59 protein-coding genes and 4 pseudogenes (2 of these 63 running past the window's edge) are annotated in these 53,775 nt (G+C 64.7%); 31 read left to right on the plus strand and 32 right to left on the minus strand.

Annotated features, from left to right (window positions below; genetic code table 11):
* The 3 genes from CAL26_RS16220 to CAL26_RS16230 all read right to left on the minus strand — a co-directional run.
* On the minus strand, positions 1-344 hold the 5' portion of the coding sequence (locus tag CAL26_RS16220; protein WP_094847886.1) for a pyridoxal phosphate-dependent decarboxylase family protein. The gene continues 1,039 nt to the left of window position 1, outside the view; the window shows 344 of its 1,383 coding nt (coding positions 1-344); the start codon lies at positions 342-344; its stop codon lies beyond the left edge, outside the window.
* A 14-nt stretch (positions 345-358) separates the two neighbouring features.
* The gene (locus CAL26_RS16225) at positions 359-709 is read right to left on the minus strand and encodes a nuclear transport factor 2 family protein (protein WP_094847887.1); all 351 of its coding nucleotides are present in this window, start codon (positions 707-709) and stop codon (positions 359-361) included.
* 99 nt (positions 710-808) lie between these two features.
* Positions 809-1,681, minus strand: coding sequence for an SDR family oxidoreductase (locus CAL26_RS16230; RefSeq protein WP_094847888.1), 873 nt, complete (start codon positions 1,679-1,681; stop codon positions 809-811).
* Positions 1,682-1,823: 142 nt separating this feature from the next.
* On the opposite strand from CAL26_RS16230, the gene CAL26_RS16235 reads away from it, so the two are divergent.
* Complete coding sequence (locus CAL26_RS16235; protein WP_094847889.1) at positions 1,824-2,705, plus strand: LysR family transcriptional regulator; 882 nt, start codon at positions 1,824-1,826, stop codon at positions 2,703-2,705.
* Between the two features lie 23 nt (positions 2,706-2,728).
* On the opposite strand, the gene CAL26_RS16240 is transcribed toward CAL26_RS16235, so the two are convergent.
* Positions 2,729-3,214 carry a PaaI family thioesterase gene (locus CAL26_RS16240; RefSeq protein WP_094847890.1) on the minus strand — a complete coding sequence of 162 codons (486 nt, stop codon included), beginning with the start codon at positions 3,212-3,214 and terminating at the stop codon, positions 2,729-2,731.
* Between the two features lie 77 nt (positions 3,215-3,291).
* Here CAL26_RS16240 and CAL26_RS16245 point away from each other — a divergent pair, with 77 nt between their 5' ends.
* On the plus strand, positions 3,292-4,644 hold the full coding sequence (locus tag CAL26_RS16245) for an aminotransferase-like domain-containing protein (RefSeq protein ID WP_094847891.1): 1,353 nt from the start codon (positions 3,292-3,294) through the stop codon (positions 4,642-4,644).
* A gap of 11 nt (positions 4,645-4,655) precedes the next feature.
* On the opposite strand, the gene CAL26_RS16250 is transcribed toward CAL26_RS16245, so the two are convergent.
* Positions 4,656-5,606 carry a GlxA family transcriptional regulator gene (locus tag CAL26_RS16250; protein WP_094847892.1) on the minus strand — a complete coding sequence of 317 codons (951 nt, stop codon included), beginning with the start codon at positions 5,604-5,606 and terminating at the stop codon, positions 4,656-4,658.
* 215 nt (positions 5,607-5,821) lie between these two features.
* On the opposite strand from CAL26_RS16250, the gene CAL26_RS16255 reads away from it, so the two are divergent.
* The 4 genes from CAL26_RS16255 to CAL26_RS16270 all read left to right on the plus strand — a co-directional run bounded on the left by CAL26_RS16255 (position 5,822) and on the right by CAL26_RS16270 (position 8,802).
* Positions 5,822-6,580 (plus strand): SDR family oxidoreductase, encoded by a 759-nt coding sequence (locus CAL26_RS16255; protein WP_094847893.1) that lies wholly within the window; start codon positions 5,822-5,824, stop codon positions 6,578-6,580.
* 62 nt (positions 6,581-6,642) lie between these two features.
* On the plus strand, positions 6,643-7,866 hold the full coding sequence (locus CAL26_RS16260) for an MFS transporter (RefSeq protein WP_094847894.1): 1,224 nt from the start codon (positions 6,643-6,645) through the stop codon (positions 7,864-7,866).
* Positions 7,867-7,996: 130 nt separating this feature from the next.
* On the plus strand, positions 7,997-8,230 hold the full coding sequence (locus CAL26_RS16265; RefSeq protein ID WP_086065646.1) for an RNA-binding S4 domain-containing protein: 234 nt from the start codon (positions 7,997-7,999) through the stop codon (positions 8,228-8,230).
* Positions 8,227-8,802: a restriction endonuclease gene (locus tag CAL26_RS16270; RefSeq protein WP_094847895.1), complete on the plus strand. Its 576-nt coding sequence runs from the start codon at positions 8,227-8,229 to the stop codon at positions 8,800-8,802. Before CAL26_RS16265 ends, CAL26_RS16270 begins: the two co-directional genes overlap by 4 nt.
* 10 nt (positions 8,803-8,812) lie before the next feature.
* Here the strand turns inward: CAL26_RS16270 and CAL26_RS16275 are convergent, their stop codons facing one another.
* On the minus strand, positions 8,813-9,493 hold the full coding sequence (locus tag CAL26_RS16275; protein WP_094847896.1) for a GntR family transcriptional regulator: 681 nt from the start codon (positions 9,491-9,493) through the stop codon (positions 8,813-8,815).
* 267 nt (positions 9,494-9,760) lie between these two features.
* Here CAL26_RS16275 and CAL26_RS16280 point away from each other — a divergent pair, with 267 nt between their 5' ends.
* The 4 genes from CAL26_RS16280 (at position 9,761) to CAL26_RS16295 (ending at position 14,176) form a co-directional block, all read left to right on the plus strand.
* The gene (locus CAL26_RS16280) at positions 9,761-10,576 is read left to right on the plus strand and encodes an enoyl-CoA hydratase/isomerase family protein (RefSeq protein ID WP_094847897.1); all 816 of its coding nucleotides are present in this window, start codon (positions 9,761-9,763) and stop codon (positions 10,574-10,576) included.
* Entirely contained in the window at positions 10,569-12,710 is a 2,142-nt protein-coding gene (locus CAL26_RS16285) for an acetate--CoA ligase family protein (RefSeq protein WP_094847898.1), read from the plus strand. The genes CAL26_RS16280 and CAL26_RS16285 overlap by 8 nt, the downstream gene beginning before the upstream one ends.
* Positions 12,711-12,741: 31 nt before the next feature.
* Entirely contained in the window at positions 12,742-13,722 is a 981-nt protein-coding gene (locus CAL26_RS16290) for a Bug family tripartite tricarboxylate transporter substrate binding protein (protein WP_179283376.1), read from the plus strand.
* Between the two features lie 73 nt (positions 13,723-13,795).
* Positions 13,796-14,176 (plus strand): thioesterase family protein, encoded by a 381-nt coding sequence (locus tag CAL26_RS16295; protein WP_157793016.1) that lies wholly within the window; start codon positions 13,796-13,798, stop codon positions 14,174-14,176.
* A 55-nt stretch (positions 14,177-14,231) separates the two neighbouring features.
* Here the strand turns inward: CAL26_RS16295 and CAL26_RS16300 are convergent, their stop codons facing one another.
* The 3 genes from CAL26_RS16300 to CAL26_RS16310 form a co-directional block, all read right to left on the minus strand.
* A complete protein-coding gene (locus CAL26_RS16300; protein ID WP_094847900.1) occupies positions 14,232-14,948 on the minus strand; it encodes an SDR family oxidoreductase in 717 nt (238 codons plus the stop codon).
* Positions 14,949-15,038: 90 nt separating this feature from the next.
* Entirely contained in the window at positions 15,039-15,713 is a 675-nt protein-coding gene (locus CAL26_RS16305; protein WP_094847901.1) for a peroxiredoxin-like family protein, read from the minus strand.
* 83 nt (positions 15,714-15,796) lie between these two features.
* Positions 15,797-16,567, minus strand: coding sequence for an enoyl-CoA hydratase/isomerase family protein (locus CAL26_RS16310; RefSeq protein ID WP_094847902.1), 771 nt, complete (start codon positions 16,565-16,567; stop codon positions 15,797-15,799).
* Positions 16,568-16,710: 143 nt separating this feature from the next.
* Between CAL26_RS16310 and CAL26_RS16315 the strand changes: the two genes are divergently transcribed.
* Both CAL26_RS16315 and CAL26_RS16320 read left to right on the plus strand, forming a co-directional pair.
* Positions 16,711-17,628: a LysR family transcriptional regulator gene (locus tag CAL26_RS16315; protein ID WP_094847903.1), complete on the plus strand. Its 918-nt coding sequence runs from the start codon at positions 16,711-16,713 to the stop codon at positions 17,626-17,628.
* A gap of 294 nt (positions 17,629-17,922) precedes the next feature.
* A complete protein-coding gene (locus CAL26_RS16320) occupies positions 17,923-18,678 on the plus strand; it encodes an SDR family oxidoreductase (protein ID WP_094847904.1) in 756 nt (251 codons plus the stop codon).
* A 105-nt stretch (positions 18,679-18,783) separates the two neighbouring features.
* Here the strand turns inward: CAL26_RS16320 and CAL26_RS16325 are convergent, their stop codons facing one another.
* On the minus strand, positions 18,784-19,455 hold the full coding sequence (locus CAL26_RS16325; RefSeq protein ID WP_094847905.1) for an O-methyltransferase: 672 nt from the start codon (positions 19,453-19,455) through the stop codon (positions 18,784-18,786).
* A 240-nt stretch (positions 19,456-19,695) separates the two neighbouring features.
* Here CAL26_RS16325 and CAL26_RS16330 point away from each other — a divergent pair, with 240 nt between their 5' ends.
* Complete coding sequence (locus CAL26_RS16330; RefSeq protein ID WP_094847906.1) at positions 19,696-20,355, plus strand: TetR family transcriptional regulator; 660 nt, start codon at positions 19,696-19,698, stop codon at positions 20,353-20,355.
* A 23-nt stretch (positions 20,356-20,378) separates the two neighbouring features.
* On the opposite strand, the gene CAL26_RS16335 is transcribed toward CAL26_RS16330, so the two are convergent.
* Together CAL26_RS16335 and CAL26_RS16340 are read right to left on the minus strand one after the other, a co-directional pair.
* Complete coding sequence (locus CAL26_RS16335) at positions 20,379-20,786, minus strand: DUF2000 family protein (RefSeq protein ID WP_094847907.1); 408 nt, start codon at positions 20,784-20,786, stop codon at positions 20,379-20,381.
* Positions 20,787-20,839: 53 nt separating this feature from the next.
* Positions 20,840-21,694 (minus strand): AraC family transcriptional regulator, encoded by an 855-nt coding sequence (locus CAL26_RS16340; protein ID WP_094847908.1) that lies wholly within the window; start codon positions 21,692-21,694, stop codon positions 20,840-20,842.
* A gap of 75 nt (positions 21,695-21,769) precedes the next feature.
* Here CAL26_RS16340 and poxB point away from each other — a divergent pair, with 75 nt between their 5' ends.
* Positions 21,770-23,491: a ubiquinone-dependent pyruvate dehydrogenase gene (gene poxB, locus CAL26_RS16345; RefSeq protein ID WP_094847909.1), complete on the plus strand. Its 1,722-nt coding sequence runs from the start codon at positions 21,770-21,772 to the stop codon at positions 23,489-23,491.
* A gap of 55 nt (positions 23,492-23,546) precedes the next feature.
* Here the strand turns inward: poxB and CAL26_RS16350 are convergent, their stop codons facing one another.
* On the minus strand, positions 23,547-24,569 hold the full coding sequence (locus CAL26_RS16350; RefSeq protein WP_256988484.1) for a Bug family tripartite tricarboxylate transporter substrate binding protein: 1,023 nt from the start codon (positions 24,567-24,569) through the stop codon (positions 23,547-23,549).
* 171 nt (positions 24,570-24,740) lie between these two features.
* Here CAL26_RS16350 and CAL26_RS16355 point away from each other — a divergent pair, with 171 nt between their 5' ends.
* Entirely contained in the window at positions 24,741-25,337 is a 597-nt protein-coding gene (locus tag CAL26_RS16355) for a TetR/AcrR family transcriptional regulator (RefSeq protein ID WP_256988485.1), read from the plus strand.
* Between the two features lie 97 nt (positions 25,338-25,434).
* Complete coding sequence (locus CAL26_RS16360; RefSeq protein WP_094847910.1) at positions 25,435-26,850, plus strand: MFS transporter; 1,416 nt, start codon at positions 25,435-25,437, stop codon at positions 26,848-26,850.
* A 58-nt stretch (positions 26,851-26,908) separates the two neighbouring features.
* Here the strand turns inward: CAL26_RS16360 and CAL26_RS16365 are convergent, their stop codons facing one another.
* Positions 26,909-27,850, minus strand: coding sequence for a DMT family transporter (locus CAL26_RS16365; RefSeq protein ID WP_094847911.1), 942 nt, complete (start codon positions 27,848-27,850; stop codon positions 26,909-26,911).
* Between the two features lie 82 nt (positions 27,851-27,932).
* Between CAL26_RS16365 and CAL26_RS16370 the strand changes: the two genes are divergently transcribed.
* A complete protein-coding gene (locus CAL26_RS16370) occupies positions 27,933-28,802 on the plus strand; it encodes a LysR family transcriptional regulator (protein ID WP_094847912.1) in 870 nt (289 codons plus the stop codon).
* Positions 28,803-28,805: 3 nt separating this feature from the next.
* On the opposite strand, the pseudogene CAL26_RS16375 reads toward CAL26_RS16370, so the two are convergent.
* Together CAL26_RS16375 and CAL26_RS16380 are read right to left on the minus strand one after the other, a co-directional pair.
* Positions 28,806-29,530, minus strand: a pseudogene (locus CAL26_RS16375) (NAD(P)H-binding protein).
* Positions 29,531-29,532: 2 nt separating this feature from the next.
* Entirely contained in the window at positions 29,533-30,081 is a 549-nt protein-coding gene (locus CAL26_RS16380) for a GNAT family N-acetyltransferase (protein WP_094847913.1), read from the minus strand.
* A 290-nt stretch (positions 30,082-30,371) separates the two neighbouring features.
* On the opposite strand from CAL26_RS16380, the gene CAL26_RS16385 reads away from it, so the two are divergent.
* Positions 30,372-31,433 (plus strand): aldo/keto reductase, encoded by a 1,062-nt coding sequence (locus CAL26_RS16385; RefSeq protein ID WP_094847914.1) that lies wholly within the window; start codon positions 30,372-30,374, stop codon positions 31,431-31,433.
* On the opposite strand, the gene CAL26_RS16390 is transcribed toward CAL26_RS16385, so the two are convergent.
* The 3 genes from CAL26_RS16390 to CAL26_RS16400 all read right to left on the minus strand — a co-directional run bounded on the left by CAL26_RS16390 (position 31,430) and on the right by CAL26_RS16400 (position 33,680).
* A complete protein-coding gene (locus CAL26_RS16390; RefSeq protein ID WP_094847915.1) occupies positions 31,430-32,317 on the minus strand; it encodes a LysR family transcriptional regulator in 888 nt (295 codons plus the stop codon). The two genes, CAL26_RS16385 and CAL26_RS16390, sit on opposite strands and share 4 nt — an antisense overlap.
* Before the next feature lie 42 nt (positions 32,318-32,359).
* On the minus strand, positions 32,360-32,935 hold the full coding sequence (locus CAL26_RS16395) for a TetR/AcrR family transcriptional regulator (RefSeq protein WP_094847916.1): 576 nt from the start codon (positions 32,933-32,935) through the stop codon (positions 32,360-32,362).
* Between the two features lie 91 nt (positions 32,936-33,026).
* On the minus strand, positions 33,027-33,680 hold the full coding sequence (locus CAL26_RS16400; RefSeq protein WP_094847917.1) for a glutathione S-transferase: 654 nt from the start codon (positions 33,678-33,680) through the stop codon (positions 33,027-33,029).
* Positions 33,681-33,922: 242 nt separating this feature from the next.
* Between CAL26_RS16400 and bla the strand changes: the two genes are divergently transcribed.
* The 3 genes from bla to CAL26_RS16415 all read left to right on the plus strand — a co-directional run bounded on the left by bla (position 33,923) and on the right by CAL26_RS16415 (position 37,402).
* Entirely contained in the window at positions 33,923-34,795 is an 873-nt protein-coding gene (bla, locus tag CAL26_RS16405) for a class A beta-lactamase (protein ID WP_094847918.1), read from the plus strand.
* Positions 34,796-34,980: 185 nt separating this feature from the next.
* The gene (locus tag CAL26_RS16410; protein ID WP_094847919.1) at positions 34,981-35,673 is read left to right on the plus strand and encodes an SDR family NAD(P)-dependent oxidoreductase; all 693 of its coding nucleotides are present in this window, start codon (positions 34,981-34,983) and stop codon (positions 35,671-35,673) included.
* Between the two features lie 295 nt (positions 35,674-35,968).
* A complete protein-coding gene (locus CAL26_RS16415; protein WP_256988486.1) occupies positions 35,969-37,402 on the plus strand; it encodes a methyl-accepting chemotaxis protein in 1,434 nt (477 codons plus the stop codon).
* A gap of 36 nt (positions 37,403-37,438) precedes the next feature.
* Here CAL26_RS16415 and CAL26_RS16420 read toward each other — a convergent pair whose 3' ends face one another.
* The 5 genes and pseudogenes from CAL26_RS16420 to CAL26_RS28365 form a co-directional block, all read right to left on the minus strand.
* Positions 37,439-38,407, minus strand: a complete 969-nt coding sequence (locus CAL26_RS16420; protein WP_094847921.1) for a quinone oxidoreductase family protein — start codon at positions 38,405-38,407, stop codon at positions 37,439-37,441.
* A gap of 23 nt (positions 38,408-38,430) precedes the next feature.
* The gene (locus CAL26_RS16425) at positions 38,431-38,916 is read right to left on the minus strand and encodes a YybH family protein (RefSeq protein ID WP_094849920.1); all 486 of its coding nucleotides are present in this window, start codon (positions 38,914-38,916) and stop codon (positions 38,431-38,433) included.
* Between the two features lie 15 nt (positions 38,917-38,931).
* Positions 38,932-39,480: a nuclear transport factor 2 family protein gene (locus tag CAL26_RS16430; RefSeq protein WP_256988491.1), complete on the minus strand. Its 549-nt coding sequence runs from the start codon at positions 39,478-39,480 to the stop codon at positions 38,932-38,934.
* 31 nt (positions 39,481-39,511) lie between these two features.
* Positions 39,512-39,958, minus strand: coding sequence for a MarR family winged helix-turn-helix transcriptional regulator (locus CAL26_RS16435; RefSeq protein WP_094847922.1), 447 nt, complete (start codon positions 39,956-39,958; stop codon positions 39,512-39,514).
* Between the two features lie 80 nt (positions 39,959-40,038).
* A pseudogene (locus tag CAL26_RS28365) lies at positions 40,039-41,710 on the minus strand (SDR family NAD(P)-dependent oxidoreductase).
* On the opposite strand from CAL26_RS28365, the gene CAL26_RS28370 reads away from it, so the two are divergent.
* Positions 41,595-41,954 carry a TetR family transcriptional regulator C-terminal domain-containing protein gene (locus CAL26_RS28370; RefSeq protein ID WP_179283378.1) on the plus strand — a complete coding sequence of 120 codons (360 nt, stop codon included), beginning with the start codon at positions 41,595-41,597 and terminating at the stop codon, positions 41,952-41,954. The pseudogene CAL26_RS28365 and the gene CAL26_RS28370 sit on opposite strands and share 116 nt — an antisense overlap.
* A 37-nt stretch (positions 41,955-41,991) precedes the next feature.
* Here the strand turns inward: CAL26_RS28370 and CAL26_RS16450 are convergent, their stop codons facing one another.
* The gene (locus tag CAL26_RS16450) at positions 41,992-42,480 is read right to left on the minus strand and encodes a DUF417 family protein (RefSeq protein WP_179283379.1); all 489 of its coding nucleotides are present in this window, start codon (positions 42,478-42,480) and stop codon (positions 41,992-41,994) included.
* 92 nt (positions 42,481-42,572) lie between these two features.
* Here CAL26_RS16450 and CAL26_RS28130 point away from each other — a divergent pair.
* The 3 genes and pseudogenes from CAL26_RS28130 to CAL26_RS16460 form a co-directional block, all read left to right on the plus strand.
* Positions 42,573-42,671, plus strand: a pseudogene (locus CAL26_RS28130) (1-deoxy-D-xylulose-5-phosphate synthase N-terminal domain-containing protein); the annotation flags it as partial.
* Between the two features lie 115 nt (positions 42,672-42,786).
* A complete protein-coding gene (locus tag CAL26_RS28675) occupies positions 42,787-42,975 on the plus strand; it encodes a transketolase C-terminal domain-containing protein (RefSeq protein ID WP_373454484.1) in 189 nt (62 codons plus the stop codon).
* Entirely contained in the window at positions 42,923-43,876 is a 954-nt protein-coding gene (locus CAL26_RS16460) for an NAD(P)-dependent oxidoreductase (RefSeq protein ID WP_256988492.1), read from the plus strand. Before CAL26_RS28675 ends, CAL26_RS16460 begins: the two co-directional genes overlap by 53 nt.
* A gap of 57 nt (positions 43,877-43,933) precedes the next feature.
* Here the strand turns inward: CAL26_RS16460 and CAL26_RS16465 are convergent, their stop codons facing one another.
* The 4 genes from CAL26_RS16465 to CAL26_RS16480 form a co-directional block, all read right to left on the minus strand.
* Positions 43,934-44,557 (minus strand): TetR/AcrR family transcriptional regulator, encoded by a 624-nt coding sequence (locus CAL26_RS16465; RefSeq protein WP_094847926.1) that lies wholly within the window; start codon positions 44,555-44,557, stop codon positions 43,934-43,936.
* Positions 44,558-44,572: 15 nt separating this feature from the next.
* The gene (locus CAL26_RS16470) at positions 44,573-45,064 is read right to left on the minus strand and encodes a DUF302 domain-containing protein (protein WP_094847927.1); all 492 of its coding nucleotides are present in this window, start codon (positions 45,062-45,064) and stop codon (positions 44,573-44,575) included.
* A gap of 68 nt (positions 45,065-45,132) precedes the next feature.
* The gene (locus tag CAL26_RS16475) at positions 45,133-46,587 is read right to left on the minus strand and encodes an amidase family protein (RefSeq protein ID WP_094849923.1); all 1,455 of its coding nucleotides are present in this window, start codon (positions 46,585-46,587) and stop codon (positions 45,133-45,135) included.
* A gap of 129 nt (positions 46,588-46,716) precedes the next feature.
* Complete coding sequence (locus tag CAL26_RS16480) at positions 46,717-47,217, minus strand: CinA family protein (protein WP_094847928.1); 501 nt, start codon at positions 47,215-47,217, stop codon at positions 46,717-46,719.
* A gap of 142 nt (positions 47,218-47,359) precedes the next feature.
* On the opposite strand from CAL26_RS16480, the gene CAL26_RS16485 reads away from it, so the two are divergent.
* Both CAL26_RS16485 and CAL26_RS16490 read left to right on the plus strand, forming a co-directional pair.
* Positions 47,360-47,992: a glutathione S-transferase family protein gene (locus CAL26_RS16485; RefSeq protein WP_094847929.1), complete on the plus strand. Its 633-nt coding sequence runs from the start codon at positions 47,360-47,362 to the stop codon at positions 47,990-47,992.
* Positions 47,950-48,258: pseudogene (locus tag CAL26_RS16490) on the plus strand (helix-turn-helix domain-containing protein); the annotation flags it as partial. The gene CAL26_RS16485 and the pseudogene CAL26_RS16490, both read left to right, overlap by 43 nt.
* On the opposite strand, the gene CAL26_RS16495 reads toward CAL26_RS16490, so the two are convergent.
* Positions 48,236-48,814: a TetR/AcrR family transcriptional regulator gene (locus CAL26_RS16495; protein ID WP_218831560.1), complete on the minus strand. Its 579-nt coding sequence runs from the start codon at positions 48,812-48,814 to the stop codon at positions 48,236-48,238. The pseudogene CAL26_RS16490 and the gene CAL26_RS16495 sit on opposite strands and share 23 nt — an antisense overlap.
* Before the next feature lie 108 nt (positions 48,815-48,922).
* On the opposite strand from CAL26_RS16495, the gene CAL26_RS16500 reads away from it, so the two are divergent.
* Positions 48,923-49,843, plus strand: coding sequence for an alpha/beta fold hydrolase (locus CAL26_RS16500; RefSeq protein ID WP_094847931.1), 921 nt, complete (start codon positions 48,923-48,925; stop codon positions 49,841-49,843).
* On the opposite strand, the gene CAL26_RS16505 is transcribed toward CAL26_RS16500, so the two are convergent.
* Positions 49,804-50,562 (minus strand): helix-turn-helix domain-containing protein, encoded by a 759-nt coding sequence (locus tag CAL26_RS16505; RefSeq protein WP_094849925.1) that lies wholly within the window; start codon positions 50,560-50,562, stop codon positions 49,804-49,806. The genes CAL26_RS16500 and CAL26_RS16505 overlap by 40 nt on opposite strands.
* Before the next feature lie 157 nt (positions 50,563-50,719).
* On the opposite strand from CAL26_RS16505, the gene CAL26_RS16510 reads away from it, so the two are divergent.
* Entirely contained in the window at positions 50,720-51,550 is an 831-nt protein-coding gene (locus tag CAL26_RS16510) for an NAD-dependent epimerase/dehydratase family protein (RefSeq protein ID WP_094847932.1), read from the plus strand.
* A 101-nt stretch (positions 51,551-51,651) separates the two neighbouring features.
* Positions 51,652-52,548: an oxidoreductase gene (locus CAL26_RS16515; RefSeq protein WP_094847933.1), complete on the plus strand. Its 897-nt coding sequence runs from the start codon at positions 51,652-51,654 to the stop codon at positions 52,546-52,548.
* 43 nt (positions 52,549-52,591) lie between these two features.
* On the opposite strand, the gene CAL26_RS16520 is transcribed toward CAL26_RS16515, so the two are convergent.
* Positions 52,592-53,329, minus strand: a complete 738-nt coding sequence (locus CAL26_RS16520; protein ID WP_094847934.1) for an SDR family NAD(P)-dependent oxidoreductase — start codon at positions 53,327-53,329, stop codon at positions 52,592-52,594.
* Between the two features lie 97 nt (positions 53,330-53,426).
* Between CAL26_RS16520 and CAL26_RS16525 the strand changes: the two genes are divergently transcribed.
* Positions 53,427-53,775, plus strand: the 5' portion of a protein-coding gene (locus CAL26_RS16525; protein ID WP_094847935.1) for a winged helix-turn-helix transcriptional regulator. The gene runs 101 nt beyond the window's last position; 349 of the gene's 450 nt are visible here — the first part of the coding sequence; it begins with the start codon at positions 53,427-53,429; the stop codon falls past the right edge of the window.

Consider the following 53,775-nt stretch of genomic DNA (forward strand, 5'->3'; position numbering starts at 1 on the left):
TCTTCCAGCGTCGCGGCAACCGGCGATGTGCGCCGAAAGCAGGCATTCTGGTCCCATGCGGTCGCGAGCCAGTTCGCCGCCACCGTGGCCGGCAGCGCGCCGCCGACCACCAGGCCAAAGAAGCGCCCGCCGGCGGTCGCGACCGTCGCGGGCGAGCCGCTTTCATCAAGTAGCCGCAGCACCTCGCGCGCGTCGACACCCGTTTCGGGAAGCGGGTGCCTGAAGGCCTCCAGGCCTTGCAGTGCCTCGGCCGATACGGCCACAGGCCGGTCGCGCACCGACCCGACGTATGCAATCGCCCGCTGCGCGGCGTCGCGCAGCAAGGCTTCTACCTTGGCGTCCATAAGACGTGTCCTTGCTAGTTCGATTCGATGACGAATGCATTCAGCTCGGCCATCCGGCCATCGCGAAAACGCCAGACGTCGGAGTAGCGATTATTGACCAGCCGGCCGTCGCTGCCCCTGGAAACGATGGTGCCCAGCGCCACCACGTGGTCGCCTTCCGCGATCAGATGCGAAACGGTGAATCTGGGCGGCTCCGCGTACTCCTTCAGCATCGATTGCCGGACCGCCTCCTTGCCGTGCAAGGTCTCGCCCCCCACCGTCGTCCAGATTATGTCGTCGACGCAGAACGACAGGAATCCTTCGATATCGCCGACGGTGATTGCTGCGTTGGCATTCTGCAGGGCTGCTTTATTCTGCTGTGACATGGCGCTCTCCGTGGTTGTGATCGGCGCAAGGGACGCCGGTCGGTCGATGCTGGTCCAAGGTTAACCGGAGTCGGGACCGGCATCGTGCCGACCCGGCGCTCACGGTTTGTCGACCAGCGTCTCCCGGACAAAGTCGCGATAGGTGCGCAAGGGACGCCCAAGCAGCTTCTCCAGCCTCTGGACTGCTCCCGCACCAGCGTGCATGCCGTGATGCTGGATGCGGTCCATCATCAGCCGCATGTCGTAGGCCAGCCAATCAGGCCCGTAGGCCGCCATCTGCTGTTCGAAGCCATCGACGTCATCGCCGCCGTATTGGACATCACGTTGCAAAGCCTCGCTCCACGCCTGCGCGGCGGTTTGCCCGGTCAGGGCCTCCGGCCCCACGACCTCCAATGTACGGGCCGGCAGCGCGACGGGCGCATGGTGCCGCGCCAGCAGCTCGGCCGCCGCCACATCGGCGATGTCGCGCACATCCACCATGCTCACGCCGGCCTTTCCGATCGGCATCGGATAGACGCCGTAGCCCTCAACGACGGACCTGATGCGCTCGTCGTTCTGCATGAAATAGGCCGGCCGCAGGACGGTGGCGGGCAGATCGAGCGTTTCGATCATCCGCTCGACCGTATGCTTGCCCGTGAAATGCGGCACATTGGTATAGAGGTCGGCGTGGATGACCGACAGGTACACGATGCGCTCGATACCCGCGTCCCTGGCCAGGTTCAAGGTGACCAGCGCCTGGGTGACTTCGTCGGCGACCACCGCGTTCAGAACGAACAGGGTACGCACGGAAGACAAGGCCGAGCGCATTGCCTTGACACTGCTCATGTCGCCTACCACTTCCTGTGTACCCGGAGGCAGGGCGGCCTTCCCTGGCGTACGGACCAGGGCTTTCACTTCCACCCCGCTCGTGGCGAGACGCTGGACGATTTGTGAACCTACGGTGCCGGACGCACCAGTGACGAGAATGCTCATGATTGGCTCCATTTGGAAAGTCGATACGGGCGCAGTCGTCAGGTTGGCGACTTCCGTATCGCGTAGGTCACACGATAGGCAGTTTCAGAATCAAAACAAAGACCATAAAATATAGACAGCCCGTATCAAAAACGAGACACACATGGATCTGAACGCCCTGGCGGATTTCCAATTGGTCGCCGCCCATGGCGGCTTCGGCCGGGCCAGCCGCGCCAGCGGCCGGTCCAAGGCCACGCTATCGCGGCGCGTCGGCGATCTCGAAGACTCGCTGGGTATCCGGCTCATCGAACGCGGCGCCCGCAGCCTGGAGCTGACCGAGGCCGGACAGATGCTGCTGGCCCGGACGGAAGGACCGATGCATGAAGTCGCGGAAGCGGCGGCCGCGGCACGCGAAGGACTGGCAACGCCGCGCGGCCGGCTGCGCATCGCCGCGCCCATCCTGTTCTCGCAAGTGGCGCTGGGACGGCTGGCCGCCCGATTTGTCGCGCTATACCCCGACGTGCAGATCGAAGCCGTCGCCGAAGACCGCTTCGTCGATCTGGTCGACGATCATTTCGACGTGGCCGTCCGCGCCAATCCCGGCAAGGACAGCACCCTGGTCGGACGCTGCTTCGCCAGAGACAGGCTGGTGCTGGCCGCCGCGCCATCCATCCGCAAACCCAGGAGCCGCGGCGCGCCAGCCCTGCCCGTTCCGGCAGTCGTCATGACCAGCCACCGCGACGGAGAAGTATGGACGCTGCGCAACGGGCAGCTCAGCGTCGCGCCTCAACCGGTCTTGCGGCTGTCTTCCCTGCTGACGGTCCGTGATGCGATCGTCGCCGGCGCGGGCATCGCCATGCTGCCCGAATCCATCATTGGCGGCATGCTGGAAAGCGGCCAGCTGGTGTCATGGGGAATCACGGGCGACGACGTCGAGCTTTGGGCCTTGCACACGTCCCGGCGCCTGCAGAGCCCGAAAGTACGGGCCTTCGTCGACTTCATTTGCGAACAGTACCCGGATGGACGGTTCACGGTGCCAGGCTGACCGACGCACCCGCGCCCACGGTATCACCGGCCCTGGGCACGATCTCCGTTCAGCGTCATGACAGCGCTGGTGATGCTTGCCACGGCCTTGCCGTCGTCCCGCCGGATATCGCAGCGGTAATGGCTGATCGTCCTGCCCCGGTGCTCCGCCCAGGCCTCCGCCACCAGGCGAGCCTGCCATACCGGGCGAAGAAACGTCGCCTTCAGATCGATGCTGGTGAAGCTCTCACCCGGATCCATCAGTGTCGAATGCGCCGTGCCTATGGCCGCGTCGGCCAGTTCGCACAGCAGCCCTCCGTGGACGGTGCCCTGCTGATTTCCGTGGCGGGTGGCGTCCGCATCCAGTTCCAGGGTTGCCGTGGCTACGCCGATGGCGACGATACGCAGGTCCAGCAGCCGCGAGATCGCGGTGGGATAGCGCATATGCGTCGTCGCGCCGTCCGGCAGCGTGCCGTCGAGCTGGCGTTGCAGGTATTCCAATACGGGCAGTTGCATGGCGGCTGTCGTCATGAAGGCGTGTTCCTCTTCCTATGCGCAGGCTAATCGCCTAAATTGGAACAATCAAAAAATTGTCCTAGATACATTGCATGCGCCCTTCCCCCCTCTCGCCCATCATCGAGAAACTGGCGGCCGACATCCGGAACGGCAGGCTGGCGCCAGGTGCGGCGCTGCCCACGCACCGGGAGCTCGCCGCCCGCCATGGCGTGGCCATCGCCTCGGCCAGCAAGGTCTACGCGCGGCTCAAGGACATGGGCCTGGTCATAGGCGAAACGGGACGAGGCACCTTCGTGCGCGACCGGCCGCGGGAGCGGGACTGGGACCCAGGCGACGAAGCCCGGCTGAGCGCCGCCGCCACCGACCTGTCCTTCAATCACCCAACCTGGCCGGGCCAGGCCGACCTGTTGCGCGGCATGTTGCGCGAGCTGGCGGGCAGCGGCGACCTGGCCGCGCTGATGCACCAGCAACCCCCCGGGGGCCGGCGCCACGAGCGGCAGATCGTGGCCGACTTCCTGGCCAGGGAACGCGGCATCCGCGCGGACCCGCAATGCGTTTTCCTGGTCAACGGTGCGCAGCAGGGACTGGATATCGCCGTGCGCGCATTGCTGCGCGCGCATGACATGGTCGCCGTCGACGCCCTGACGTATCCCGGATTCAAGATGCTGGCCGAAGCGCGCGAACTGGTGCTGAAGCCTGTCCCGGCGTCACCGCCGGGCGCGGCCGAGGGTCCGGACCCGCAGGCCCTGGACGCGCTGTGCCGCCGCCATCCCGTACGCGCGATCTACGCCATGCCGACACTGCACAATCCGCTGGGATGGGTATTGACCGCGCGCCAGCGCGCACGGCTGGTGGACATCGCCAGGCGGCACGACTGCCTGATCGTCGAGGACGCCGCCTACGCCTATCTCGCCGGCAACGCGCCCCCTTCGCTGGTGACGCTAGCCGCCGAGCGCACCGTCTACGTCTCCAGTCTGTCGAAAAGCCTGGCCAGCGGCCTGCGCTTCGGCTACGTGGTGGCGCCGCCATCGATGGCGATGCGCATCAAGGCGCAGATCCGTGCCAGCTACTGGAGCCTGCCCAGCCTGGTCACCGCCATGGCCACGCGATGGATGCAGGACGGGACGGTGAAGCGACTGGAATCCGAGCATCGCCATGGGGCACGGCTGCGCCAGGCCGTCGCTCGCAAGGTGTTCGCGGGCATGGACATGACCGCCCACCCCAATGCGCTGTTCGTATGGCTGCGCCTGCCACCCGAGCTGCGCGCGGACCGCATCGCCATGGCGCTGGCCGAAAGGCAGATAGCGGTGTCAAAGGCGGAAGCCTACGCGACCACCCGCCACGCACCGCAGGCGCTGCGGCTGGGTCTGGGTTCCGTACCCTTGGACGAGTTGCAGGCCGTGCTCGCGCGGGTACGCGATGTCATCGATGCATACCCGATATAGTTCCGTGCGACTCACACCATCGGCTCACTGCCCATGAGCACGAGGCTGCGCTTCAGCCCCGTGGGTGGCTGCCCATAGGTCCTGAGGAAAGCACGGCGCATCCGGTCCCGGTCGGCGAAGCCGGTGTCGCGCGCCACCACGTCCATGGAATGCCGGCCGTCTTCCAGCATCGCCCTGGCGGCCTCCAGCCGCAGAAGCTCGACCGCCTTGGCCGGCGACTGCCCGGTCTCCTCGCGGAAGACGCGGCTGAACTGACGTGGCGACAGGCTGGCTGCCTGTGCCAATTCTTCCACGTTGAGCGCGTTGCGCAGATTCTCCTTCGCATAGGTCAGGGCGCGTTTCACCCTGTCGGTACGAGGCTCCATCTGCAGCAGGGCCGAGAACTGCGATTGCCCGCCCGGACGGCGGTGGTAAACCACCAGCTTGCGCGCGACCTGACGCGCCAGTTCCGCGCCATGGTCGTCCTCGATCAACGCGAGCGCCAGATCGATCGCCGCCGACATTCCAGCCGACGTCCAGATATTGCCATCCCGGATGAAGATACGGTCTTCGTCGACCCGCACCTCGGGGAAGCGTTCCTGCAGGCGTCGGGCATGCGCCCAATGCGTGGTGGCGGTGCGGCCATTCAGCAGCCCGGCCTCGGCCAACACGAAAGCGCCCGTGCATACGCCGGCGATCCGCCGCGCCTCTACCGCGGCGCGGACCAGATAGGCCCTCACGCCAGGTGCGACGGGGCCGGGCTTCAACTCGCCCGCCACGATCAGTGTGTCGGGCATCACCCCGAAGGGCACCGACTCGATGCCCGCGCTCATGGTGGATCGAACGATGCCGCCGGCCTCGGAAAGTATGGTCAGCCGATAACCGTCGTCGCCGAGTTCGCCGTTGGCGAGTTCGAAGGCGGCGATCGCGGACAAACCCATGAGCTGGAAGCCGTCCTCCAGGATCAATCCTATCTGGCGCATTGCGTGTCTCGATATGCTGGATACGTGGTGTCAGGATACTGCAAAGCAGGCATGAAAAGCCGGATATCAGCAAAACTTCTGGACCTGGCTCGCAGGCCTATGTCCTTAATTGACGTTTCAATGACATTTGTGACGGCCCGAAACTACGGCAAAGTGACGACATGCGCGGTGCCTGAACCGTTCGGCGCCCACCTACTCCGCTAAAGGACATCCACATGAAGCTCACCGACAACACCATCCTGATCACCGGCGGTACGTCCGGCATCGGCCGCGGCCTGGCGCAAGCGTTCCATGCCCTGGGCAATAAAGTCGTCATCGCCGGGCGCCGCCAGGCGCTGCTGGACGAGATAACGGCCGCCCACGCCGGCATGGAGGGCGTGCAGCTCGACATCGCCGATGCCGGCGATATCGAACGCGTGGCCCGGACACTCATTGCCCGGTACCCAAGGCTCAACGTCCTGATCAACAACGCGGGCATCATGCCCTTCGACAACGCCGCCGCCGCGGTCGACGACGCCACCTCTCGCCGCATCCTGGACACCAACCTGCTCGGTCCTATCCGCCTGACGTCGGCGCTGATCGACCACCTGAAAGCGCAGCCGCGCGCCACCATCATCCACAACACGTCGGTGCTGGCCTATGTGCCCATTGCGACGAACGCCGTCTACTCCGCGTCGAAGGCGGCACTGCACTCCTACGCTCTGTCGCAGCGCTTCATGCTGCGCGACACCAGCGTAACGGTGCAGGAAATCGCGCCGCCCTGGGTCGACACCGACCTGATCAAGAAGAGCGGGGACCCGCGCGCCATGCCGCTGGATGCCTTCATCGCCGAAACCATGAAGGGGCTGGCGACCGACGCGCCCGAAGTCTTCGTGGAAGGCATCAGGGCCTTGCGAGACAACCCGGGATCAGGCGAACACGCCTTCGTGCATGCGTTCAACCAGAGCATCGTCGACAACCCGATTCCGGTCTGACCGAAACGCTACGCCGGCGCTGGGCAAATATCGGCCAGCGCCGCGCAACACAGGAAGCTGCCATGTCCTCTCAATCCTGCACCGCGGATGTCGCTTGCGGCGCGGCGCGTCCGCAAGCCGCGCCGGATGCCACCCTGGTACCGGCGGCATTCCTCGCGCTGGGCACCTTCGCCATAGGCACCGAAGGCTTCATGATCGCGCCGCTGCTGTCGACGATGGCCGCCGACTTCCACATGACGGTGCCGCACGTCGCGCTGCTGGTGGTGGTATTCACGCTGACCATGGCCTTGAGCTCGCCGATATCCACGGTGCTGACGGGCCGGTTCAGGCGCCGTGGCACGCTGCTGCTGGCCATGTCGCTGTTCGCCGTCGGAAATCTGCTCGCGGCGTGGTCGTCCAGCTTCGGCATGCTGATGGCCGCGCGCGTCATGATGGCGGTGGCGTCCGGCCTGTACGTTCCCAATGCCAACGCACTAGCCGGCGTCATTGTGGCGCCAGCCAAACGCGGCAGCGCACTCGCCATCGTCAGCGGCGGCATGACGTTGGCGATCGCGCTCGGACTGCCCTTGGGTGGCGTCGTGGGACATGCCTTCGGCTGGCGCGCCACCTTCCTCGCGGTCGGCGCCATGAGCCTGGCGGCCATCGTCGGGATCATGGCCGGCATCGCCAGGGATGCCGGCGCGGGCATCCCCGTCGCAACCCTGTCCCAGCGTGTCGCCGTCATCCGGCAACCCGCGATCCTGCGGCTGCTGTCGGTCAGCCTTTTCTGGTCCATCGGCGCCTATGCCGTCTACCCCTACATCGCGCCTTATCTGGCCAGCGTCCTGAATTATGGCGCGACGGGGATCAACGCCACGGTCTCGATGTGGGGGCTGGCCGCGGCACTGGGCGTGACGACAGGCGGAGCGTTGAACGACAGGCTCGGCTCCGATCGCGTGGTGCGGCTGTCCCTGATCGTGTTGGGCCTTTCGTTCTGGGCGTTGGCATTGGCCACAGGATTGTCTCCAAGCGTCGGCGCGATTCCGGTCCTGCTCGGCGTCGCGTCATGGGGATTCAGCGTCTGGGCTTTCTTTCCGGCCCAGATGGCGCGCCTCATTGCCGCCGGCGGCCCTGCCCAGGCATCGCTCGCCCTCGCCTTGAACACGTCGACCATGTACCTGGGATTCTCCATCGGCAGCGCCATGGGGGCCGGCATACTGGGCGCCGGCGCCATCTGGGGCATAGGCCTGCTGGCCGGCGCCGCGGAAGGCATCGCGCTGCTGCTCGATCGCCGCGTCCGCTCCTGATGCAGCGGCTCGCGCCTGGCGGTGCCCTGCGCCGCCCGTGTTTGCATTACAGTGAGGCCTGATCACGCGCCGATGTCGCCATGCTCCGCGCAAGGCGGGGTCGGTCGCCACTTTTACTCCTGCCTCACAAATGCCCACGATAGATTTCGAACTCGCGCCCGGCCTCCCCTTCATCGAAGTGAACCACCTGCTCAAGGTAACAGGGGTCTGCGATAGCGGCGGCGCGGGCAAGCAACTGGTCGCGGACGGCAGGGTCAGCGTGGACGGTGTGCTGGAAACGCGCAAAACCGCCAAGATTCGCGCCGGGCAAACCGTCACTTGCGGCGACGTCCGCATCGTCGTCGGCCAGGCCCCCGAAGCATGAGGTTCAAACCCTCCAGGAATTCGATTTTCGGCGTGCTGCTGCGCTCTCCGTGGTGGATGAGCGCGGGGATCGCCGCCGCATTGCTCGTCGGCGCCGTCGCGGCCCTGCCGCGCGAGTACTGGGCGATCGGCGTATTCGCATCCATTCCCTTCGTGGTGATTGCTTTCCTTGCCGGCTGGCGGCAGTTGCGCACGCCGTCCGACAGCCGCGTGGAAGCCATCGCGGCGGCGGCCGCGGCCATGTCCTGGCCGGCCTTCGCCGCCGCCATACGTTCCGGCCTGGAACGTGACGGCTGCCAGGTGGAAGCCTATCCTGGCGCCGGCGCCGACTTCGTCCTGAGCAAAGGCGACCACATCGCCGTGCTCAGCGCGCAGCGCTGGAAAGCCGCCCGTACGGGTGTCGAACCTGTCCGGGCCCTGCAAGCGGCCCGCGAACGCCGGCAAGCGCGCGAAGCCATCTACGTCGCGCTAGGGGAAGTTTCACCGTCGGCCCGGGAATATGCCGCGACGCATGGCGTCTCCTTCATGACCGCGCCCGAGCTCGCCAAACTGCTGCGGCACGCGGAGATCTGAAGCCGGACCATCATTCTCCGCGTTCGAGCAGATTGCGCAGCTTCCGTCCGCTGTTGTAGCAATGCGCGCTGGCAAGCGCGCCCGCCTCGGTCGCCATGCCCTGCAGGATGGACTCCACGATGTTCCAGTGTGCCTCGCACACGGAATCGAAAGCCATGTGATGCATCCCCGTCGTGGCGGCGATGTACAGACGGATCTGGTGCGTTACGGGTCCGTAGTGCTGCGCCAGCCGGCTATGCCCGGCCAGATCGACGACGAGCTTGTGCAAGGCCAGGTCAGCGTCGATCAATGCGGCGTGATCGGCCTGGCGGGCCGCGGCCACCAATCGATCGTAGGCGCCTTGCAGCCGCTCGCGCCCGTGGTCGTCGATGCGCTCGGCGGCCAGTCGCGCCGCCAGCCCCTCGAAATTGGCGCGCAAGGTGGAAATCTCCCAGGCATCCTGGACGCTCAGGCTGATGACGCGCCATCCCACATAGGGCTGCTGGATCACCAGGCCCTCGGTGACGAGCTTGTGCAGCGCCGCGCGTATCGGGCCGCGTGACAGCGTCATCTGCTCCGCCAACCGGGTTTCCGTCAATCGGCTGCCGGGCGCGATCGCGCCAGTCAGGATGGCTTGCCGCAGGGTGTCGGCCGCGGCCTGGTCGAGGCTGCGTTTGCCCGTTGCGGCGAGTGTGGTTTCTGCTTCCTGCACAGCGATTCATCTCCAGACGCCCGGCCCGGTCCCGGGCCGGCCGACGCCATTATTGCTTGACAAGCCCGGTAGCGGCGCCTACAGTCGCCGCAGACCTAGATTGTTAACAATATACCCCAGTCGCCGCACCGCACCCTACAAATGCACCACGATAGCGCGCTAAAAAAGCGCTATCTCTGTGCAGCAGGCAGGTGGGCTATCGTCGAAGCCATGTAATTGTTAACAATCAGCGCAATTCTTGAGCATAACGACCCACAGGAGAAGCCGATGTCCAACGACCCGGTCGTGCTGTATGAAGTCGAGCAAGGTGTCTGCACCATCACCCTCAATCGTCCGCGGGTACTGAACGCCATCAACCGCGAGATGAAATCGGAATTCGTCGCCGCGCTGGCGAAGGCGGAGGCCGATGCCGACACGGTGGTGGTCGTGGTCAGGGGCGCCGGCCGCGCATTCTGCGCCGGCGTGGACCTCAAGGACGCCGCGGTGAATCCATGGGACCACACGGTCGCGGGTTGGCGCTGGCACCTGACAGGCTGCCTGGAAATGTGCACGCAGATGTGGAACCTGAAAAAGCCCGTGATCGCGGCGGTGAATGGACACGCGCTGGGATCCGGCTGCGACCTCGCGCTGGCCGCCGACCTGACGATCGCGGCCGATACGGCGACCTTCGGCGAACCGGAAATACGCGGCATATCCGGTCCGCCCGGGCTCTTCATGCCCTGGGTAGCGGGAATGAAGCGCGCGAAGGAACTGCTCTTCTTCGGCGACACCATCGACGCCAACCATGCCGAACGGATCGGCATCGTCACCCGGGTCTGGCCCGCACAGGATTTCGATGAAGGCGTCCGCCAATATGCGCGACGCCTGGCGAAGGTGCCCGCCGTCGCGCTGGCGCTGAACAAGCGCACGATCAACAAGACATTCGAAATCATGGGCCTGCGCAACGCCCTCGATTTCAATACCGAGGTCATGATCTCGACCAATATGTCCAAGCCGGCGGGCGACCGCGAGGCTCGCCAGCGGCAGATCGCCGAAGGCGGCCTGAAGGCGATGCTGCAAAAGCGGGACGCCGGCCATGAATGACGGGGCGAACGAACCGCCGGTCGTCGACCTGTCTCCCCTGCTCACGCCGGCGTCCATCGCCATCGTCGGCGCGTCCACGGACCCGAACAAGATAGGCGCCAAACCGCTCAAGTTCCTCAGGAAATACGGTTATGGCGGCGCGATCCACCCCGTCAATCCCAGGGGCGGCGTCGTCGATGGATTGACCTGCCATACGTCAGTCGCGGAGATCGACGGTCCCGTCGATTGCGCCATCGTCGTGACGACGGCCGCGCACGTGCTTCCGGCGCTGCGCGACTGCGCGGCGAAAGGCGTCCGCGCCGCCGTGGTGATCAGCGCGGGCTTCGCCGAAACCGGCCCGCAAGGCATGGCCGCCCAGGCCGAGATGCGCGAAATCGCCGCCGCCGGCCTCAGGATCCTGGGCCCGAACAACCAGGGCACGGTCAACCTGGGGGCGGCCACCGTGGTCGGCTTCAACCCCTTGCTGGAGGCCCTCGATGGCTTCCGCAGCGGAACCATCGGGCTGGTCAGCCAGAGCTCGGGGGTCGGTTTCGGCCTGATGGGCCTGGGCCTGGAACGCGGCATGGGTTTCGCTCATCTGCTGACCACCGGTAATGAGGCCGACCTGACCTTCGCCGACTGCGGGCTCGCCCTGCTCGAACGCGAGGAAGTGCAGGTCGTCGCCGGCGCGATCGAAGGCATCCGGGATCCGGCCACGCTGCGGCGCCTGGCGCGTCGATCCCATGAGTTGGGCAAGCCGGTCGTGATCCTGAAGGGTGCGACCAGCAAGGCGGGCATGCGGGCCGCGGCATCGCATACGGGCGCCCTGGCCGGGCATGGCGCGGTGTTTTCCGCGTTCTGCCGGCAGGAAGGCCTGATCGAAGCGGACAGCGTCGACGCGCTGCTGGATTACGCGCAGGCATTCGCGTCGCCGCGCAGCCGCAAGACCGGCACGCGCACCGTGGCGATCACCGGCACCGGCGGCACCGCCGTCCTGATGGCCGACGCATTGGAACGCGAGCAGTTCGAACTGCCCGCCCCGGGCGCCGCGTCCATCGAAAAGCTGCGCGGCACCCTGCCCGACATCGCCAGTCTCGCCAATCCCATCGACATGACGACGGCGAACCTGGGCAACCGTGCCCTCTTCACCGATACCGCGCGGATCGTCGGCGCCGAAGGCAGCTACGACACACTGATCGCCGTCGTCGGTCCCGCCGTCGCCCAGAGCGGCCTGGACTACGCACGCCAGATCGTGGCCTCGGCGGACTACCTGCCATCCACCGTCGTGACATGGACGGCGCCCGACGGACCGGGCCAGGACCTGCTGCGCGCGAACGGCATACTGGTGATTCCCTCCCCCCAGCGCCTGGCCGCGGCCATGAGCGGGCTGCGCCGCTTCAATGAATACGGCGCGCGCCGTTCGGCGGCGGCAGCGGCACTGCCTGACGCCAGCGCCGAGCGACGGCGCAAGGCACGCGATTTCCTGTCGCAGGTCGCCACCAGGCAGTTGGCGGAACACCAGGCCCGGACGCTATGCGCCATCTGGGACCTGCCATTTCCACGGCAGACGCTGGCGCACGACATCGATACGGCTGAAGCCGCCGCCCGCGAGATCGGTTTTCCGGTCGCACTGAAACTGCAATCGGCACAGATCGGCCACAAGACCGAGATCGGCGGCGTCGTGTTGAACCTGAAGGATGCGGACAGCGTCAGGGCGGCGGCCGAACGCCTGCTGAATACGGCGGGCCTTGCCGACGACGTGAAGATCGACGGCGTGCTGGTCCAGGAAATGGTAATCGGCGCGGGCGAAGTCATCGTCGGCGGAGTCAAGGATCCCGAACTCGGCATGGCCATCATGGCCGGGCCGGGAGGAACGCTGGCCGAGGTCATGCAGGACGTCTCGTTCCGCCTGGCACCTTTCGACGCGCGAGAAGCCGAATGTCTCTGCAATGAAACGCGCCTGGCCGCGCTCGTGCATGGCGTACGCGGCCGGCCGGCGTGGGACGCGCCGGCGCTTTATCGAACCATCGAACGTATCGCCCTCATGGCATCGGAACTGGAGGATCTGGTGGATGAAATCGACTTCAACCCCTTGATCGTCCGTCGCGACGGCGAAGGCGTGGTGATCGTCGATGCACTCGTTGTGAAGATCTGATCATTGCTGGACCTACCTTTCGGGACTCATGATGACTATCAACCGACGTACCTTCGTAATGGGCATCCCCGCCCTTGCCATGGCCAGGCCGGCGCTATCGCTGGCCCAGGGCTCGTTTCCGGACCGGCCGATCCGGCTCATCGTTCCCTTCGTCGCCGGCGGAGGCGCGTCGGTCATCGCGCGGCTAATCTCCACGGTCGTCGCCCAGGACATGAATGCAAACATCATCGTCGAGAATCGGCCGGGCGCGGGCGGCAACGTCGCCACGGAATACGTGGCGCGCTCCGCGCCCGACGGCTACACGATACTCAACGGCACGCTGGGCACCCAGGCGATCAATCCCAATCTGTACAAGAACGTCAACTTCGATCCGATCAAGGATTTCAGCCCGATCTCCCGCGTCACCACCACGCCCAACGTCCTGGTCGTCAATCCCAACGTCCCGGCCCACACCCTGCAGGAACTGCTGGCCCTGGCGAAGCAAATGCCCGGCAAGCTGAACTACGGCTCGGGCGGCAGCGGCACGACTACCCACCTGTCCGGCGAGATGCTGCGCACGATGACCGGCATCAATATCGTGCACGTGCCGTATCGCGGCGATGGACCGGCCATCGTCGACCTGCTGGCCAACCGCGTGCAGATGATGTTCGGCAACCTGAACGGCATGACGCCCCTGATCCAGACCAAGCAGGTGCGGCCGCTGGCGATCACCAGCCTGCAACGATGGCCCACGCAGCCCGACATTCCGACCTTCGACGAACAGGGCGTCAAGGGTTACGAAATCAGCGGCTGGACGGGATGGCTGGCGCCGGCCGGCACGCCCCAGCCCGTCATCGACAAATTGAACAAGGCTTTGCGGCAGGCATTGGACAACCCTTCGCTGCAAGCGCAATTGAAGCAATTGGGCCTGCTCACCATCGGGGATACGCCCGAACAATTCAAGCAGGTCGAGATCACCGATCTGGCCAAGTGGAAGAAGGTGGTCGCCGACTCCGGCGCGTCCGTCGACTGAAAAGCAGGCTCAACACCGACAACGAGCGTCCATGACGCAACGACAAGGGAAAGAAATGGCATTGGAAACCGGCATGACCCACACCCTCACCGTCAAGGTCGACACCGCCCTGAGCGCCGAGGAATACGGCAACGAAGGCTTCGCGGTTCTGGCGACGCCCGCGCTGGTGGGATTGATGGAAAGATGCGCGATCGAGTCGCTGGCGCCGTCGCTCCAGCCGGGCCAGGGATCCGTGGGTATCCACATCGGCATCGACCACCTGGCAGCCACGCCGCTGGGCTTCACCGCCACGGTCACTTGCACGCTGACCGCGATCGAAGACCGCATTCTGCACTTCGCGATCGAAGCCTCCGACGGCATGGACCTGATCGCTCGCGCGACCCACCGGCGGGCGATCGTCGACATGGCCAAGTTCCAGGCCCGCCTGGGCGCCAAGGCGGCGAAGGCATCCTGACGCCGCGCGGCACCCCCGCGACGATCGACGATCATCGCGGGTGCCGGCCTCTCGCCTAGAAATGCACCCGCCCCAGGGATGCGCCGCCATCCACGTGCAGGGTCTGCCCCGTCATGAAACCGGCATCGTCCGACAGCAGGAACGCGATGGTGCCGGCGATTTCGTCCGGATTGCCGAAGCGCCCCATGGGCACGCCCGCCAGATAGCGGCGCTCGCCTTCGCTGCCCACGGGGTTGTTGGCGCGAAACAGTTCCGTTTCGGTGGGGCCGGGGGCAACCGCGTTGACGGTGATACCGGTATCAGCCAACTCCAGCGCCCAGCCGCGCGTAAAGCTGACCAGCGCCGCCTTGGCCGCGGCATAGGCCGTGCGCTGCGGCATGCCCAGGATGGTCAGGCTCGAGATATTGACGATACGGCCCCAGCGTCGCTCCCGCATGCCGGGCAATGCGGCCTGCGCCGTCAATACCGCGGGATGCAGATTCACACGGAAGACCTCGCCCATCGCGGCCAGGTCGACATCGGCCAACAAGGCTGGACGGACCAGGCCGACGTTGTTCACCACGCCATCCAGCACGTAGCGTCGCGAGAGCTCGGACAGGACTTCCCGGGTCGCATCGTCGTCGCCGAGATCCACGGCGACGAATGTGCCCGGGAAATCCGGCGGCGCGCTACGGGCCAGCCCGATCACGTGATGTCCGCCCGCGACAAGGCGACGCGTAAGCGCCAGGCCGATGCCCCTGGTGGCGCCGGTGATAAGGAAAGTACGGGACATGCGTGCTCCTTTGCCGCCCCATGGCGGCGATGCGGGTGAGGTTCAGGCCGGGCCGCGTTCAGGCCGGGCCGCGTCCAGGCCGGGCCGCGTTCAGGCGGTATGACCGGCGGCCTTGCGTATGGCCGGCAGCATCTCCGACGGATCGGGCCGGCGGGTGTAGTCCGGGTTCACCTCGGCATAAACGATCGTGCCGTCCGGAGCGATCACGTACCGCGCCGGCATGGGAAGCGTCCAGCTCGGATCGCCATTGAACGCGGGCAGATCGTTCTTCAGGGACTTGTAGAGCTCCACCAGGTAATCCTGCAATTCGAAGCGCAGGCCGAAGGACGCCGCGACGTCGTTATGCGCATCCGACAGGATCGGAAAGGACAGCGCGTTCTGGCGCACCGACTTGCGGCTGTTCGCCGCCACCTGCGGCGAGATCGCGAGCAAGCTGGCGCCGGCCGCTTCGATCTCGGGCAGGGTGGCTTGCAGGGCCTGGAGCTCCATGTTGCAGTAGGGGCACCACACCCCGCGGTAAAAGGTCACGACCAAGGGACCTTTGGCCAGCAGCTCGGCCGAAGACACCGGATCGCCATTCGGATCGTTCAGCGTGAAGCCAGGCGCACGGTCGCCGGCCTTGAGCGCGCGCCGGGCAGCGCCGGAGGCGATAAGTTCGGACGTGGCGCGATGCATGGTCTCGATGACGGCAGGCGGTACGTTGTAAGGCGGCTTGCCGGCCTGGAAATCCGCCTTGAAGGCGTCGAGCTTGTCCTGGAGCGACATGGAAAAATCCTTTGCAGAAAAAGGGGGAGAAAAGTCCGGGATCGGCGTTCGGCGCTGCCGGCGACTCCGGCAGCGCGGCCACGTCAGGCGGACGGATTGAAGGAGCGCGCGACTTCCGCGGCGCTGATGCCTTCAAGGGCCAGTCCATAGCCGGCGCCTTCGTCGACGATCCGGCGCAGCTTCTGGGTCAGCGCGATACGGGTGTAGCGGCTGGTCAGTGGCGGCAGCTTTGCCAATTCCCCCGCGATCTCACGGGCACGAGCCAGCAGGCGGTCAGCCGGAACGACCTCGTTCACCGCCCCCCAATCCTGGGCGGTATGGGCGTCCAGGCGCTGGCGCGTCAGGATGAAGTAGCGGCCGCGCACGCTGCCGATCACTTCGGGCCATAGCAGGTTCACGCCGTCGCCGGGCACGATGCCGAAGTCGAAATGCGGCTTGTCCTGGAACACGGTCTCGGGCGTGGCGAGGACGATATCGGCGAGCAAGGCATACTCGGAATGCAGCAGCACCGGACCGTTCAGCGCGGCGATTACCGGCACCTCGATGTCGAGGATATTCATCAGGACCTTCTTGCCCTCGCGGTAGATCTTGTCGTAGCCGCGCGGCGTAAAGAAATCGAACCCTTCCGGGCTGATCTCGTCCATGAAGGCGTCGCCGGTGCCGGTCAGGATCACCACGCGGTTCTCCGGATCGCTGCCGACGTCATGGAACAGGTCGACGAACTGTTCATGCGTGTGGCCGTTGAAGACCAGCTTGCCGCCGTTGGTATGGAGGGCGATTTCCAGCACGCCTTCCGGGGAGCGCGCCAGACGGGCATTGGGGTAGGCATCACGGTAACGGTCGAAGCGGGACATGGTGTTTCCTTTACGAGAGGGTTGTCTGGCCTGGCGCGCCTCATCAGGTCGGCACGTCGATGGCATGACGAGATTCTGGCTATCCTTTACTTGGAATGGCAGATATCATTCGTCCATATCATTTATTCCAGCTGGGAATAACCATGGACCGCCTTACCGCGATGACCCACTTCGTCCGCGTCATGGAAACGGGCTCGTTCTCCAGCGCCGCACGCGTCCTGGACATCGGGCAGCCCGCGGTGTCCAAGACGGTCGCGCAACTGGAGCAGCGGCTGGGGGTCAAGCTGCTGCTGCGCTCCACCCACGGGCTGACGCCCACCGAAGCCGGGCTGCGGTTCTACGAGCGCGCGCGGCTGGCCCTGCAGGAGGCGGACGAGGCCGAACTTGCCGCGCGGGGTGCCGGCGCCGGCCTGTCCGGCCGTCTGCGCATCTCGGCCGCGCCAACATTCGCGCGGCTCCACGTGCTGCCCCACCTGCCGCGCTTCCTGGACGCGCACCCCGGACTCGATATCGACGTGGTGCTGGACGATCGGACCATCGACCTCATCGCCGAAGGCATCGATGTCTCGCTGCGCATGGGCGTGCTGGCCGATTCCGCCATCGTGGCTCGCAAGCTCGCATCATCGCGTCGCTCGGTGCTGGCGACCGCGGAATATCTGTCCCGCGCGGGCACGCCCCGTGTGCCCGCCGATCTGGCCGATCACCAGACCCTCGTGTTCACCCAACTCAGCAATGTCTGGAATTTCAGCCGCGATGGCGCCGAAGTCTCCGTGCTGGTGCAAGGCCGGGCGCGCTTCAATGCGGCGGAAGGCATCCGCACGGCCGTACTCGCGCACATGGGTCTCACCATCGTGTCGGACTGGATGTTCGCGCCCGAGCTTGCCGACGGAAGCGTCCTGCGGCTGCTGCAGGAATGGTCCCTGCCTGACATCGACCTCTGGGCCGTATATCCCACCGGCCGCCTGGCCACGGCCAAGGCCCGTGCGTTTTCCGACTTCGTGGCATCGGTGATGCAGACACCGGCGCCCGCTACGGCTGCCCGCGAATCGCAAGCGGGTTGACGGCGTGCCCGCGCGCCGTTAACGTTCGATTCGCAGCCATCTCCATGGCATTGCCGCAGGCGTTATCGTCATCCAACGCGCCCGATACCGAGAGGGCCTCAGCAGAGGGATCTCGGAAGCACAGGCGCACGGCAATGCCCTCTATCCTTCATCCGTTCGATCGCTCTCGCCTATCCTGCCGCCCCGCGGTGGAGCGGCGCCCGCCGCGCGCATGCGGTTTCGGGGCCGTTCGGGTGCAGCGTCATGACGGTCGCCGTCGCCTTTTCCCCCACACCCTGATGGAAAGGCAACACCATGAAGATGACCGGAAACACCATCCTGATAACCGGCGGCACCAGCGGTATCGGCCGCGCGCTGGCCGAGGCGTTTCATGACCGCGGTAACCGCGTAATCGTCACCGGGCGACGACGCGCCTTGCTCGACGAGATCGCCGCCAGCCGTCCCGGTATCGTCGGCCTGCCGCTGGATCTGTCCGATCCGACCGCCCTGCCCGGCCTTGCCGAATATGTCCGCACGCACTATCCGGACTTGGACGTGCTGATCGCCAATGCGGGCATATCGCGGCCCGAGGACATCGCTTCGGATACCTGGAATGCCGCCGACGCCGAAGCGATCATCGACACCAATATCCTGGGCGTGCTGCGCGTCACCGCGGCCTTCCTGCCGCTGCTCAGGCAGCAGTCACACGCGACCATCATGGCGACCAGTTCGGCGCTGGCCTTCGTGCCACTGGCCAGCTTCCCGACGTATTGCGCCAGCAAGGCCTTCCTGCACTCGTGGTTGACCTCGCTCCGGCACCAGTTGCGCAACACGCCGGTGGAAGTGCTGGAGCTATCGCCGCCCTATGTGCAGACGGAGCTGACTGGCGCGGGCCAGGCTAGCGATCCGCGTGCCATGCCGATAGGCGACTACATCGCGCAGGTGATGCGCATGCTCGAGCGCGGGGATCATCCTCGCGGCGAACTCCTGCTCGAACGCGATCTCGCCAGGCGCTGGGCCGAACGGGATGGCACGTACGATGCGATCTACGGCGCGATGAACCCGGACTGACGGCCGCCCCACTGGCGGCATGCCGGCACGGCCTGGAAGCAAAGCGAACGAATTGCAAGCCGATGACCGGGCCGACGACCACCGTACCCATTCCGAGCGTTCGTGTCAGGTGCAGTGGCAGTCCAGGCGCATGGACAATTCCACATCCTCGCCGAAAGGCAGGGACAGGTACCCGCTACCCGGGGCGCGCACGCGCGCCAGGTAATCGGGGCTGTAGTCCGCGTTATCGGCCACGATAAGCGCGCCGGGCCGCAGCCGTGCCTCGACCAGATCGAGGATGTCGCCATAAAGCGACTTGGCCCCGTCCAGCAGCAGCAGGTCGATGCTGTCGGGCAGGTCCGTCACCAAGGTCTTCAGGGCATCGCCTTCACGGATTTCCACCAGGTCCGCCAGGCCGGCCTCCACCAGGTGCTGTCGTGCGCGAACCACCTTGGACGGCTCGAACTCGCTGCTTGTCACGCGGCCGCCGCCGTTATCGCGCACTGCCGCGGCCAGGTGGATGGTCGAAATGCCGAACGACGTGCCGAATTCGATGACGCTGCGCGCACCGGCACTGCGCACCAGCATGTAGAGCAGCCTGCCGGTCTCGCGCGACACAGGCAGCCAGAAATCCTTCAGCTGTCCATAGAAGGCCAGATATTCCGTCTTGCTGCGCATCATGCGGTCGAGCTCCTCGCGGGAGATCCCGGCCAATGAAGGGCTGGCCGCTTCGTCGGCCTGTTTGAAAAGGCGGTCCAGCAGCGCCGCCAGGGGGCGATCGGTCAACGTTGACGTCATGACAGTTTCCAATGGTGTAGTAAGGGTGCGGTATGCCGCCATATCGCGGCGATAAATGCGACGACTTCGTCGCATTAATCGATAGAATACGATCAAATAGTCGCATTCACCATTCGCATTGGGGTTCGCATTTTTCCGGCACCGCCGTGCTCTCGACAGGGCCCACGCGAAAATTGACGTCCTGGATAAATATGCGAATAATTGATCGCATACATACCGGACCTTCATTCTCACGCCACCATGTCCAGCCGCCGTCCGCAGATCGCTTCCCGCAAGCAACCCCAGCAAGCCCGTTCGACCGAACTGGTCGCGGCGATCCTGCAAGCCGCGACCCAGGTGCTGGCAAAGGAAGGCGCTGCCCGCTTCACGACCGCCCGCGTGGCCGAGAAGGCCGGCGTCAGCGTGGGCTCCCTATATCAATACTTCCCCAACAAGGCGGCGATCCTTTTTCGCCTGCAGGTCGACGAATGGCAGCAGACCACGCAGCTGCTGCGCGGCATCCTGGAGGACGTGGGGAAATCGCCTGTCGAACGGCTACGTGTACTGGTCCACGCCTTCATCCGTTCGGAATGCGAGGAAGCGGACATGCGGGTTGCGCTCAATGACGCCGCCCCGCTCTATCGCGACGCTCCCGAGGCACAGGCCGCGAAGGCGGCGGGAGAAAAAGCATTCCAGGCTTTCATGCGCGAGGCACTGCCGAAGGCAACGAAGAAAACACGCACCTTGGCCGGCGACCTGATCACCACGACGCTCACTACCGTGGGGAAGGAGTTCTCGGAGACGCCGCGTACCCCGGCGGAGATCAAGACCTATGCGGACGCCATGGCCGACATGATGTGTGCCTACCTGAGCGACCTCGGGCAAAAGGCTGCCATCGATGGCGATCGGAAGAAACAGTAGACGGGTCGCGGGCGCGGCCGGCCTCAGCGATGCAGGGCCAATCCCTTCGTGGCCTTGTCCACGGCCTTCCTGGGGCCACGTATCGCCAAGCCCACCAGGTCCGGATTGGCCGGATCCTCGGCGAGGAACGCCTGGCGATTGGCCTCGTCGTGCCCCGTTGCGAACATGGCGAACACATAGGGCAGCATCGTCACCTGTCGCTCCAATCCCACACGGTGCGCCGCCCGCAGGCCCGCGAGATCCGCCTCGAAAACCAGCATGGGCTGGCCCAGCATGTTTCCGTAGCGATGGCCGTTCGCATCGATATAGGCTTCGCCCATGGCATCCGGCGCCGCCGACGCAATGCCGGTGGCCAGAAACGCCACCACGTTCAGTCTTTGCCATATCGCCAGGTCATTGCGGACAATGAGGGCTACCTTGGTATCGAACACTCGGGACTCCAATCATGCGGGACCAGGCAGGCATGATCGGCGGCGGCCGGACCTCAGTCTAGAACGTTTGTGCACTGTCGCTGGTATGCCGCGGGCGTCAGCCGATAGGCGCGGCGGAACCAGCGGCCCAGATGGCTTTGATCGGCAAAACCGACATCCATGGCCACCTGCGCCGGCGCCAGGCCTAGCGCGAGCAAGGCCCGTGCTCTGCGCAACCTGAGCCGCACCAGGTAGGCGTGGGGCGACATGCCGAACGCCAGCCTGAACTGGCGAGTCAAACGAAATCGGTCCGTCCCGGCGTGGGCGGCCAGTTCGTCCAGACCGATATCCCGCCCCATCTGGTCGTGGAGGTAATCCCTGGCGCGGTCCATTCCGGCCGTCGAGCCGCCCCGCGCCGGCGTCGTCCGCGTGGACCACTGCCCGCACAGGAGACTCATCATGCGGTCCAGTCCCTGGTCGCGCGCCAGCCGCCCTTCTCCGTGATGCACGGCGACAAAGGCTTGCTGTATCGCGGCGCTCAACGCCGTGTCATCCGCCAGCGTGCTGCGAAAAGCAGGTTGGATCGCGGAAAGCTTCAGCCCGGCCAGCCCTTGCATCGAATCGGCCAGCCAAGGCAGAGGCAAGTACAACATGGCGTAGGTAAAACCGCTGTCCTCCGGTGCATGGCCGTCGTGCACGGCGCCGGGTTCGATCAGGATGGCGCGACCAGGCGTGCTTGTATGGGTCCGTCGATGGCACCGGAAGCGCTGGACGCCCTGCTGGGTGACGCCCACCAGCACCTCATCGTGATCGTGCGGGTCGTAGGCATGGCCGCGGAAATGCGCGTGCACGCTTTCGATGCCGGTTTCCGGATCGCGGCGTATCCTCACCCAATCGCCGACGGCCGCGTTCTGACGCTTTGTATCCATATCGCTCACATGCCTCGCTGCCAGCACCAATACGCTACTATTTTTGCTCTACCGCACCGATCCGGAGAACCACCGATGGCCAAGCAGACGATAGCGGATTATCTGGCGAAAACCCTGGCCGCCGCGGGCGTGCAGCGAATCTGGGGCGTCACGGGCGACAGCTTGAACGGGTTGGCCTACAGCCTGGACCAGTTGGGGTCGATCAAATGGATGCATACCCGGCACGAAGAGGCCGCCGCCTTCGCCGCGGGCGCCGACGCGGCATCCACGGGCCAGCTCGCCGTCTGCGCCGGCAGCTGCGGCCCCGGCAACCTGCATCTGATCAACGGCCTGTATGACTGCCATCGCAACCGCCAGCCCGTATTGGCCATCGCGGCTCATATTCCCTCCACGGAAATCGGCCTGGGCTATTTCCAGGAAACGCACCCGCAGGCCCTGTTCGCCGAATGCAGCCATTATGTCGAGCTGGTCACCAACGCCTCGCAGTTCCCGCGCGTGCTGGAACGGGCGATGCGCACCGCCTTGCAGGAGCGCGGGGTCGCCGTCATCGTTCTTCCAGGCGACGTCGCACTGAGCGACGGCCCGGATGTCGCGCCAGCCTGGACGCCGGTGGCACCTCCGGCCATTACCCCGCCGAATACCGAAATCGACAAACTCGCGCGCCTGCTCGATGACGCCGACGCCGTGACGATCATGTGCGGCAGCGGCGTGGCCGGCTCGCACGATGAAGTCGTCGCGCTCGCCGACACCCTGGGCGCACCCATCGTCCATGCGCTGCGCGGCAAGCCCTACATCGAGTACGACAATCCCTACGATGTCGGGATGACCGGGCTGATCGGCTTCAGCTCCGGCTATCACGCCATGATGTCCTGCGACACCCTGCTGCTGCTGGGCTGCGACTTCCCCTACCGGCCGTTCTACCCGCCCGATGCGAAGATCATCCAGGTCGACAACCGGGGGGCGCAACTGGGGCGCCGGACCCCGTTGACCCTGGGCCTGGTCGGCACCGTCAAGGAGACCGTCGCCGCCTTGTTGCCGTGCGTGCAGCGCAAGACGCAGCGACGCTTCCTGGACAACGCCCTGAAGCACTACGCGGACGCCCGCAAGGACCTGGACAGCCTGGCGACGCCCTCCGCGCCGGGCCGCCCCATCCACCCTCAGTACCTGACCCGCCTGGTCGACCAGGTCGCCGCGCCGGACGCGATCTTCACCGTGGACGTGGGCACGCCCACGCTATGGGCCGCGCGCTACCTGACGATGAACGGCCAACGCCAGTTGCACGGCTCGTTCAACCATGGCTCGATGGCCAACGCCATGCCGCAGGCCTTGGGCGCGCAGGCCGCGCATCCGGCCCGCCAGGTCGTATCCCTGTCGGGCGACGGCGGCCTGTCCATGCTGCTGGGCGACCTGTTGACGGCCGTGCAGCATGAACTGCCGATCAAGGTGGTGGTCTACAACAACAGCCTGCTCGGCTTCGTTTCGATGGAGCTGAAGGCCGCGGGGTATCTGGACACCAATGTCGATCTGTCCAAGACGGACTTTTCGCAGATCGCCAAGGGCGCCGGCATATGGTCCGTACGCGTCGAGGAGTCCAACGAACTGGAAGGCGCGCTGCGAGCAGCGTTCGCCCACCCCGGTCCGGCGGTGGTCGACGTAGTGACAGCCAAGCACGAACTGGCCATTCCGCCGTCCATCAACTACGCGCAGATGAAGGGCTTCAGCCTGTACATGCTGCGCGCGGTGTTCAGCGGGCGCGGCGACGAATTGGTGGAACTGGCCCGAACCAACCTGCGCTGACGGGCTGCCCGCTCATTCCGGCTTGATCATGCCGGCTTGATCATGCCGGCTTTGTTCATGCCGGCTTGATATTGCGGTCGCGGATGACACGGCCCCACATCGCCGACTCGCGGGCGATTTCCTCGGCGAGCTCCTGCCGGCTCCCCGGCGCCGGCGGCAAGCCATGCTTGTCCAGCGCGGCCACCACGTCGGGGGACTTCAGCACCTTGACCAGTGCGGCGTTCCAGGCGTCGAGCACCGCGACGGGCACCTTGGAAGACGCCACGAAGGCGTACCAATTCGTCGCGTTATACCCAGGGTAGGTCTCGGCGATGGTCGGCAGGTCGGGCAGGGCCGCCATGCGCTTCAGGCCGGTGGTCGCCAGCGGCACCAGCTTGCCGGCATCGATGCCAGGCTGGGCCGTCGCCAAGGTGGAAAAATACGCCGCCACACGGCCGCCCATCAGGTCCTGGAAGGCCGGCGCGCCGCCCTTGTAGGGGATATGCACGATATCCACCTTCGCCATATCGATCAGCAGCTCACCCGCCATATGCGAGGCCGACCCGTGGCCGGTGGAAGCAAAATCGATCTTGCCCGGGTTGGCCTTGGCATAGGCCATGAACTCGGCGAACGTCTTGATGGGCAGGCTGCTGTTGACGACCAACACATTGGGAAAGTTCACGCCCATGGTGATGGGCGCAAGGTCCTTCACCGGGTCGTACTGCAGGGGCATGAAGTGCGGCGCGATCGCCAGGGGGCCGACCGAGCCGAACAGGATGCTGCTGCCATCGGTGGGGCTTTGATGGGCGGCATACTGGTGGGCGATATTGCCGCCCGCGCCGGGCTTGTTCTCCACCACCACGGGTATTCCCAGGTCGTCGGTAAGCTTCCTGGCGATGATGCGCGCCGCGGCGTCCGATGCGCCCCCTGCGGCGAAGCCGACCACGATGGTGGCGGTCTTGAACGGCGGGAACGCCGGCTGGTTCTGGTTTGGCGATGGGTTCGGGCTTTGAGCCACGGCTTGCGCCCGAGCCATGACAGGGGTCATGGCGAGTGCGACCATCCCCAGGCCAGAAGTAAGGAACTGGCGTTTTTTCATTTTTTATCTCCTCCGCGAGAGCCGCAAGTAAACCACATCCGTGATCTCGTCCCGCCTCCGCTGGAACGGTGAATGGCGCCGCGCGGACGCACGACTTGCTCCGAGCGAGATACGGCGCTAATATGTAGACCGTTCAGTTCCAATTAAATCGACATGATCGGTCGAATAACCATGGCACCACAGACTTCTCCCGGACGCCCCCGCGAATTCGAGCTCGACGCCGCCGCGCGCGATGCGATGCATGTGTTCTGGAACCACGGCTATGAAGCCGCCTCCCTGCCCGACCTGATCGAGGGCACCGGGCTGTCGCGAGGCAGCATCTACAAGGCTTTTGGCGACAAGAAAGGCCTGCTGCTGGCCGCCCTCGATGTGTATATGGCCGACGGCCTCAAGCAAACCGCCGATCTCCTGTCCCAGCCCGGCCTGGTCAAGGAAGCCATACGTGCATCGCTGCGACGCTATGTACACCTGTCCTGCGGCGCCGCCGGGCGTCGCGGATGCCTGGTCGTGGCCATGGCCGTCGAGCAGGCCGCGCATGACGCCGATATCGCCGAACGCACGGGTCGCATGTTCCGCCGGATCCAGCAGCTCTATGCCGGCGCCATCGTTCGCGGCCAGGCGAACGGCGAAATCCGCGAAGGCGACGAGCAGGCCATGGCGCGTTTCCTGGTTTGCCAGATACAAGGAATGCGCGTGCTCGGGAAGACCGGCGCGTCGGAAAGCGAGATGACCGAGATCATCGAAAACGCGATGCTGGTACTCAACTGAGCTCAATTTTTTTACCCATTTTGGAACCAATCAGTTCCTAAAAAAGGCGCTTATGTCACCACAACTCCTACCCCCCAACCATGATCGCCGCTGGGCAATGTTCGCGATCCTGCTGGTCGGTTCCTTCCTGCCGCCGCTGGACTTCTTCATCGTCAATGTCGCCCTTCCCTCGATACAGGCGGACCTCGGAACGTCATCGTCCGCCGAGCAGTTGGTGATTTCTTCCTACGCCGCGCTTTATGCCGTCACGCTGATCACCGGCGGACGCCTGGGCGATCTGTACGGCCGCGGCCGCATGTTCTTCCTGGGATTGACCGGCTTCGCGGCTGCGTCGGTGCTGTGCGGCTTCGCCTGGTCTCCCTGGTCGCTGGTCGCCGGACGGGCCTTGCAGGGCGTGACCGCGGCGATCATGGCGCCGCAGGCGCTTGCCTCGGTCCAGGCGATCTTTCCCGAACGGGAAAAACCGCTCGCGCTCAGCCTCTACGGTGCCGTCTTCGGCCTGGCGTCCGTCATCGGACAGGCGCTGGGCGGCATACTGATTTCACTGAACCTGTTCGGCCTGGGATGGCGTGCGATCTTCCTGGTGAATCTGCCGGTGGCGGTGCTGGTCATCCTGTTCGGCATCCGGGTCTTGAAGGAAACACGTGCGCCCCACGCCAGCAAGCTCGACCCCGTGGGCATTCTGCTGTCCATGGCCACGCTGGGCGCGCTGATCGTACCGCTGGTGGAAGGCCGAGAGGCAGGCTGGCCTTTGTGGTCCTGGGTGTCGCTGGTCGCCGCGCCCATGCTGGCATGGCTGTTCTGGCGTTATGAGGCCCGGCTTGCTCGTAAAGGCGGCTCTCCCCTGCTGGACCCCACGGCGCTGCGGGCGCCGGGCCTGGGCCGGGCCCTGGTGATCGCCTTGCTCTTCTACTCGATCGCCGCCTTCTTCCTGCTGTTATCGGTGTACCTGCAGAATGCGCTGCATGTGGACGCGCTGGACGCGGGGCTGGTGTTCCTGCCGTTCGGTGCGGGGTTCCTGCTCGGTCCGCTGGCCACGCCGTCCTTCAGGCGCGTGCTGGGCGACTGGGTCAACCCGATCGGATTGGGGCTGGAGGCCGCCGGCTTCGTCGCGCTCGCCGCGTTGGTCGTCGGCACACCCACCGGGATGGCGCCCGCCTCCGTACTGCTGGGCGCCATTCTCTTCGCCATCGGCTTCGGACAAGGTCTCGGCATGCCGACGCTCATGCGCCTGGTGACGAGCCGGGTGGCCCCGGCTTACTCCGGCATGATCGCCGGCATCGCGAGCTCGACCCTGCAGGTCAGCACGGCGCTCAGCGTGGCCGTGATCGGCGGGGTCTTCTACACCGTCCTGGGTTCGCGGCACGATCCCGCGAGCATTACTCATGCCTTCCTGATCGCGATTCTATGCATCGCGGTCTGCCTGGGCGCGGGCTCGATATTGGGCACCACATTCGCCCGGCGCAGCGGCACGCCCGCAGTTGCGCCGCGCCAGGCAAGCAACCCGAAGTGATGGCGGACGTCCGGCGCTATACCGACGCGACACCGCTGCGCGTGCGCGCGGTGGCGCTCTAGCCTCGGCCGCCGGGCTCGGGATTACGCGCCGGGACACGCTCCGCGAACCAGATCGCGATCGCGATTGCCGCGACGCCCGTCAACTGCAGTCCGCCAAGCCGCTGGCCCAGCAAGATCCAGTCGATCACGATCGCGACCGCGGGATACACGAACTGGAACAAGGCGATGCGGTCCGTCCTCAGACGCGCCATGCCGCTATACATGAGCGTGTACGCCAGCCCGGTGTGGATGATTCCCAGCCCGGCGAGCCATGCCCACGGCTCGCCCCACTCCGGCCAGCCATGCTGGGCCGGCCAGACCCATAGCGTGACAGCGCCGATGGCGCACTGCCACCACGCCAGGACGCCCGCCGGCAGGCCGATCAACCGGCGCGCGATGATGGTCACGCATGCCATGCAGAACCCGGCCACCAGGCACAAGGCCACGGCGACCCAATACGCCCGCTCATCGATGCCGGCCGTCGGATGCTCGGCGATACCCGCCGCCAGCACCAGGCCGATCATCGCCGCGCCAGCCGCGGCCATGCGGCGCTTGCCTGGCGACTCCTTGAGGCATAAAGCGCCCAATAGCAGCGCCCATATCGGATGCATATTGCATAGCACGATCGCCACGCCCGCCGACAGCTGGTCGATGGCGGTGAAGAACAGGCTCCAGCTGAGGATCATCAAGGAAGCGGCGGCGAGTATCCAGGCAACGGTCGTGCGGGTCGGCAGCAGATGGCGGGCGCGCCCGCGCATCACCATCCAGGCAGTCATTCCGGCCAGTCCGAACGCGCAGCGGAACCACGTTTCCGTCAGGGCATCGGCCCGGGCCTGGTTCACGAAGACGCCGATCGTCCCGAGCAAGGCATTCCCGAGCACGAATAGTTGCGCACCCGACCAGATTCGGGGCGCCGCAAGGCCCGCGCTCGTCTCCACTGTCCGCTGGTTTGTGTTCATGCCGGACAGTTTCCATGTGGCTGGAACCGATGGAAAGCGCATAATTCGCAGTTCAACCATTCGAAATTCGAAAGCGTCGAATATGAATCAGCGCAATCTGCAGACGGACTGGCTGCGATGCTTCGTGGCCGTGGTCGATGCCGGCTCATTGTCGAGCGCGGCAACCGAAGTCCACCGGTCGCAGTCGGCCGTGAGCATGCAACTGAAAAAGCTGGAAAGCGCCCTGGGGCTGCGGCTCATCGATCGCGGCTCCCGCAAGCTGGAGCTCACGGCGGACGGCCAGACGCTGCTCAGCTATGCTCGCCGCATCCTGGATTTGCACGCGGAAGCGCAGATCGCCCTGCAAGGAGAGCAGCTCACCGGCCGGGTCCGGCTCGGCGTGCCCGACGACTATGCCGAAAGATACCTGACACCGGTGCTGCGACGATACGCGCCGCAACACAGCGGCGTGGAAATCGAGCTGGTCTGCGAGCAATCGACCTCCCTGATTCCGCGCGTCGCAGGCGGCGAGCTGGATATCGCCTTGGTGTCGCGCGATCACGGGCGACGGGGGACATTGCTATTCCACGAACCCATGGCCTGGGTAGGTGCTCCCCAATTCGAGTTGTGGCGCCGCGACCCCATGCCGATCGCCGTGTACGAAAGCGCCAGTCTCGCGCGGCGCAGCGCGATTCAGTCGCTCGCGCAGCAGGGACGCCGGTACAAAGTCGTCTACAACAGTTCCAGCCTTGCAGGGCAGATCGCCGCGGTCGAAAGCGGGCTCGCCGTGGCGGCGCTGACTCAATGCAGCGCCCCCAAGCATCTGCGCATCCTGGGGCGAGAAGAAAACCTGGGCCCGCTCGAACCGATGGAAGTGGCGGTCTACAGGAGCCGCGAATCGCGCGGTTCGAAAGCTGTCGACAGCTTGCAGGCGCTGCTGGTCAGAACGTTGCGGCAGTCCGCGCCGGCCTGAGCCTCACCGTAGACACCCCTGCCCTTGGAGCGTCGCTTCGATCGCTTCGTCGAGCGGCGTGCGCGGTTCGCGACCGAGCGTGGCCACGAGCCGGGCATTATCCATACGCAGTGGCGTGCGCCACAGATAACGCAGCTCCTTCACTTCGCGAAATGTTTCGTTGAACGGCGCCCCCAGCGTAAACACCCACCAGGGAAGGCTGGCGACACTCGGCTCCCGGTCTGTGCGCTTCGCCACCACCCGCTTGATGGTAGCGGCGAACTGCGTGCCGTCCTCGTCCCAGTGCCCGCTCATATGGAAGCGCGCGAAGGCATCGAGCGTATCGCGCCTTTTCGTGTCGCCGGATGCTGCGGCGAGTGTTCATTCAACAATGGAAACGCGTCGGGCCCGAAGTTGTACACAATACCCGGCAAGGCGATGGTCGCCCGCTGGGCCTGCGCCGCCGCGATGGTATTGTCCATCATGGGCAGCACGAGTTCGGCCCAACGCTTGTACCCTGGCGGATTCACCGCGTGCACGATCACCGACACGCCCTCGGCCGCGCGCATGACGTCATCGCGTTTCATCGCATCGCCGGCGATCCACTCGATACCGCGCTCCTCGTCGCCCCTGGGCTGGTTGCGACGCAAGGCGCGTACGTCCCACCCCGCATCCCGCAACTGCCGCGCGACCTCGCCGCCGATGCCGCCCGTCGCGCCCAAGACCAGAACACGCTTGCCTTCGGTCATGGCTAGGCCCGTCCCTGCGTGGCTTGCGTCGATCGCAATATCTTGCGCAGGGTGACCAGCGTCAGGTCGTCCCGCAACGGCGCGCCGACGCTGGGGTCGTCGTACGGGAAAGCCTCGATTTCGCCCGTTCTTTCATAACCTCGCCGCTCGTACCAGGCGATCAGGCTATCCCGAACGTTGATGACCGAGATCTTCACGCAAACCGCGCCCTGCGCGCCGACGAAGGATTCGGCGGCGGCCATGACCGACTTGCCTATGCCAGCGGCCTGGCAGGCCGGGCTGACCGCCAACATCGACAGATACCACTCGTCCTTATCCATCGGGCGGAGCGCGACACACCCTTGAATCCGATGCGAGTCCGGGTCTCTTGCGATCAGGATGGTCGTCTGCCCTTCCTGGATCATCCTGGCAAGCGAGGCCTGGTCGACGCGGCGTCCCTGTATCAGTCCCGCCTCGGTCGTCCAACCGCCGGACGAAACGCCGCGATAAGCCTGATTGACAAGCTCGGCGAGGCTGTCGGCATCGTCCAGGGTAGAAATCGTCAGTCTCATGCAAATCCTCGTCGGCTTGCCGTTCTTCGAACGATTATGCCCTTGCGACCGCGCCGAACATAAACTTCACCAAAATGTTAACGGGGCGCCAGGCGCTTATGGTCAGCCGCTTCGTCCAGGCCCATTGGAACGCATAAAAACGCACGGCGCAGCGTACTTTCTAAAAACAGAAAATCGTCCTTCAATAATCAATCTTCATTTCTTTTCTCGCAAAGCTCACACTGGCGCCAAGCCGAGCCAACAGGCGGCGAAACCAAAGGACCGAACCACGGTTCTCTCCAGGAGCGCAAATGAAATACCAAACCTTGGGCAACACCGGTTTGCTCGTGTCGCGGCTTTGCCTGGGCACGATGACCTTCAGCGGCGGCAGCGGCGTATACCGGCATATCGGCAGCGTCGACCAGGCCGGCGCCGATGAACTCGTGAAGGCCAGTATCGACGCGGGAATCAACTTCTTCGATACCGCCGACGTCTATTCGGGCGGTGAAAGCGAAAGCACGCTCGGCCAGTCCTTCAAGAACCTGGGCATCCCGCGCAAGGATTATGTGCTGGCCACAAAGGTCTACAGCCGCATGGGTCCCGGCCGCAACGACGTCGGCGCGTCGCGCGGCCACATCATGGATGCCGTCGACGCCAGCCTCAAGCGCTTGCAGACCGACCACATCGATCTGTATCAGGTGCATGCAACGGACACCCTGACCCCGGCCGAGGAGACGCTGCGCGCGCTGGACGACCTGATCCGCCAGGGCAAAGTGCGCTACATCGGCGTGTCGAACTGGCAGGCCTGGCGCATCGCAACCGCGCTCGGGATCTCGGCCCGCCTGAACCTGGCGCGATTCAACACGCTGCAGGCCTATTACTCGATCGCGGGCCGCGATCTGGAGCGTGAATTGGGCCCGCTGCTGGAAGCGGAAAAGATGGGCCTGCTCGTGTGGAGCCCGTTGGCCGGCGGCCTGTTATCCGGAAAATTCAGCCGCGACAACCAATCGCCGGAAGGCTCGCGCCGAACGGGGTTCGACTTCCCCATCGTCGATAAGGAGCGCGCCTGGAACGTCATCGACGTGATGCGCCCAATTGCCGAAACCCACGGCTGCAGCCCCGCCCGGATTGCCCTGGCATGGCTGCTTTCCAAGCCGGTCGTGACGTCGGTGCTGGTGGGCGCCAAGCGCCTGAGCCAGTTGGAAGACAACATCGCCGCCGTCGACATCACGCTGGGCGACGAGGAAGTCCGGCAACTGGACGAGGTCAGCGAGCTGCCCCAGGAATACCCAGGCTGGATGCTCGCCACCCAGGGCGCCGATCGTCTCGGCCCCGTCGATCTGTGGGGCGGCAAGACGGCGCCTGCCTCCTAGCGCGCCACGGCAAGCTCGGGATTGCCGCTCACCACCTGATCGGCCAGGAAATCGGCCACGGCCCGTATGCGTGCCGATGCCGCCAGGTCGGCATGGGTCACCAGCCATAACTCGTTGCTGAACACCTGGTCCGCCGGGACGACGCGCACGAAGTCGTCGCCCACGGCCAGGAAATCGGGAATGACGGCCAATCCCAGACCGGCCCGGACCGCCGCGATCTGGGCGGGTAGGCCGCTCGTGACCAGCGCGATCCGGCAAGCCGGATGCTCGCGCGCCAGCCAGGCCGCGGCAGGCAGGTGCGCGTGGCTTTCATCCCAGGCGATGAAATGGCGTCCACCGAGCGGCGCGCCATCGACAGGCGGATTGTCCTCCAGATACTTGCGGCTGCCGTAGACCGAATACGTCATGTGGCCCACGCGCCTGACCTTCAGGTTTCCACGTGCCGGACGGATCACGCGCAGGGCAATATCCGCCTCCCGGCGACCGAGTTCGGCCGTGACCGTGCTGGTGATGATCTCGATGCAGATGCCGGGATACCGCGCCTTGAAGGCAGGCATGGCCGGGATGATGAGATCGGTCGCAAGGTTCTCCGACGTCGCCAGCCTGACCGTGCCCACAGGCGTCTTGTCGATGCCCGCCGCCCCGCGCTGCAGCGCCATGATGCTGTCCTCGACCTGCTCGGCGTGGCTGAACACCTCGCGACCCTCATCGGTCAGCAGATAGCCGGCCTGGCTCCTGGCGAACAGGACAATCCCCAGGCTCGCTTCCAATTCGCCGATACGACGGCTGACCGTGGACTGGCTGACGTCCAGCTCGCCCGCCGCCTGCGTCAGGCTTCCGCTGCGGGCCACGCACAAGAAGTACCTTAGATCGTTCCAGTCCATGTGGGGTTTGTTCTAGTTGAAGGTGGAGTCTTCACTTTCCCTTCAGACGGGCAACAACCCGGCCGCCCGATAGCCATCGATCAACGCATCGAACAGCTTGATGTCGGAACGGCCGCGCGCCATCAGTTGCGCACCCGCGATTGCGGCGAAGATGGCACGTGCTCTTTTCCTGGCTTCCCTGGAATTGCCCATGCCCGTGGCTACAAGCGTCTTCTCAAGCCAGGCGACGTTGACGTCGGAAAACGCCTGGACTTCCGTCTTGACCAGGTCAGGCAAATCATCGTATTCAGCGGCCATGAAGCTGCACAGGCATATGCGGTTGCCGTTCTCCAGCGACTTGCGAAATGTCTCCGGATACTTGCGCAGGCAGTCGGCCGGATCGGGAAAGCGGGTCGACAGCGCTTCGAGCGCCGCCGCCGAGTCTTCCCAATAGCGCCTGGCGACAGCGGCAGCAAGGTCCGCCTTGCTCGGGAAATGATGATAGAGGCTCGCCGCCTTGATGCCCACCTCTTCCGCCAGGCTGCGAAGGTTCAAGCCACCGTAGCCATGCGCCTGCGCGATCTTTTTCGCGACCGACAGGATGCGCTCACTTGAACTATTGTTTGCTTGGATCTCCACGATTCCACCTGGACGAACGTACTGACGAAACGCAGTATATAACCCGCTATCGCTCGCACATTCCGTCGTCGGCAGCCTGCCACCGTCACATCTAGCCGGCCGCGATATCCGAAAACGCAGGCTGCCGGTATACGCTGGGACGCTGCTTTATACGCTCGTACCATCCCAATAACGCCGTGCATTCGGCGGGTACGGGCAGGTCGACGATCCTGGCGAAGACCAGGCCGCCGATCACGGTAATGTCGGCCATCGAAAACTCCGCGCCTGCCACATAAGGCTGCTTGCTCAACACAGCGTCGAAGTAATGCATCCCGCGCAAGGCCTTGTCGCGCTGCCTGATTCCCCATTCAGGGTTCTGGTACAGCTCGACCTTGGGCCCCAACCCCGGGGTGCCGTGATGGAAGTACACGCTGATCGCATCGAGCAACTCGATCTCGGCCCGTTTGTTCATCATATGGATGATGCCTTTTTCGAGGGCATTCCTGCCGGTGAGCGTGGGATGGTTGTCCAGCCCGTCAAGATATTCCGTGATGGCGGTGCACTCGGCAATGCAGGTGCCGTCCGCAAGCTCGAGCACCGGCAATGTGCCCGAATAGTTTTTACGCGCAATGAACTCCGGGTCCTTGTGCTCCCCTTTGTACAGGTCGACCATCACGAATCGCACACGAGCCTGCAGGTTCTTTTCCGCGAGCGCGATGCGCACACGCGTGGGATATGGACCCTTGGGAAAATCATGAACCGTCATCAGCGGCTCGTCTTTCTCGACATTCCTGGCAATACCTGGCACCGGTTTTCTCCTGGTTGACGCCCGTTTCGGGCAAGTTGGCGAAGAGCCATCCCATTACCTACCTAACAGTTGTTAGGCAGAATAGAGGTCCATAGCCGCGTTGTCAAGACCAAGCCCTTTAGAATCCCGGTGCCGATGACGACCCGGCTGGTTGTCCACCACGCTCACCGCCTTTCTTCACGCCTATATCGGATCCGACCGTGACTCCTTCCCTCCTCCGCCGAAAACTATTGATTGGATTGCCGCTGCTCGCGGGCATGGGTGCGATCCGCGACGTCCATGCAGCCGGATCGGCGCTGGCCGATATCGAACGCCGTAACGGTGGCCGCCTTGGCGTTTTCGCGATCGATACCGCTACGGGCCGCACCCTTGCCCATCGCGCCGACGAACGATTCCTGATGTGCAGCACGTTCAAGGGATTACTCGCCGCGCAGGTACTGCAACGCGTCGATAGCGGCGCCGAGCGGCTCGACCGACTCGTGCGCTACACGGAAAAGGACCTGATTTTCACGTCGCCCGCAACCAAGGCCAACGTCGGGCGTGGGTCGATGTCGATCGAAGAACTCTGCCGCGCGGTCCTGGTGGAAAGCGACAACACGGCCGCGATCCTGTTGATGCGCGGTGCCGGCGGTCCTGCCGGGCTTACCCGGTTCGTACGTGGCCTTGGCGATACCGTCACACGCTCGGATCGCTATGAACCCGACTCGAACCGCGCGGGCGGCGTCTTCGACACCACATCGCCGAAAGCCATCGCCACCGTGGCGCAACGCCTGCTGCTCGGCGATGTCCTGAGCACGAGCTCTCGCGCGATGCTGGAACGCGGGATGGCCGACTGCAAGCCGGGCCTCAATCGGATCCGCGCGGCGCTGCCAGCCGATTGGCAGGCCGCCGATCGTCCCGGGACCAACATCGACAACGAAACCAATGACTACGCGCTCGTGCGCCCGCCCGGACGCGCGCCCTTGCTCGTCGCCGTCTACTACGACGCGCCGGGCGTCAGGATGGACAGGCGAGAGGCGGTTCTGCGCGAGGCGGGTACGGCATTCGTGAAGTGGGCCACGAGCGCGGCATGACCCCGCCGGACCAGCGGAGCAGGAAAGTCGATCTCCTGCGCGGCGTTCTCGCCAGGCGGCTCGAATGGGATGGCCGCGTGCGCCTGGGCGATGGGTTGCGTACCAGCTGGGACCCGTGACACATTTACGGCTAGTGATGCAGCTCGTGATGCACCTGTCGCCAACACGAACCGGAGTAGCCAACCATGACGGATATCCCCTACCGCAACGCACTCATCATCGGCGCAGGCTCGGGTATCAGCGCCTCGCTGACACGACTCCTGACGACCGCGGGCCTTCCCGTCGTCGTGGCAGCGCGGAATGTCGACAAGCTCGGCCCTCTGCTGGAAAGCACCGGGGCCACGGCCCTGGCCGTCGATGCGGCGGATCCGCGCCAGGTCGAGCAACTGTTCGTCGAAGTGGAACAGCGTATCGGCGCGCCCGAGATCGTGGTCTACAACGCGAGCGGCCGGGTGCGCGGCCCGGTCGCCGATCTGGATCCCGGCGAAGTCGAGCGGGCCGTCGCGGTGACGGCAATGGGGGCGTTCTACACCGTGCGGGAAGCCGCGCGGCGCATGACGTCCGTCGGCAAGGGCGCAATCCTGCTGACCGGCGCTACCGCGGGCGTAAAAGGCTTCGCCCTGTCAGCCCCCTTTGCGATGGGCAAGTTTGCACTGCGGGGACTCGCGCAGAGCGCGGCACGGGAGTTGATGCCCAAAGGCATCCACGTCGCCCACTTCGTCATCGATGGCTCCGTTCGTTCAAGCGAACGTGTGGACGCTGCCGACTCGACGCTCGATCCGGACGCTATCGCTCAATCCTACGTCGACCTGCTTCGCCAGCACCGTAGCGCGTGGTCCTGGGAAATCGAGGTCCGGCCGTGGGTCGAACGCTTTTGATTCCGACGTGGTCCGCAAGGCCAGGACGGCTCCCCGTACTGGATGTGCAAATAAACAGGATTCCGATGTAACCGCTACGCCCGTGCCGCCGAACTACAGGTGATGGGCGTCAGGCCAGGGGTGCCGACGCCAGGGAAAACTTGAAACGGGGCGCACGATGCCAAAGAGAAGACTGTCTTTCGGACTCCTGCTGGGTACGGGTTTCGCGGTGGTCGTCCTGTTGGGATGCGGAGCGTCCATCCTGGCCAGGCATTACCTGAGCGCGATCAAGGACGACGTGAACCTCCTGGCCAATGTGCCCATCGACAACCTGATCTATGTGCAGCAGATCAAGGACGGGATCGGCGTTCGTTCGCAGATCGTGCGCGACCTGCTGCTGGCGAGCGATCCTGACACCTTGGCCAAGATGGAAGGCCGCCAGGCCGACCTGGCTCGCCAGTCAGCGGCGGCAGCCGCGCAATTGGCTGACCGGGCGCTCGATACCCAGGCAGCGGAACTGGTGCGGCGGCTGGATTCCGCCCGGCCCGTCTATGACGACTTGCTGGCGAAGTCCATGGTCCTTGCAGGCAGGCGCGACATCCCTGCCGCCACCGACGTGCTCCTGAAGGAAATGCCCGCCGCCCAGGCGAACTACCTGAACGTCCTGAACGAGATGGCAGCGTACCAACAGGACCAGGCGTTGGCCGTGTCAGGCGACGCGGAAACGGTTGTCAGCCTGGCTGTGCGCATCATGACCGGGCTGGCGATATTCGCCGCCGTCTTCGGCGCCGCGGTCGCCATCGCCATTATCCGCAAGGTCCTGCGCCAATTGGGCGGCGAACCGGCCTACGCTGCCGCGGTGGCGCGACAGCTTGCGGAAGGTGATCTTGCACTCGCCATACGTTTGCGCAAGGGCGACGAGTCGAGTCTGCTCGCGCACATCGAATCGATGCGGCACAAGCTGGCTGATATCGTCGATCAGGTCAGGCGCGGCAGCGAGTCGATCTCCGCCGGCACCGGCCAGCTCGCGGCGGGCAATGCCGATCTCAGCCAGCGGACGGAAGAACAAGCGGCGAACCTGCAGGAGACGGCTTCCGCGATGGAGCAGATGGCGTCGGCGGTTCGCCAGAACGCCGACACGGTCCTCATGACGTCTTCCCTGGCGGCACAGGCAAGCGAGGCCGCCGGCAAAGGCGGAGAGGCGGTGATGGAAGTGGTGCAGACCATGGACGAAATCTCGACCAGCTCGCGCAAGATCGGCGACATCATCGGCATCATCGATTCCATCGCGTTCCAGACCAATATCCTTGCATTGAACGCCGCCGTGGAAGCGGCTCGCGCCGGCGAGCAGGGTCGGGGCTTCGCCGTGGTGGCCAGCGAAGTGCGCACGCTGGCGCAGCGCTCCGCCCAGGCAGCCCGCGAGATCGCTGATCTGGTGAAGGAAAGCGTGGACAAAGTGCGCAATGGGGGTGAGACCGTCGGACGCGCGGGGTCGATCATCAGCGATGCGGTACAGCAGGTGCGCCGTGTAGCCAGCCTGGTTGGCGAAATCGGCACCGCCACGCGCGAACAGGAGCAAGGCATTTCGCAGGTCGGCATCGCGGTCACGCAACTGGATCAGGTCACCCAGAGCAACGCCGCGCTCGTCGAACAGTCCGCCGCCGCGGCCGATAGTCTGTATGCCCAGGCCGCCCAACTCGTCACCCTGGTCGGCGCCTTCCGGCTTCAAGCCCATGAGCGGTACGCGTGAACGCGAGTGGCTGGCTCGCCCACGCGCCCCATGGGCTCAAGGCAGCAGGATCACCCTGCCGAAGGCCTGTCTCGACATCACGTAGGCATGCGCGGCCTGGGCTTCCCGCAGCGGAAAGGTCTTGTCGATCACGACCTTCAGTTCCCCTGTCGCGACACGCTCCAACAAGCTCTGCACGCTTGCGTGGACCCGAGCGTGCTCCTCGTCCAGGAGCGAAGGAAAGAACACGCCATGCACGCTTTGGTTTCCCCGCCACAAGCTGACCGGATCCAGTTTGTCCTGGTCCCGGCCGGACACGCCGACCGTAACGATGCGCCCCTTGTACGCCAAGGCCTGGACGCCTCGCACCAAAGTGCTGCCCGCGATGCTGTCCACAATGAGATCCACGCCGCGTCCGCCGGTCAGGCTTGCGACTTCGGCCACGAAATCGCTTTTGACGTAGTTGATGCCGGCCGTCATGCCATAGGTCCGCAGCCGCGCAAGCCGTGTGTCATCCGACGCGGTCGCGTACACGGTGGCGCCGGCGCGATGCGCCAACTGGATCGCGGCCAGCCCCAGCGCACCGGCTCCCGCATGTATCAGCACGGACTGCCCGCGCTTGAGATTTCCCGCGTCGAAGAGGCATTCATGCGCCGTGCCCCACGCGACAGGCACCGCGGCCGCCACCGCCATATCGAGCGCTTCGGGAATCAACCAGGTGTCCACGGCTGGCGCGGCCACCCTCTGCGCATGCGATCCCCATGACAGAACCGCCACGACGCGATCGCCCGGCTGACGATCGTGCACGTTCTTTCCCACCGCCTTGACGATTCCCGCGCACTGATAACCCACGATGTGCGGAACACGCGCGAGGGGACGGATTTCCCGATTGATCAGGTCCCCGCCCTCCACGGAGATTGCTTGTATCTCCATCAACACGTCGTCCGGCCCGCATACGGGCTCGTCGACCGTTTCATAGCGGAACACGTCCGGCGGTCCGTTTTCATAGTACACAGCTGCCTTCATGGGCATACTCCTTCGTGCGACGATCACTGCGCCGCGATGGGAACGATCGAGGCAATCCGCCAGCCAGCCGCGGTGCGTACCGCGACCTCGTAGACCAGGTACGGCGCCGTGCGCGCATCGGCCGCGGAGTGGCCCAGTGTGATTTGCGTGGGTGCGTACAGCTGGGCAACGTCGCCCGTCAGGGGAATCACGCGCAACTTGCTCATATCGGGTTCGAACTTCCAAACCCCCTTGAAGGTTTCACGGAAGTGGTCGATAAGCGCCGGCTTTCCCCAGAATTGGTATGGCCGCGCGACGAAAACCACCGGGTCGCCGAGATCGTTCGGCCCCGCGAAAACCGCGTCGAATGCCTTCAGGTCGTGCCGGGTCGCCGCTTGCGCCTGGCGCTCGAACACCTGCTGCACTTCCCGCCGATCCGTCTCGGTGAAAGTCGTGGCGGCGAAAGAGGCGCTCGACACCAGCAGCGTCGCGCAGGCGATTCCACGGCACAACGTGCCCTTGGCTGACATTTTCATTTGCTTCTCCTATTGAGTGGGCAGCGGAAGAATCGCCGTGAATCGCCAGCCTTGCGCTGTGCGTACGGCGAATTCGTTGATCAGGTAGGGTGCGGTCACGGGCGCCTGGCCAGGCGCCCCCAGCGTCACCTTGGTGGGTACGTATATCTGCGTCGTGTCCGCGCCGAGCGGCACGACGCGGGCACGCGACATATCGGGATCGAGCCGCCAGGTTCCTTTGAACGTCTCTTCAAAATGCTTCATGACGGCCTTTTTTCCCCAGAATTCATAGGCCCGCGCGACGAAGGACACGGGGGATGACGCATCGTCGGGACTATCGGCCAGGACGCTATCGAGCTTGGCGATATCGTGCGCGTTCTCCGCCTCGACCTGGCTCAGGAACAGCGCGCGGACATCCTCGCGATCGGCGGCGACCGTATCCCTGGCTTCGGCCGGGGCGCTTGCCGCCATCGCCACGGCCGCCAAACCCAACAGGCCCGGAGCAAGAAGTTTTCGCATCATATAGATAGCCTTATATACCCATATATCGGAGACATCCGGATAACGTGGGCGCGTCATCCGATGCGTACAGCCTTGCTGCTTGAATCGTCTATTCCGGGACTTCGAGATCCAGGGTGGTGACCCGCTGCATCACCCGGCGCATCGCAAGCGCGTCTTCTTTACCGAAAGCCGCTTCGAATCGACGTTGCGCGCGCTCCCAGGCAATCCTGCCGGCGGCTTCCTTGGCCCGGCCGGCTTCGGTCAAGGTGATTTCCCTTTCCCTGCGGTCGTTCTTGCCCACGGCGATACGGATCAGGCCATCGCGTTCGAGCGGGCGCATGTTATGCCCCATCGTTGCCCTGTCGGTGACCAGGATCTCGGCCAACTCCGCGATCGTCAGCGCGCCGCGAGTGGCCAGCAGGTTCAGGATCGCGTATTGCGTGATCCGCACACCGGTCTGGGCCATGCACGAGTCGTAAAACCGCCCCAGATGGCGCGCTGCCTTGCGGATAGCGGTACTGTTGCACGGCCCCGGCATCAGTTGGTTCTGGCTCATGGGTGAACGTTTCCGGATAAGTGCGGCAATAATAAGGGCATATAAGTCTTTTCCGCAAGCGGTACCGGCACGCCGATAGCCTACGCGGCATGTCGATCCCGCTCGTGCCGCTTCGACGCGTGCATGTCGCTGTCGGTTTCGGAGCGCCGCGCGACGCTACGCCCTATCAGGATCAGCAGCCGCAAGGCGACGAGCGCGAAGCCGATGGGCGCGAGGCCGATCGCGCCGACATGGTAGCGATCGATCACGCCGCCGCCGCCCAGCGTGCCTATCGCGATCCCCAGGTTGGCGGCGGAGATGTTCATGGTCATCGCGAAGGGCGGCGCGTCCCGGCCCGCGAGTGTGACCCGCACCTGCCCCAGCGTCACGGAAGCGGTGTGGCTGACGCTCCACAGGAACATGGGCACGGCCGCCATCAGCATCGAAGCGCCGGCAAGCGCCGCCAGGTTGACGGCGGCCACCAGTACGAGAATCGCGACAGCCGTCGATCGCAGCACGGCCCGGTCCGCGTAGCGTCCCGCCACGCCATTACCCAGCAGACCCGCCATGCCGAACAGGAATAGCGCGAACGCGACGCCCGAGGGCGTCAGGCCGAAGGTCTGCTCGATCCACGCGCCCAGATAGGTGTAGGCCGAGAACATCGACGAGAACAGCGCCACCGACAAGGCAAGATGCGCCAGGAACAAGGGCCGGCGCAGCAGGCGCAACTGCCCGCCGAGGCCCACGGCACCGGCCTTGGGTACCCTGGGGAAAAGCGGCGCGATGATGGGCGCGAGCGCCAGCGAAGCCACCGCCAGCACCATGAACGGCATGCGCCAGTTGCCGCCCTGCGCAAGCGCGACCCCGGCCGGCAGCGCGAGCAGGACCCCCAGCACGAAGCCGATGTTGGCCCGAGCCAGTCCCCTGCCATGCGCGGCGGGCAGCGCGAACCGTGTCACCACCGACGCGCCCACGCTGATGAAACCGGGAAGCACCGCGCCCTGGATCACCCGCGCCAGCAACATGATGCCGAACTCGGACGTCGTCGCCACCAGCGCATTGCCGGCTGCGTACAGCACCAGCGTCGCCGTCAGGATGAAGCGCGGCGACGTCCCCACCCGGCCATACTCCTTGATCGCCATCCGCTGCCGCTGCGCTTCCGCCTGGGGGCCATCGGCCGGGTTCATATCGGTATTGGTCGAGCCGGGATGGACCAGGTTGACGGTGATGCCGCGCGGGCCGAGGTCGCGGGCGGTGCCCTTGGTCCAGGCGATGAGCGCGGCCTTGCTGGCGGAGTACAACGCCTTGCCCGCGTCGGGCACCCGTTCGGCGAGATTGCTGCCGGTGGATATGATGCGCCCGCCCTCGGACATATGCGGCAGCGCCGCCTGCGTCGCCTGGATCATGCCCCGGACGTTCACCGACAGGATGGCGTCGATGTCCTCGACGGTCACATCCTCGACCGTGCCGTACCGGATGATGCCGGCATTGTTCACGAGGATGTCCAGGCCGCCGAGTTCGGCGGCGGCGCGATCGACCGCCTGCTTGATCGACGCCGGGTCCGCCACGTTCATCTGGACGGCGACGGCGCGACCGCCCCGCCCCTTCGATGTCCTTGACGATGGCATTGGCCGCATCGGCCGAGCGCTCGTAGCCGATGGCCACGGCGGCGCCGTCGGCGGCGAACCGGCGGGCGATGGCGGCACCGATGCCGCTGTCGGCGCTGCATTCGACGGACGGCAACGAGGCGCTGCGGGCGGAATTGACCCGCAAGCGGCTGCAGAACACGGCAGACCTCGCCGCCCGCCCGGCCAAAGGCATCGAGACCGGTGAATTGCCGCCCGGCACTGACGTCGACAGGCTTGCGCGATTCTACGTCACCGTGCAGCAGGGCATGTCGATACAGGCGCGTGATGGCGCAGATCGGGCAATGCTGGAGGAAATCGCGCGCTCCGCGCTGGCGGCGTGGGGACGCCTGACCGCGACGCCAGCAGGCCGACAGGACGCGCACTCCTGACGGCGCGGCGCGCGTGGCAAAAGGGGCGCCGCGCGGCTTAGTGCGTCCGCAGCCCCGACCTGGTCCCGGGCAGCGACGCCAGGAACAGGACCAGGCACACGCACAGCAGCACGATGTCCTTATAGAGAAACTCGCCGGTCAGGTTCCACGCGATCGGGTCCGTCGACAAGCTCCATTTCACCACGCCCGGCGTCGTGAAGAAGAAAGACCAGGTAATGGCGAAGGTGCCTATTCCCATCAGGGCGCCCAAGGCCGACAACAAGGGGAAGTACGCGCCCAGGGCCAGCAGCGCTGCCGTCGCCAGCTCGATGGAGCCCAGCAGATACGCTTCTCCACGTATGCCGAAGACCTGCAGCCAGGAGACGAAGGGGCTGTTCACGATGAACTGGGCGATGCCCTGCGCCGACTGCGGCGTGAACTTCTGGATGCCGAACGAGATGAAGATCAGCACCATCACCCAGCGCAGGATCGCCAGGGGCCAGTAGCGGCCCGCGCCTTTCTCTGCGACGTTGAACTCTTTCAGCATATGGGTCTCCGGGAGGTTGAATGGGTCGTACCACCCTTTCTTCGTTCCCGGAGGCGCCGCGGTTACGTCCACAGATGCAACAGTTGTCGCCAGTGATCCTGAACGACAACGATATGTCGATCACGCCCCCTGTCGGCGCGCTGAACGAATATCCATCCCGCCTGAGGTCAGGCCACTCCCATGCCGCGTCAAATACGCCCTCTTCCGTCACGCTGTTCGAGGACCTCGGCCTGGGCTATTCTTACGCGGAAGCCGATCAGTGCTTTATCACGGCCTTTCGGCCTCGGCATCGCCGAACAACATGCCGTGACCTTCGCCGCGGGCGCGGCCAAGGAACTCGACGCGACGGTGGCCAACATGCGCTTCGTCAAGCCTGCCGATGCCGGCCTCGTCCGCCGCTTGGCGCGCACGCACGACGCCCTGGTCATCGTCCGTTCGATTCGTGAACGTTCTTCCCGTCGCCAATCGCAAACCTTGCGGAGCTTCCGTCCATGATAAATCCATCGGATTCATCGGCCTGGGTGTCATGGGATCGCCCATGGCGGTCAATCTGGCCAGGAGCGGCGCCCCGCTCACCGTCTGGAGTCGCTCCCCCGGCCAGTACGACACCCTGCGCGCCGCCGGCGCCACGGTCGCCGAAAGCGTGGATGCGCTGTTCTCCCAATGCGACATCGTCATCCTGATGCTGGCGCACGAAGCGGCCATCGATGAAGTCCTTGCCCGGGGAACGCCGCGATTCGAACAACGCGTGGCGGGCCGGCTGATCGTAAACATGAGTACGACCTCGCCCGGCTACTCGCGCTCCCTGGGCGACGATATCGCGGCCAGCCAGGGCCACTACGTCGAGGCGCCCGTCTCGGGATCCCGCAAGCCGGCCGAGGACGCCCAGCTCGTCGTCATGCTGGCGGGCCCGCCAGAGCACCTCGAGACGGTCCGCGAGCTGGTCCGACCGATGTGCCGCGAGACCATTACTTGCGGCACGGTCCCGGGCGCCCTGACAATGAAACTCGCGGTGAATCTGTTCCTGATCACCATGGTCACCGGCTTGACCGAGGCCACGCATTTCGCGCAGCGCCATGGCATCGATCTCGCGCAGTTCGCGCAGGCCCTGAACGCCGGGCCAATGGCGAGCAACGTCTCGCGCGTCAAGATCGACAAGCTCGTCACGCAGGATTTCTCGGTCCAGGCCGCCATCACCGACGTCCTGAAGAACAGCCGCCTGGTGGCGGAGGCGGCGCGCGACGTCGGCATTGCCTCGCCCTTGCTGGACGTCTGTCATGCGCTCTATGGGGAAACCGAAGCGCTGGGGCATGGCGCGATCGACATGGTGGCGGTGATCCACGCCATCGAACAGCGGACCGCCGGGCTCGACCGTCCGGCGCCGGCCGGGCAGTGATCGCTTCCGCCTTTTTGGTCGCGCTCGCCGCCTGGGCACGACCGCCACGTCCCGGCCTCAGGGCTGTACCGATTTGGAGGATCCAGGCGCGACTTTACCGGGCGGACCGGAGGGGTGCGCCAACGTCAACGCCGCCTGTACGCCTCCCTTCAGGATGGCTTCCGCAAGCTTGTGATCCGACACCGCGCGCGCGATCTGTAGCGTCCCGACCATGAGGCCAAAAATGGCAATCGCCTGCTCCCGGCGCTTGGCGCGCTTCGGATCGGGAAGCAGACCGGCGAGGCCGTCGACGTAAGCGAGAACGGCTTGCTCGTATCGCTGTCTGGTCGTTTCAGGCTGACGGCCGATCTCGGGCAACAACGCCGCGGACGGGCAGCCCTCCTCATACCCGACCAGGTGAGACGTATTGAGGTAACGCCGAATGGCGTCTTCGATATCGGCCGCCCCCGTATCCTCATTCGTCAACGCATCCTGCTGGTCCTGCAATGCGCTGGAAAGCGCCTCCTTGACCAACGCTTCCTTGGACTCGAAATGGGGATAAAAAGCCCCGTTGGTCAATCCGGACGCGGACATGATGCCGGCCAGGCCTGACGCCGCGATGCCATCCCGTCGGAATTTCTTCGCGGCGACATCGATGATGCGCCGGCGCGTACTTTCCTTGTGGCCTTTTTCAAAACGCATGAGCTTGAACTCTCTTCAGGACGCAGCCTCTTCCAACACCGCCCGCAGATCCTTATCCAGTTGCACCGCCACCGCATCGATCTCCGTACTATTGAATTGTCCGAACATCGACAGGGGACGATCGTACTCGAAAGACACAGTGCCTTCCTGGTCCTCGCTAAGCAGGACTCGGATGGGAGCATAAAGACCGGCCGCAATCCGATATCGCGTCATTTTAGATGCCGTCAATGGATTGCCGATGTCATACTGGATCGCAAGACGGCGCGGCCCCGCGATACCCAGCAGTGCGCCATGATCCCGGAATCCAAAGATCGAGAGCGCGGGCAGCGCCTCCAGTTCCTTGAGCGCGCGCACGGTTTCGCCATAACGCAGCAAGGTAAAAATCCCATCGTCGATCCGACTCACCAGGCCTTCAAGCCTGGCCTTGACCGCGGAGAATGAATGACTGGAACGAATGCGGACGTGCTCGACCGTGATCGTGGTGGTTTCATAAGTGGGCTTGGACATGTCAATCCTTCAGGCAGTGCAGCCCGCCAGGGCCGCGAAACGTGTGTACCTTCGATTCCGTGCCACAGTCAGATGGGCGACGGCAATGTGCCCACCACCGCCTCCACGCGGCGTGCAACATATAGCAGCGACCGATCGCGCCCGTAAGGGCCGTCCAATTCGAGACCGATGGGCAAGCCCTTCTCGGATTCGCCAATCGGAAGACTGACACCCGGCAGGCCCGCCGCACTGGCTGGAATCGTGTTGTTGGCCAATACCAGTTGGCTGGTCTCCTGGCCACCCAACATGATCTTGTCTTCCTGTCCGATCATCGGCGCGGTGGACGGCGTAGTGGGCAGTATCAGCGCGGCCGCGCCAGTCCTTGCGAACGCTTCGGCATACCGGCGCTTGATTTCCGCGCGTTCCCTCCCCTGCGCATGGCGATACTCCTCATCGGAGATATAGCCTTGCCCGCTCGGCAGCACGAATCGGGTCCATACATCTTTCAGTCCGGGCTTCAATCCGTCCACGATCCCGTCGAACGTGAGGGGGACGTTGTTCTGGCGTATGAATTTGTCCACTGCCGCCTTGGTCTCACGGAAGAAGATATGCCAGGTCGCGGTCAGGGCACGCTCGAAGAAATCCTGCCCCAGGTCGACCTCCACCACATTCGCGCCAGCGTCGCGCAGTTGCCAAACGGTTTCCTTGAAGCGCGCGGCAACTTCGGGCGCCGCCAGTTCCAGGAACTGGTGCGGCGCATAGGCCAGCGTGACGCCTTTCAAATCGGAATGAGTACTGCCGTCGGGGGTCTCGTCACGCGTAACGACGCGATCTATCAGGATGCAGTCCTCCACACGCCGAGCAAACACACCGGTGGTGTCGAGCGTGTGGGAAATGGGCGCGACGCCACTACGCGGCCAACGTCCGGTGGTGGGCTTGAAGCCGACCACGCCACATAGCGAAGCCGGTACACGGATGGATCCGATGGTGTCGCCTCCCAATGCCGCCGGCACCATGCGAGCAGCCACAGCGACCCCGCCGCCACCGGAAGAACCACCCGAGACGTGATTCACATCGTGGGGGTTTCTGGCTTGACCATAGGCTTCGTTATGACCGGTCAGCCCGAAGGACATCTCCACAAGGTTGTTCTTGCCGAACACAATACCGCCACCATCCTTGATTGCCTGAACCGCGTCGGCGTCGTGCTCCGGCACAAAGCGATCGAGCGCCGCGAGACCAAGGGTAGTACGCAGTCCCTCGGTGAGATAGCTGTCTTTGATGGACACGGGCACGCCAAGAAGCGGCGCCATGGCGCCGGTGGCTCTGGCTCTGTCCGCCTGCCTGGCGGCTTCCAGCACGGCGACTTCGTCGATGGTGATGAACGCGTTCAGATCCGCGTGATCACGAACCCGCTGCAATAGCGCGCCTGCATACCTTTCGGAAGAAATCTCGCCTTTGCGTATGGCCTGGGCGGCCGCCGCGACGCCCAGCGATGCGAGCGCGTCGGCCGTGGCTGTGATGTTTGCCTCGGAGTTTCCCTGCATGACATGGCCCCACATCTGCGCGTCCCGGCGTGGCGATTCCAAGCCGGGACAACTATTGAATTACGATCATACTTTAATATGATAATCGTAATTCAAAAATCCGTGCGGGCGCAAGTCCCAGCACATCGTCTAGCCGGGCAGTGGGCCTGGCTGGTCCAGCAATTGGTCCAGCAGCCGCAAGGCCTCGGCGGCGAACACCTGCATGTTCCGCCCGCGGTCCGTATCGCCTGTTTCCACGGTGAGCGTCGCGCCGTGCGGACCACGCGCGGCCAGGCACGCATGCCCAGGGGCATCGCCATAGCGATTCCCGCTCGGTCCGCTTGCGCCGGTTTCAGCCAGCACCCAGGTCGTATTCAGCTTCCGCTGCAGGCCTTCGGCCAGGAAGGCCGCGTAGTCTTCGGTTGCCGACCGCATCCCATCCGGCAGCGTCAACGGCAGGTCGAGCAGCGCGTGCCGCGACTGGGCGGTGTAGACAATGGCGCCGCCTATGAAATACGCCGAGGCGCCCGGCACCGCCAACAGGCTGGCAGCGACCAGCCCGCCAGCCGAACTTTCGACCGTGCCCAGCGTGTGCCCACGCTGCTTGAGTTTGCTGGCGATGGATGCCGCGCTCGATTGCAGTTCGTTCATGAAAAGTGCTGCTCCTGGGAAGTTATTCCTCTAGAGAATAGTTGATATCGCCGAGTGCAATCTGCCATTTGATAGAGGAGTCATACAGAATCTCGATCAACGCCTTCGGGGCAGAACCCCCGGGCTCCAACAAGGAAATCGCATGATCGAGGTTTATGCCTATGCCACCCCCAACAGCGTCAAGGTGCCCATCGCGTTGGAAGAGCTGGGGTTGGATTACAGCCTGCATCCTGTCAACGTGAAGCAGGGTGCGCAAAAGCTGGAGCGCTTTCGCACCTTGAATCCGAACGGCAAGGTGCCGGTGCTTGTCGATATCAGTCCGTCCGGCGAGCGTCTGGCGCTGAGCGAATCGGCAGCCATACTGGTGTACCTGGCCGAGCGCCAGCAGGCCTTGTTGCCCTCCTCCGGCCGCGAGCGCGCCCGCGTCTTCGAGCAACTGTTCTTCCATGCATCGGCCGTCAGCCCAAGCTTCGGCAATGCGGGCTTCTTCACCAAGCTGGCCGCCGAACCGCAACCGCTGGCGCAACAGCGCTTCTCCGCCGAAGCGAAGCGCGTAACCGAGCTGCTCGACGGTCTGCTCGCCGATCGTCCCTTTGTTGCCGGCGACGACTACAGCATTGCCGACATTGCCCATTTCGGCTGGTACTGGCGGCGTGCCTTCGCCGGCGTGGCGCTGGATGCCTACCCGAACCTCAGCCGCTGGTATGCCAGCGTAGAACAACGGCCTGCCGTGCAACGCGCCATGGCACGCGTCGAAGCACTCGCCGCTGCCTGAAACACCGCATCCGTACGCTAGCCTTCCAACATCGCATATACCAGGGCGAACGCCTTGGTCGCCAACCCAAGGGCGAAAGCGTGCAAAGGGTGGCGCTGGAACTGGGCTACGAGAATGCCAGCGGCTTCGTCACCATGTTTCGCAAGGCGGTAGGCAAGCCGCCGGCGCGATACCTTTCCGATCGGATGAAAAGCACGCAGTTTGCCGCCGTCCGCGGCATCGTGCTTCACGATCATGCGTTGGTTAGCGGCCGAGAGCGGTCTTGACCGCGGCATCGATGATGCCTTCGATAAAGCGGTCATCGAACGCTTCTTTGGAAAACCAGCGTCGATAAAATAGTGGCCCAACCACTACCGCGACCAAGTCGGCGGCTGGCTTCTCCGGCTGCACCTCACCCCTGTCCCTGGCTCTTTCGACGACAGCGTAAAACGGCGCCATGAAGGCCTTATGCAGTCCGGCCTGCAGCGCGGCGATTTCCGGATCGCGCTCCGCCGCGTCGACGATCGATGGATAGACCGTGGCCCATGCGGCGGACGGAAGCTGTTCCACGAGCTTCGTCACAAGAGCGTGCAGGTCGGCGCGCAACGTGCCCGTGTCCGGTGGCGGCGGTACGTTCCCGAGCCTGGAACAGGCATCGATCAGCAAGGCAGCGCGCGAAGGCCAGTGACGGTAGATCGTCGTTTTCGAAACGCCGGACACGCGCGACACTTCGTCGATGCTGACACCGCTGATCCCGCTCTGCGTCAACTGCCGATAGGTTTCGCTCAATACGGCTGCCTTGGAGCGCTCCACCCGCTTGTCTGCAATCTGAACCACCTTCACCCTTCCTCGTTGACATTATCGATACGCTACGGTAGCGTACTACAAGTACGGCACAGTACAGTATTGATATTAACGGACGAACTCTCAAGCTGGGAGGAGCGCTTAAAGATGGCTGACATGACCGAAGATCAAGACGCCGTCCCGGCATGGCTCGACCAAACGCTCTTTCCCTTCAAAAGCCATTGGATCGATATCGACGGCAATCGCATCCACTATGTCGATGAAGGCAGCGGCCCTACCCTGCTCCTGCTCCACGGCAATGGCAGTTGGTCCTTTCTCTACCGGCATATCATCACCCGGCTCGCCCCACATTTTCGCTGCATCGCCTTCGACCATGCGGGTTTCGGGTTGAGCCGGGCCCGACCCGGCTTCACTTTCAAGCCGTGGGAACACGCGACGGTTCTGGAGGGCCTGGTGCGCGCCCTGGCCCTGAGGGACATCCGCCTCGTCGTGCAGGATTGGGGCGGCCCGATCGGGCTGAGTTTCGCCGGCCTGCGGCCGGACCTCATCGACAAGCTGATCATCTGCAACACCTGGGCGTGGCCCGCCGACCGGATCAAGCACATCGAGAACTGGTCTCGACTTACCGGCGGCGGACTGGGCCGCTTCCTGATCGTCCGCTACAACGCGCTCACCCGGTTCCTCGTACCGATGTCCACGAAACGCAGGCTGACATCGACCGAAAAGGCGGCCTACGCAAAGCCCTATCCGACTCCGGCCTCGCGTATTCCCCACTCGCAGTTCGCCAAAGAGATACTCGAAAGCCGCGATTTCCTTTCCGAGGTAGAGGCTGGCCTGGCGCGCCTGCGCGACAAGCCCGTCCTCATTCTTTGGGGAGACCACGACCCCGGCTTTCGAGAGAGCGAGCGGCAACGCTTCGAAACCGAGTTCCCCGGCGCCGAGGTGCACGTTCTGGCCGGCGCCAAGCATTTCGTGCAAGAGGACGCCCCGGCCGAGATCTGTGACGCGATCGAGCAGTTCGAAGCCTGTCAAGGCGCCGTGTATGAATCGGCCCCCTTTCGGTCATGAGCGACACTGATTTCGTGAATAAACGCCTCGGGCGTCACACCCGTGAAGTGGCGAAATTCTTCGATGAGGTGGGCCTGATCATAAAAGCCGGCTTCCGCGGCGATGCTCGCCCAGTTCGTGCGGCGGTCCGCACGCGCCAGGTCGGTCGCACGCGAAAACCGCCTCAGCCTGGAGAACATCTTGGGGCTCATGCCAACCGCTTCGATAAACACGCGCCGCAGATGCCGCTCGCTGATGCCGAGGCCGGCCGCAACCTCGTACACATTGGCGTCGAGCAACTGTCTTGCGGCTTCACGCACGAGCAAGGTGCGATCGCCAGGAGGAGGACGGTCAGGCAAGTACCGACCCGCAATCGCGCGTTCGAGAATACGCGCAGCGTCGTTGGGGCTAGCCGCCGAGGCAAGCTGGTCGTATATCGCTCGCGCTTCACTTGCGCCCCAGACGTCTTCCACCGGCACGATAAGGCCCGAGACGGCGGATGCCGGCATCCCGAGCACCGCGGCGGCGGTCCCTAATTGAAGACGCGCGACGACAGTCATTTGCCCCTTGCGAATAGTCTTGCGCGTGACGTACCGACGGGCGCCGAGCACATGCATGTCCAATCCCCGCTGGGCCGAAGCTCCCACCCTGACGACGAGATGCACCTCCGGACGAGGAATCGCTACCATCGGCTCGTTCGTAAGGCATTCGTCGACGATCATCGATTCGATAAAGGACATGGGGTGCCTGCGCGACATGGAAGCGGGATGCATGGCCCTATAGTAGACGACGCCCGGCCGTCGAATGACGCGGATCTTCCCTGTCCGTTTTTTCCAATGCACGCCCGCCGTAGCCCGATACAGTTCGCGCATCTCGCACCTTGGCTGGAGGCCTCGCATGACAATTCTCGTGACCGGTGCAACCGGAAAAGTCGGTAGCCGCCTCGTCAAACGGCTGGTAGAACGCGGCGACCGCGTGCGTGCCCTGATACGCGACCGCACTCGTGCGACTGAACTGAACACGAATCAGGTCGAGCTCGTCGAAGGCGACCTTCTCGATCCCGATTCGCTGCGTGCGGCTGTGCACGACGCGGATGCAATCGTCCACTGCGCGGCGTTTTTTCGCGGCGCAACGCCGGAGCAAGCTCATAGCGTCAACGATCTGGGAACGCAGTCGCTTGCCGCCGCCGCGCGCGACGCCGGCGTGAAGCGGTTCGTGTTCCTGAGCACAGGCCTCGTCTATGGTTCAACCGGTGGACGCCCTGCATCGGAAGACGACGCTTGCGCGCCGACGGTCGCCTATCCGGTGAGCAAGCTGGCCGCCGAGGACTTTCTTCTAGGCATGGAACACCTGGATGTGCGCGTGCTGCGTCTGCCCTTCGTCTATGGCGACGGCGATCCGCATATTGCGGAAATCGTGCCCCACATGCAGGGATGGCGGCCAACCCAACGCATGTCGATCGGCCACCATGCGGACATCGCCCAGGCCGTGATGCGCCTGCTCGACAAGGCGGACCCGGCGTACCGCATCTATAACGTGGCCGATGACGACGCGCCCGAGATTGCCGAACTGCTGGCGGCGGTGGGCGCCGCGCCGCCGGACGGATCGGCGGCCGAACGTGGCGCGGCATTCGATGCGCTACTCGACTGTCGCCGCATTCGCGACGATCTCGGCTTCAAGGCGACGTTCCCGCGCCTCGCGGACGCGATTGCAGCGGGCGCTCTCTAGCACCTGCTCGACAGCCCCAGCGTACGATAGTGTTCATGGATTTCATTGCTAAAGTGTTTGCAGGCATCGGCACACTCAACGCAATTGGGACGGAACGCTAAATGACGATTTCAGAGTATCCAACGATCGCCCTCATTGGGCCGGGGGCCATCGGCACGACCGTGGCGGCGGCCCTGCACGAGGCCGGGCGCACACCGGCCATTTTCGGCCGCTCGGCGCACGAACGCCTGGAACTGCGCTTCGACGGCGGCCATATCGTGGTACCGGGACCCGTGCGCACCAATCCGGCCGACGTTAAAGCAACGTTCGACCTGGTTTTTGTCGCGGTGAAGTCGACACAGGTGGACGCCGCAGCGCCGTGGCTTTCCGCCCTGTGCGGAAACAGGACCGTGGTCTGCGTATTGCAAAACGGCGTTGAACAGGAAACGCTCTTTGCCCCATATGTGCCTGGTAGCGCAGTCCTGCCCTCGGTGGTGTGGTTTCCTGCTCAACGCGAGCACGACGCCTCGGTCTGGCTGCGAGGCAAGCCGCGGATTACATTGCCAGACACGCCAGGGAGCCGCATCGTCCTGACGGCATTGAGAGGCACCCGGTGTTCAGTCGACGTCGTGGCAGACTTCAAGTCCGTCGCATGGCGCAAGCTTCTACAGAACGCGGTCGCCGGCTTGATGGTACTTGCGGGTCGTCGCGCTGGCATGTATTCCCGCGCCGACGTTGCCGGGTTGGCACGCGCCTATTTGCAGGAATGCCTTGAAGTCGCCCGGGCAGAGGGTGCGACGCTGGGCGACGAGGTTCCGCAAGAGATCGTCGACGCCTTCCAAGGTTACCCGGCCGACCTCGGCACTTCGATACTCGCCGACCGGCAGGCTGGCCGCCCGCTTGAATGGGACTGCCGAAACGGGGTCGTGCAGCGACTGGGGCGATTGCATGGTATCCCTACCCCGATCAGCGATCTGGTCGTCCCGCTTCTCGCCGCCGCGAGTGATGGGCCTGGCTGACATCTCTGCCATAGAGCGAAGTCACTTCGCTCCATAGCCGCCTTCAAACCTGCGCCATCCCGCCGTCGACGGCCAGTTCAGCGCCAGTCGTGAAGCTGCTGTCGTCGCTTGCAAGGAAAAGCGCCGCTGCGGCGACCTCCTCAGCCCTGCCCAGGCGGCCGAGCGGGATGAGTTTGGTGAGCGTATCGCGTACCTCGTCCGAAGCCGCATCGAACATCGCGGTATCGATCGGCCCAGGACTGACGACGTTGACGCGGATACCCTTGGGGGCCAGTTCATTCGCCCACGTGCGGGCGAACGAACGCACCGCGGCCTTGCTGGCGCCGTAGACGCCATAACCCTTGGTGCCGATCGCATCGGCGATCGAGCCGATGAGCACGACCGCCGCACCCGCCGGCATGAGCTCGACGGCGCCTTGCGCGGCGAAAACCAGCGCGCGTACGTTCAGGCCGAAGGTCCTATCGAAATGATCCTCGTCGATGCCGCCCAGCGGCGCGAATTCCGAAATGCCGGCATTGAACACCAGGACGTCGATCCGCCCCGCTTCCGAGCGGACCTTGGCGAAGACCTGCTCAAGATCGGAGAGACTCCCTGCATCGGCGCGGACGGTACGAATGCCGCCTTTATCCTGCTCCGGTGACAGGTTTGAAGTGCTTTCCGTGGCCGTGCGGCTGGTCGCGTAGACCTGCGCGCCTTCGCCCGCGAATCGCTGTGCGATGGCCCCACCTATGCCGCTGCCTCCGCCGATTACGACGGCCACCTTGTTCGCCAGTTTGCTCATATGAACCTCGTCTGAAATTGATGAGGCTCATGATATACAGATTATACTTACGGTCAATTACGCACCATATATAGCCTAGATATCACCGAGTAAACCTATGTCTGACACTCTCCCACAGATACCCGTCGAGGTGAGTACGGCGCATCAGTTGGAACATTGCGTCGAGGAAGAGGCGCTGATCGATGCCCAAAGGACGCGGCCGATCCTGGAACACATCGCCAACAAGTGGTCGGTGCTGATCCTGACCGTTCTCTGCTCGAGGCCGTCGCGTTTCAACCAGATCATGCGCCGTCTCGACGGCATCACGCACAAGGCGCTCGCCGATGCGCTGAAGCGCCTGGAGCGCAACGGCCTGGTTCGACGAGAAGTGCTGCCTACGACGCCTGTCGGCGTCGAATACACGATCACGCCGCTCGGACGCTCGCTCCAACCGCCTTTCGCCGCGC

It is taken from the genome of Bordetella genomosp. 9 (genome assembly GCF_002261425.1).
Classification (GTDB): Bacteria; Pseudomonadota; Gammaproteobacteria; order Burkholderiales; family Burkholderiaceae_B; genus Bordetella_C.

What these genes read in the sequence shown, in the direction of transcription:
- CAL26_RS16225 (WP_094847887.1), bottom strand. Translation starts at nt 709, where the DNA reads ATGTCACAGCAGAATAAAGCAGCCCTGCAGAATGCCAACGCAGCAATC.
- CAL26_RS16230 (WP_094847888.1), bottom strand. Translation starts at nt 1,681, where the DNA reads ATGAGCATTCTCGTCACTGGTGCGTCCGGCACCGTAGGTTCACAAATC.
- CAL26_RS16235 (WP_094847889.1), top strand. Translation starts at nt 1,824, where the DNA reads ATGGATCTGAACGCCCTGGCGGATTTCCAATTGGTCGCCGCCCATGGC.
- CAL26_RS16240 (WP_094847890.1), bottom strand. Translation starts at nt 3,214, where the DNA reads ATGACGACAGCCGCCATGCAACTGCCCGTATTGGAATACCTGCAACGC.
- CAL26_RS16245 (WP_094847891.1), top strand. Translation starts at nt 3,292, where the DNA reads ATGCGCCCTTCCCCCCTCTCGCCCATCATCGAGAAACTGGCGGCCGAC.
- CAL26_RS16250 (WP_094847892.1), bottom strand. Translation starts at nt 5,606, where the DNA reads ATGCGCCAGATAGGATTGATCCTGGAGGACGGCTTCCAGCTCATGGGT.
- CAL26_RS16255 (WP_094847893.1), top strand. Translation starts at nt 5,822, where the DNA reads ATGAAGCTCACCGACAACACCATCCTGATCACCGGCGGTACGTCCGGC.
- CAL26_RS16260 (WP_094847894.1), top strand. Translation starts at nt 6,643, where the DNA reads ATGTCCTCTCAATCCTGCACCGCGGATGTCGCTTGCGGCGCGGCGCGT.
- CAL26_RS16265 (WP_086065646.1), top strand. Translation starts at nt 7,997, where the DNA reads ATGCCCACGATAGATTTCGAACTCGCGCCCGGCCTCCCCTTCATCGAA.
- CAL26_RS16270 (WP_094847895.1), top strand. Translation starts at nt 8,227, where the DNA reads ATGAGGTTCAAACCCTCCAGGAATTCGATTTTCGGCGTGCTGCTGCGC.
- CAL26_RS16280 (WP_094847897.1), top strand. Translation starts at nt 9,761, where the DNA reads ATGTCCAACGACCCGGTCGTGCTGTATGAAGTCGAGCAAGGTGTCTGC.
- CAL26_RS16285 (WP_094847898.1), top strand. Translation starts at nt 10,569, where the DNA reads ATGAATGACGGGGCGAACGAACCGCCGGTCGTCGACCTGTCTCCCCTG.
- CAL26_RS16290 (WP_179283376.1), top strand. Translation starts at nt 12,742, where the DNA reads ATGACTATCAACCGACGTACCTTCGTAATGGGCATCCCCGCCCTTGCC.
- CAL26_RS16295 (WP_157793016.1), top strand. Translation starts at nt 13,796, where the DNA reads ATGACCCACACCCTCACCGTCAAGGTCGACACCGCCCTGAGCGCCGAG.
- CAL26_RS16300 (WP_094847900.1), bottom strand. Translation starts at nt 14,948, where the DNA reads ATGTCCCGTACTTTCCTTATCACCGGCGCCACCAGGGGCATCGGCCTG.
- CAL26_RS16305 (WP_094847901.1), bottom strand. Translation starts at nt 15,713, where the DNA reads ATGTCGCTCCAGGACAAGCTCGACGCCTTCAAGGCGGATTTCCAGGCC.
- CAL26_RS16310 (WP_094847902.1), bottom strand. Translation starts at nt 16,567, where the DNA reads ATGTCCCGCTTCGACCGTTACCGTGATGCCTACCCCAATGCCCGTCTG.
- CAL26_RS16315 (WP_094847903.1), top strand. Translation starts at nt 16,711, where the DNA reads ATGGACCGCCTTACCGCGATGACCCACTTCGTCCGCGTCATGGAAACG.
- CAL26_RS16320 (WP_094847904.1), top strand. Translation starts at nt 17,923, where the DNA reads ATGAAGATGACCGGAAACACCATCCTGATAACCGGCGGCACCAGCGGT.
- CAL26_RS16325 (WP_094847905.1), bottom strand. Translation starts at nt 19,455, where the DNA reads ATGACGTCAACGTTGACCGATCGCCCCCTGGCGGCGCTGCTGGACCGC.
- CAL26_RS16330 (WP_094847906.1), top strand. Translation starts at nt 19,696, where the DNA reads ATGTCCAGCCGCCGTCCGCAGATCGCTTCCCGCAAGCAACCCCAGCAA.
- CAL26_RS16340 (WP_094847908.1), bottom strand. Translation starts at nt 21,694, where the DNA reads ATGGATACAAAGCGTCAGAACGCGGCCGTCGGCGATTGGGTGAGGATA.
- poxB (WP_094847909.1), top strand. Translation starts at nt 21,770, where the DNA reads ATGGCCAAGCAGACGATAGCGGATTATCTGGCGAAAACCCTGGCCGCC.
- CAL26_RS16350 (WP_256988484.1), bottom strand. Translation starts at nt 24,569, where the DNA reads ATGAAAAAACGCCAGTTCCTTACTTCTGGCCTGGGGATGGTCGCACTC.
- CAL26_RS16355 (WP_256988485.1), top strand. Translation starts at nt 24,741, where the DNA reads ATGGCACCACAGACTTCTCCCGGACGCCCCCGCGAATTCGAGCTCGAC.
- CAL26_RS16360 (WP_094847910.1), top strand. Translation starts at nt 25,435, where the DNA reads ATGTTCGCGATCCTGCTGGTCGGTTCCTTCCTGCCGCCGCTGGACTTC.
- CAL26_RS16365 (WP_094847911.1), bottom strand. Translation starts at nt 27,850, where the DNA reads ATGAACACAAACCAGCGGACAGTGGAGACGAGCGCGGGCCTTGCGGCG.
- CAL26_RS16370 (WP_094847912.1), top strand. Translation starts at nt 27,933, where the DNA reads ATGAATCAGCGCAATCTGCAGACGGACTGGCTGCGATGCTTCGTGGCC.
- CAL26_RS16380 (WP_094847913.1), bottom strand. Translation starts at nt 30,081, where the DNA reads ATGAGACTGACGATTTCTACCCTGGACGATGCCGACAGCCTCGCCGAG.
- CAL26_RS16385 (WP_094847914.1), top strand. Translation starts at nt 30,372, where the DNA reads ATGAAATACCAAACCTTGGGCAACACCGGTTTGCTCGTGTCGCGGCTT.
- CAL26_RS16390 (WP_094847915.1), bottom strand. Translation starts at nt 32,317, where the DNA reads ATGGACTGGAACGATCTAAGGTACTTCTTGTGCGTGGCCCGCAGCGGA.
- CAL26_RS16400 (WP_094847917.1), bottom strand. Translation starts at nt 33,680, where the DNA reads ATGACGGTTCATGATTTTCCCAAGGGTCCATATCCCACGCGTGTGCGC.
- CAL26_RS16410 (WP_094847919.1), top strand. Translation starts at nt 34,981, where the DNA reads ATGACGGATATCCCCTACCGCAACGCACTCATCATCGGCGCAGGCTCG.
- CAL26_RS16420 (WP_094847921.1), bottom strand. Translation starts at nt 38,407, where the DNA reads ATGAAGGCAGCTGTGTACTATGAAAACGGACCGCCGGACGTGTTCCGC.
- CAL26_RS16425 (WP_094849920.1), bottom strand. Translation starts at nt 38,916, where the DNA reads ATGTCAGCCAAGGGCACGTTGTGCCGTGGAATCGCCTGCGCGACGCTG.
- CAL26_RS16430 (WP_256988491.1), bottom strand. Translation starts at nt 39,480, where the DNA reads ATGACGCGCCCACGTTATCCGGATGTCTCCGATATATGGGTATATAAG.
- CAL26_RS16435 (WP_094847922.1), bottom strand. Translation starts at nt 39,958, where the DNA reads ATGAGCCAGAACCAACTGATGCCGGGGCCGTGCAACAGTACCGCTATC.
- CAL26_RS28370 (WP_179283378.1), top strand. Translation starts at nt 41,595, where the DNA reads ATGGCCACGGCGGCGCCGTCGGCGGCGAACCGGCGGGCGATGGCGGCA.
- CAL26_RS16450 (WP_179283379.1), bottom strand. Translation starts at nt 42,480, where the DNA reads ATGCTGAAAGAGTTCAACGTCGCAGAGAAAGGCGCGGGCCGCTACTGG.
- CAL26_RS16465 (WP_094847926.1), bottom strand. Translation starts at nt 44,557, where the DNA reads ATGCGTTTTGAAAAAGGCCACAAGGAAAGTACGCGCCGGCGCATCATC.
- CAL26_RS16470 (WP_094847927.1), bottom strand. Translation starts at nt 45,064, where the DNA reads ATGTCCAAGCCCACTTATGAAACCACCACGATCACGGTCGAGCACGTC.
- CAL26_RS16475 (WP_094849923.1), bottom strand. Translation starts at nt 46,587, where the DNA reads ATGCAGGGAAACTCCGAGGCAAACATCACAGCCACGGCCGACGCGCTC.
- CAL26_RS16480 (WP_094847928.1), bottom strand. Translation starts at nt 47,217, where the DNA reads ATGAACGAACTGCAATCGAGCGCGGCATCCATCGCCAGCAAACTCAAG.
- CAL26_RS16485 (WP_094847929.1), top strand. Translation starts at nt 47,360, where the DNA reads ATGATCGAGGTTTATGCCTATGCCACCCCCAACAGCGTCAAGGTGCCC.
- CAL26_RS16500 (WP_094847931.1), top strand. Translation starts at nt 48,923, where the DNA reads ATGGCTGACATGACCGAAGATCAAGACGCCGTCCCGGCATGGCTCGAC.
- CAL26_RS16505 (WP_094849925.1), bottom strand. Translation starts at nt 50,562, where the DNA reads ATGTCCTTTATCGAATCGATGATCGTCGACGAATGCCTTACGAACGAG.
- CAL26_RS16510 (WP_094847932.1), top strand. Translation starts at nt 50,720, where the DNA reads ATGACAATTCTCGTGACCGGTGCAACCGGAAAAGTCGGTAGCCGCCTC.
- CAL26_RS16515 (WP_094847933.1), top strand. Translation starts at nt 51,652, where the DNA reads ATGACGATTTCAGAGTATCCAACGATCGCCCTCATTGGGCCGGGGGCC.
- CAL26_RS16520 (WP_094847934.1), bottom strand. Translation starts at nt 53,329, where the DNA reads ATGAGCAAACTGGCGAACAAGGTGGCCGTCGTAATCGGCGGAGGCAGC.